The sequence below is a fragment of the Pseudomonas sp. OG7 genome (assembly GCF_014192825.1).
GTDB lineage: Bacteria > Pseudomonadota > Gammaproteobacteria > Pseudomonadales > Pseudomonadaceae > Aquipseudomonas > Aquipseudomonas monteilii.
Genome location: NZ_JACHYK010000005.1, coordinates 167,200 through 222,868 on the forward strand (window position 1 = coordinate 167,200; position 55,669 = coordinate 222,868).

The following is a 55,669-nucleotide window of genomic DNA, read 5'->3' on the forward strand; positions in this document are numbered from 1 at the left end:
CGTTGGCGGTGATGAACAACCTGCATGTACCGGTAGGGCTGCTGCTGAACCTGTTGATCTGGAACCAGCACGAGCCGCTGGGGCGGCTGTTCATCGGCGGCGGAATCATCCTGGCGTCGGTGTGGTTGAGCCGTCTGGGGGCGCGCGCGCAGTCTCCGCTGGTCGGCAAAGCCTGACATGCACACCATTTTCGTCATTGTTGCGCCGATCTTCGCTTTGATCCTGGTTGGCTACTTGTGCCGCAAGACCAACAAACTCGGCGACAAGGCCGCCGCCGAAATCAACAAGATGGTGGTCTGGCTGTGCCTGCCGGCGTTGCTGTTCAAGGTCACCGCCACCGCCACCTGGAGTGAGATCTGGCATCCTGGGTTCATCGTGGCCTTTGGTGCGGGTGCCTTGGCCATGTTCGTGGTCACGCTGGCGTGGCGGCTGTACAGCGGCCATGGCCTGGTGGCATCGAGCATCGACGGGCTCAGTGCGGGCTATGCCAATACCGGCTATATCGGCATCCCCTTGTGTCTGTTGCTGTTCGGTCAGGCTGGCTTGCAGCCGGCCCTGATCTCGTCGTTGATCGTCGTGTGCCTGGTGTTCGCCATTTCGCTGACACTGATCGAGATCGGTTTGCAGGAAGAGCGGCATATTGGCCGCGCCATCGTGGTGGTGGGCAAGGCGCTGGCGAAGAACCCGCTGGTGATTTCGCCGCTGGCGGGTGCTGGCTGGGCCATGACCGGGTTGGGGCTGGCCGAGCCGGTGATGCACTTTCTCGACATGCTGGCGTTGGCTACCACGCCGTGCGCCTTGATATCGCTGGGCGCGTTCCTGGCGGAAAAGCGTACTGGCGCACAGGCCAGTCCGTGGCCGTTGGTGGGGTTGAAGCTGGTAGGGCAGCCGGCGCTGACCTGGGTGCTGGCGTACAAGGTGTTCAGCCTGCCGAGCATGTGGGCGGCTTCGGCGGTGCTGTTGGCGGCACTGCCGACAGGGACCGGGCCGTTCATGCTGGCGGAGTATTACAACCGCGAGGCGGGGCTGATATCGCGGACGATCCTGTTATCGACCGTGGCTTCGCTGGTGACCTTGACCGGGCTGTTGTATCTGCTGGGGTATGCGGGTAGCTGAAGGCCTCTTTGCGTATAAACTCGCGCCTACAAACAATGCGTTTTCCTGTCGGTGCGGGGCCGCTCATCGGCCCTGACGTTATCGAGCATGCCATGGCGCAACCAGCTATGACGCGTTCGTTACTGAGCCCAAATCACGCCGGTGCCTACCCGATAATCATGAAAATGAATCGGGAGACCGGCGTGAAGCTAGAAACGCGAAGTATCGAATTTGTCCCACACGCTGAGCGTTATGGCACGCCTAAACGACTGTTCACCATCTGGTTCAGCTCCAACTTCCAGATAACCGCACTGATGGTCGGCACCCTGGGAGCCGCGTCGGGGCTAAGTTTTGGCTGGACATTGTTGGGCCTGCTGGTCGGCAACCTGATCGGCACCGTGTTCATGGCGGCGCACTCTGCCCAGGGCCCTCACCTTGGCGTGCCACAGATGATCCAGAGCCGGGCCCAATTCGGTGTTCACGGCGCGGCGATCCCGTTGCTGGTGATGGTCACGGCTGCCGTCTTGTTCCTCGCCGCAAGCGGCGTGCTGATGCGTGAAGCGCTGCAGGCGCTGATGCCCATGAGCGATGGCCAAGCCATTGTGGTGGTGGGCGTACTGACCTTTATCATTGGCTTTATCGGCTACGAACTCATCCACCGCCTGGGGGCTTGGATGAGCCTGCTGTCCACCCTGGTTTTTGCTGGCGCCCTGGTGCTGATCCTGCTGCACCCTGGCGGCCTCGAAAGCACAACGGCGGTGAGCACAGGCTTTTCGTTCGCCGCCTTCAACCTGATCGTTGCCCAGTCTGCCTCCTGGACGCTGGGCTATGGCCCCTATGTGGCCGACTACTCGCGGTACCTCCCGGCCAACGTCAACCCTCGCGCCACGTTCTGGGCTACCTATTGCGGTTGTGCGCTGGGCTCCTTCGCCATGATGGCATTGGGTGCGCTGGTGGCCGTGGAACTACCCGCCGCACTGGGGCATGACCCTGCAACGGCCATTGCCGCGTTGTTTGGCCCGTTGGCGCCGTTGGCGCTGGCAGTGATCGCACTGGGGGTGATCCAGTACAACGTCCTGTGCCTGTACAGCGCGTACATGTCGTCAGTCACGATCTTTGGTGCGTTCAAGACGATCGCTCACGTGACCTCAACTGCCAAAGCCATGGTAATGGCCTGCCTGACCGCAGCGGCAACGGTGATCGCCATCGCCATCCAGTACAACTTCGACACATTCTTTGCCGACATCCTGATCGGCCAGTTGTACCTGCTTATCCCTTGGAGCGCGATCAACCTGGTGGACTACTACTGGGTGTGCCGGGGTCACTATGATGTGGGAGCGCTGTATGACGCCAAGGGGCGCTACGGACGTTTCAATCGTCGAAGCCTGGCGGTGTACGCCGTGTCGATCATCGGCACCATCCCGTTCATGAAACTGTCGTTCTACACGGGTTTCGTGGCCGAATGGCTGGGTGTGGACATCAGTTGGGCCATGGGCTTGATCCTGGCCGGCGCGCTGTACTGCATGGTCCACGGGCGCGAAAGCAAGCCGCTTTCGACAACCCTGGAATGTGCGCCCTAGGGCTGCCTTGAAAAGCGAAAGGGCTGCAATGCAGCCCCTGTGATTCAAGCCTCGCTCATCGCTTCCAGGCGGCGCGGCGCCGATTCCGGCGTTGTGCGCCCCGCCAACCCGGCCCGCATGTCATTGCCACTTGGCTGCTGATAAAGGCCCAAGCCGAACTCCGGCAACACGGCCAGCAGATAGTCGAAAATATCCCCCTGGATGCGTTCGTAGTCTGCCCATACCGTGGTGGTGGTGAAGCAGTAGATCTCCAGCGGCACACCCTCGGCGGTGGTCTGCATCTGTCGCACCATGCAGGTCATGTTCGGGTGTACGTTGGGGTGGTTCTTAAGGTAGGCCAGGGCAAAGGCGCGGAAGGTGCCGATGTTGGTCAGTTTGCGGCGGTTGGCCGCCAGCTCCGCCACCGGCCCCAGGGCCTCGTTCCAGTTTTGCAGCTCCTGGCGCTTGCCGGCCAGGTAGTCGCCCAGCAGCTGCACCTGGCTCAGGCGCTGTTCCTCTTCGCGGGTGAGGAAGCGTACCCCAGCGGCATCAATGAACAAGCTGCGCTTGATCCGCCGGCCACCGGACTGCTGCATGCCGCGGTAGTTGCGGAACGACTCGCTCATCAGGCGCCAGGTGGGGATGGACACGATGGTCTTGTCGAAGTTCTGTACCTTGACGGTGTGAAGGGTGATGTCCACCACATCGCCATCGGCACCCACCTGCGGCATTTCGATCCAGTCGCCCACATGCAGCATGTCGTTGCTGGTCAGCTGCACGCTGGCGACGAACGACAGCAGGGTGTCCTTGTACACCAACAGCAGCACCGCCGACATGGCACCCAGGCCAGACAGCAGCAACAGCGGCGAGCGGTCGATCAGGGTGGCGATGATGACGATGGCGGCGAAAATCCACAGCATCATCTTGGCCAACTGCACGTAGCCCTTGATCGAGCGGGTGCGGGCGTGTTCGGTGCGGGCGTAGATGTCGAGCAGGGCATCCAGCAGGCACGACAGCGCCAGGGTCATGAACAGCAGCGTGAAGGCCAGGGCGACATTGCCGAGGAAGTGCTGGGCGGTGTCGGACAGCTCTGGCACCAGCTTCAGGCCAAACTGCAGCACCAGCGACGGTGTGGTTTGTGCCAGGCGATGGAACACCTTGTTGTGGCGCAGGTCGTCCAGCCACTTCAGCGCCGGTTGGCGTGCCAGCAGGCGGGCGCTGTGCAGTACCAGGAAGCGTGCCAGCCGGCCGATGACCAGGGAAATCAGCAGCAGCACCGCCAGGCCAATGGCCGCGTGCAGCATGGGGTGTTGGTCGAGGGTGCCCCACAGGTCGAGGGAGTCACGCCAGATTCGTTGGATATCCATGGGCTTGCGTACAGTCTTGTTGCGAAACGAAGTGCCATTAGAGCGCGGATGGCGGCAAAGTTGCCAAAAGAAATTCGGCTAAGCCGGCAGAAAACGTTACCCTATGCAACTGAATTTCCCGCACTTGCCCGAGGTTACCTCCGTGTTCTCCCAATTCGCCCTGCATGAACGCCTGCTTAAAGCCGTGGCCGAGCTTAAATTTGTCGAGCCAACCCCGGTGCAGGCCGCGGCCATTCCCCTGGCCCTGCAAGGGCGTGACCTGCGTGTGACCGCGCAGACCGGCAGCGGTAAAACGGCAGCCTTCGTGCTGCCGCTGCTGAACCGCCTGGTCGACCTGAAAGGTGGACGGGTAGAGATCCGCTCGCTGATCCTGCTGCCGACCCGCGAGCTGGCCCAGCAGACCCTCAAGCAAGTGCAGCTGTTCTCGCAGTTCACCTACATCAAGGCGGGCCTGGTCACCGGCGGTGAAGACTTCAAGGAACAGGCCGCCATGCTGCGCAAGGTGCCGGACGTGCTGATCGGCACCCCGGGCCGCCTGCTGGAGCAGCTCAATGCCGGTAACCTGGACCTGTCCCACGTGCAGGTACTGATCCTCGACGAGGCCGACCGCATGCTCGACATGGGCTTCGCCGAAGACATGGAGCGCCTGTGCAAGGAGTGCGAGAACCGCGAGCAAACCCTGCTGTTCTCGGCCACCACCGGTGGCGCGGCCCTGCGCGACATCATCGGCAAGGTGCTGAAAGACCCTGAGCACCTGATGCTCAACAGCGTGTCGCAGCTGGCCGAAGGCACCCGCCAGCAAATCATCACCGCCGACCACGACCAGCACAAAGAAGCCATCGTGCAGTGGCTGCTGGCCAACGAAACCTTCGACAAGGCGATCATCTTCACCAACACCCGCGCCCTGGCCGACCGTATCTACGGCCACCTGGTGGCCAAGGACGTGAAGGCATTCGTGCTGCACGGCGAAAAGGACCAGAAGGACCGCAAGCTGGCCATCGAGCGCTTCAAGCAAGGCAGCTCCAAGGTGCTCGTGGCCACCGACGTCGCAGCCCGCGGCCTGGACATCGACGGCCTGGACCTGGTGATCAACTTCGACATGCCACGCAGCGGTGACGAGTACGTGCACCGTGTGGGCCGTACCGGCCGCGCCGGTGGCGAAGGCCTGGCAATCTCGCTGATCACCCACAATGACTGGAACCTGATGTCGAGCATCGAGCGCTACCTCAAGCAGCAGTTCGAGCGCCGGGTGATCAAGGAAGTGAAGGGTACTTACAGCGGGCCGAAGAAGGTCAAGGCGTCGGGCAAGGCTGTTGGGGCCAAGAAGAAGAAGGTAGACAAGAAGGGCGGCGATAAGAAAGCTGCCGCCAAGCGCAAGCCGACCGCCAAACCGAGGCCAAATGCACCGCTGGCCAGCGCTGATGGCCTGGCGCCACTGAAAAAGCGCAAGCCGGCTACTGAGTAACATTCAGTAGCGGTGTTGGCTTCTTCGCGGGCTTGCCCGCGAAGAGGCCAGCACAGGCGCCAACTACTCAGCCTTCTTCTCCGCCGTTTTCAACTCCTTGATCCGCTGGTCAATCAGCTGACACTTGTCGGGCAAGTCCTTGCTCGCCGTCTCCAGGTCCATCCCCTGAAGCTCGTCATTAATCTCCTTGGCCTTCTGCGGGTTCTGCTCGGTCAATTGGGTAACCAGCCCGGCCAGCTCTTCACGTTTCTGCGTTGCTTCTTCCGGTGTGCAGGCCCAGGCGGGCAGGGCGCAGGACAGGGCGATGGCGCAAGTAAGGGGCAGCAGCGGTTTCATCCTTTTTACCTCCAGCGGTGGTTATGCGCGGTGGAGGGCAAAAGGCGCGGGCAAGTTCAGCGATTGCGACCGATGGCGATAACGGTTAGTCATCCAGCGAGGTGGGGCACTCATATCGTGGCTCTCATTCAACTTTCCGGAACGTCACCACTCACTCTCCGGTCCCAACCTGTGTACCCCTTCCGTCCACAGCTGGAGCCCATCACCATGAGCATCCCCTACGACTGGGACCTGATCGAGCGCTTGTTGCACGAGGTGCAGAACGGCGCTGGTCACAGCTTTACCCCACGCCCCTATGCCGAGCAGCACGCAGCATCGCTGGCTGCCAAAGGTGAGCCGGTGGGAGACCTGGACCTGCTTAAAACCCTGGCCTGTGAGTACGAGAAGCTGCTGTTCAAGCGTGGCTTCATCGCAAGCCGGCCTGAAGAAGAGGGCGGCAATGGCGAAAACTTTGTGTTGACCGAGCGCGGTTTGCGCCTGATGAGCCTGATCGATAGCAGCATCCCCGGCTTCGAGCACCCGCGTCAGGTGCTGGACGAGCAGGCGGATGCGCTGGATGAAGCCACCTTCGAACAGGTGTCAGCGAAGGCGCAGATTGCTTGAGGTCGTTTTGAGGCTGGCAAGGGTGGGCACGGAAACCCGATAATCGGTAACTTCTGAATATTGCCGAGCCCTTGCCCATGCCGACGATCACACCAGAGGCCCGCCCATGAGCGCGGTCCGCAAGAACCCTGACGCCTTCGCTTTCCAGGTGATGCTGGGGCTGTGCCTGATCTGGGGTTGCCAGCAGGTGCTGATCAAAACCGCCGCCGTGGATATCGCCCCGGTGATGCAAGCGGCCCTGCGCAATGGTATCGCCGCCGTTCTGGTAGGCCTGATGTTGTGCTGGCGCGGTGGCTGGGAACAGGTCGGCAGTACATGGCGCGCCGGGGTGGTGGCGGGTGGGTTGTTCGGCCTTGAATTCCTGTTCATTGCCGAGGGGCTGAAGCTGACGTCGGCCGCGCACATGTCGGTGTTCCTCTATACCGCACCGGTGTTTACCGCGTTGGGCTTGCATTTCCGGTTACCCAGCGAGCGCCTGAGGCTGTTGCAGTGGCTGGGGATTTTGCTGGCATTTGGTGGCATTGCCATGGCGTTTGCCGGTGGCATGTCGTTCGAGGAGATGGATGGCCGCATGCTGCTGGGTGATGCCTTCGGTGTAATCGCCGGCCTGGCCTGGGGCGCGACCACGGTGGTGGTGCGTTGCTCACGGCTGTCGGAGGCGCCGGCGACCTTGACCCTGTTCTATCAGCTGGCGGTGGGTTTTGCCGGGCTGTTGCTGATTGCCTTGCTCAGTGGGCAGATCGGGGCCGTGTCGCTGACGCCATTGGCCATGGGCAGTGTGCTGTTCCAGGGGATTGTGGTGTCGTTCGTCAGCTACCTGACCTGGTTCTGGTTGCTGCGCAAGTACCTGGCATCAAACCTCGCTGTGTTTTCGTTCATCACCCCGCTGTTCGGGGTGACCTTTGGTGTACTGCTGCTGGATGAGCCGCTGAGCGTCAACTTTGTGATTGGCGCGTTGATGGTGCTGCTGGGAGTCATTCTGGTAAGTGCCGAGCCTTGGGTGAAGAAGCAGTTACGGCGGTATGTAGGTTAAAGGTTTGCCGGGCAGGCGCCGCCGGCCCGCTCGCTGCGTGCCAACCTCACCAGCCCCCCGGCCACCACCAACCCGCCTGCCGCCGCCATCAGCGCCGGCTGCAGCCCGCCGCTGTTTTGGATGCTGAGTGCTGCCAGCAGCGGGCCACTCAGCTGCCCCAGGGCAAAGCATGCGGTCAATAGCCCGGCATTGCGTTGCGTGGCATGGGGTGCCAGCTCTCGCGAGCGTTGCATTACCAGTTGCATGCAGGCCAGGAACGGCCCGCCACACAGCACCACGCCCAGCGCCAGCCCGATGCCCCCGCCCAACAGGCAGGCCAGCACGCCGACCCCTTGCAGCCACAGCGTGGCGGTCAGCCAGGTTGAGGTGCGGCCGCCACGGCGCAGGCTTACCAGCAGCACGCCCAAGGCCGCCGCCAGGCCAAACGCCGGCCAGAACAGGTCGGCCTGCCACTGCCCCTGGAACTGTTGGCTGGCCATTTGCGACAGGAAGGTGGCCGGCAGGATGTAACCGACGCCGTAGAGCGCATACACCAGCCCCAGGCGGCCAATGCCCACGCTGCGGGTCGGGCCTTGGCGCACTGGCGACGGGGCTGGCGCCGCTTGCAGGGCGCGTGGCAGCCATGGCCGCACGGCCAGCAACATCATCAGCGCCGCCACGGCATAGATCAGCCACAGGGCTGCCGAGCCCAGCCCCAGCACATGCGACACTAAGGCCAGCAGCCCGGTCATGGCAATGCCCAGGCCTGGCCCGGCGAACACCAGGGCGCCTTGGCGCTGGCGGTTGTGTGCATTGGCCACTTGCTGGCTGAGGCTGGTGATCATCACCAGCACCCAGGCACTGGCCACGCCGGTACCAAAGCGCAGCAGCAGGTGGCTCCACAACCCCTCAGCGGCCCACGAGGCCAGGGTCAGCAGCACGCACAACCACAGCCCACCCTGCAGGCGCAGTCGCACCTGGCCGGGTGAGCGGGCGAACATGGCATCTACCGCGCCAATGAAATAGCCCAGGTAGTTGGCTGCCGCGACCAGCCCGGCAACCGCCAGGTCGAACTGGCCTTCGGCGATCAGTTGCGGCAATTGTGGCGTGAGGGCGAAACGGCCGATGCCCATGGCCATCATCAGCGCCACGGCGCTGGCCAGCAGTTGGATAAGTGGCGACATGACAAGTCTCCTGCACGGATGTAAGCGATAGTCGGCAGGTTAGGGCGGTTTCTTTTTCAATAAAATTGAATAATGATGATCAAGTTGTTCTGTTTTGGAGAATGCCGTGGAATTCAGCCAGCTCCGTATCTTCCAGGCCGTTGCCGAGGAAGGCTCGGTCACCCGTGCCGCAGAGCGTCTGCATCGGGTGCCGTCAAACTTGTCGACGCGCCTGCGCCAACTGGAAGAGCAACTGGGCGTCGAGCTGTTCCTGCGTGAACGCCAGCGCCTGCAGCTATCGCCAGCGGGCAAGGTGCTGCTGGACTACGCACACCGCATGTCGGCCTTGCGCGACGAGGCGCTGGCTGCCGTACGGGGCGGCCAGCCGGCCGGGGATTTTGTGCTGGGGACCATGTACAGCACGGCGGCAACCCATTTGCCGGCGTTGCTGGCGCGCTACCACCAGGCCTACCCGGCGGTGAACCTGCAGGTGCGCGCTGCCCCTAGCGGCGAGCTGCTGGAAGGCTTGCTAAGCCACCGCCTGGATGCTGCCCTGGTGGATGGGCCGCTGAACCTGGCCGGGCTGGATGGTGTGCCGTTGTGTGACGAGCATCTGGTGCTGATCACCAGCCCGGAGCACCCGGCAGTGCATACCGCCCAGGATGTGGCAGGGAAGGCCGTGTTCACGTTCCGCCAGGGCTGCTCGTACCGCATGCGCCTGGAGGCCTGGTATGCCCATGCGCATACCCCTATGGGCCGGGTCATGGAGATCGAGTCTTACCAGAGCATGCTGGCCTGCGTGATTGCCGGCGCAGGCGTGGCGATGATGGCCCAGTCGATGCTCGACAGCTTGCCAGGGCGCGACCGGGTAAGGGTGCACCGTCTGCAAGCACCGTTCGATCAGGCGGTCACCTGGCTGATGTGGCGTCAGGGTATGCGCGGTGCCAATTTGCAGGCATGGATCGACCTGCAACAAAGCGAAACGATTAACCAGTCGTCGGAATGCGCCGTTACGGCTTGATCCGCGTCAAAATGGCCCTTATCTGTAAGATCAGAAGCATGCGTAATACAGGACATCGGGCTATGATCTGTATGAAACATCGCAGGATTGATTTGCCGTGAGGCTGACCCGTCAAGGGGGCATTATGAATAAACCACTGTCCAACTGGCTCCACGACCTGGCGGTTGCCTTGGGGCTGATTCCACCACCCTTGCAGCCGGTGCCGATCCCGACTGATGAAGAGCAGCGCAAGCGCCAGCCGCGTCGTCGCTGACAAAAACAAAGGCCGCTGCACCTGAGTAGGTGCAGCGGCCTTTTTGTGTCTGCTGATTGTTTATTGCCTGTCAGGCCAGATTCACTGCACCGACGGGTTTACGGGACATCAGGCTAACCACCACAAAGCTCACCAAGCCAACAGCCAGGCTGTAGTAGATCGGCGTATTGGCCTCCAGCCCGTCCTTGAACATGAACAGCAGCGCGGTGGCAAAGCCCAGCGACATGCTGGCAATGGCGCCGGCGGTGGTCGCACGCTTCCAGAAGATCGCCCCGATCAGTGGGATCAGCATGCCGCCGACCAGCAGGTTGTAGGCCAGGGTCAGTGCGTTGATCACGTCGTTCACCATCAGCGCGATACCCAGTACCACCAGGCCGGTGAGCAGGGTGAACAGGCGGCTGACGCCAAGGCTCGACTGCTTGCCGCCACGCAGTTTGGGCAGCAGGTCTTCGGTCACGGTAGTCGAGGCCGCCAGCAGGCCGGCACTGGCGGTGGACATCATGGCTGCCAGCGCTGCCGCCATCAGCAGGCCACGGATGCCATCGGGCAGGGTGGTCTTGATCATTTCGGCGAACGCATTGTTCGGGTTGGCCAGGTCGGGCATCAGCACATGTGCAGCCATGCCGATCGCGGCGCAGGCCAGGCCGTACAGCACGCAGTACACACCAGCGGTGGTACCGGCACGCTGGCAGACTTTCTCGTCACGGGCGGTGAACACCCGCTGCCAGATGTCCTGGCCGATGAGGATGCCGAAGAAGTAGATCAGGAAGTAGGTGATGATGGTGTCCCAGCCAATGGTGGTCAGCTGGAAGCTGGCCGCCGGCAGCTTGGCCACCAGGGTGTCCCAGCCACCGGCCTTGTACAGGCACACTGGCAGCAGGATGAACATCAGGCCGACGGTTTTGATCACGAACTGCACGATGTCGGTCAGGGTCAGCGACCACATGCCGCCAATGGTGGAGTACAGCACCACTACACCGCCGCCGAGCATCAGCGAGGCCCAGAATGGCAGGTCCAGCAGCACTTGCAGTACGGTGGCCATGGCCAGGGTAGAGGTCACGCCGATCATCAGCGCGTAAGCCAGCATGATCACGGCGCTGGCCTGGCGAGCGGTCGGGTTGTAGCGCTGCTCCAGCACCTGAGTCACGGTGAAGATGCGCAGGCGCAGCAACGGTTTGGCGAGGAACAGGTTGATGGCGATGATGCCCAGGCCCAAGGCTGCACATAGCCAGAAACCGGAAATGCCGTGGACGTAGCCCAGGCGTACGGTGCCAACGGTAGAAGCACCACCCAGCACGGTCGTGGCCATGGTGCCCATGTACAAGACAGGGCCGAGGTTGCGCCCGGCTACCAGGTAGTCTTCGTGGGTTTTCGCGCGCCGCATGCCATACCAGCCAAGCCCGAGCATGCCGGCGGTATAAATCATTACAACAATGATGTCCAAGGCCATTGGGGGTCTCCCGATTATCTTTATTATGGCGAGATCGACCACGCGGGCGGTTGCACGGCGCCCGGCGGTCTTGTCGTGTTGTTGGCGGGCCTCAGTGGCCCTCCCTCATGGCTCCTGCCGGGGTGTAGCGGTATTAGCGACGCACTACGCCCGGTAGCACGCAGAGCATTTCGAACAGCAGGTTGGCACCGAGCAGCGAGGTGTTGCCGGTGGTGTCGTAAGGCGGGGAGACTTCGACAAGGTCACAGCCGATCAGGTCCAGGCCGTGGCAGCCGCGAATGATCTCCATCGCCTGGATGGTGGTCAAGCCGCCGATTTCCGGGGTGCCGGTGCCAGGTGCCCAGGCCGGGTCGATGCCGTCGATGTCGAACGACAGGTAAACCGGGCCGCCGCCGACTTTTTCCCGCACTTCGGCCATCAGTGGCTCCAGCGACTTGTGCCAGCACTCTTCGGCCTGCACCACACGGAAACCCTGGCGGCGGCTCCAGTTGAAGTCGTCAGCGGTATAGCCCTGGGCGCGCAGGCCTATCTGCACCACGCGGTCGCAATCGAGCAGGCCTTCTTCCACAGCGCGGCGGAAGGTGGTGCCGTGGGCGATCTTCTCGCCGAACATGTGGTCGTTGACGTCGGCGTGGGCATCGATGTGCACCAGGCCGATCTTGCCGTGCTTCTTGTGCAGTGCGCGCAGGATCGGCAGGGTGATGGTGTGGTCGCCACCCAGGGTCATCGGGATGACATTGTGCTCGACGATCTCGTCATACGCTTCTTCGATGATGCGCACGGCGTCCAGCAGGTTGAAGGTGTTGATCGCTACGTCGCCGATGTCGGCCACCGACAGCGAGTCGAACGGTGCAGCACCGGTGGCCATGTTGTACGGGCGGATCATCACCGACTCGGCGCGAATCTGCCGTGGGCCGAAGCGGGTGCCGGAGCGCAGCGAGGTGCCGATGTCCAGCGGCACGCCAATGAAGGCGGCATCCAGGCCTTCGGCGCTCTGCAGGTGGGGAAGACGGAGCATGGTGGCGATGCCGCCGAAACGCGGCATTTCGTTGCCGCCCAGTGGTTGGTGGAGAGTCTTGTCCACGGTGGGCCTCATCAGTCGGTCGATTGTTCTGTTTGTTCGAACCTGTGCCGCCGCGCGCCATTTCAAGTGTGGTTTTGCCGGCGGGCAGGGACATTTCGGCCAAGTCTGCTGAAGGTAGTGGCGGGGAAGAATCGCTACCGACAAAAACTTAGTTCAGGAATTTCTGAACTAAAGGCGGGCAGAGCGGTTAGACTGCGCGCAAATACCCCTGCGGAACCGTTGCACCATGGCCTCGACCTTGCCCGACCTGAAACTGCTGCGCATCTTTATCAGCGTGGTGCGCCACCAGGGCTTTGCCAACGCCCAGCGCGAGCTGAACCTTTCAACCTCGGCCATCAGTACTTACATGAGCCAGTTGGAGGGGGCCTTGGGTATCGTGTTGTGTCACCGTGGCCGGGGCGGCTTCAGCCTCACCAGCAAAGGCGAACTGTTCCACCAGGAAACCCTGCGCCTGTTGGCCGAGCTGGACGGCTTCGAGCAGTATGCCGCTGCCCTCAAGGGTGAACTGCGCGGCACCCTCAACCTTGGGGTGATCGACTCCACGGTCGGTGACCGGGCCTTGCCGCTGGCCGAAGCCATTGGCGCCTATAGCCAGGAGCACCCGGCAGTGCACCTGCACCTGTCGGTGTCCAGCCCCTACGAGCTGCAACTGGGTGTGCAGGACAACCGCCTGGACCTGGCCATTGGCGCATTCTCCTCGCGCATGAGCGGCCTGCTGTACCAGCCGTTGTACCGTGAGCAGCACTGGTTGTACTGCAGCAGCCGTCACCCGCTGTATACCGAGCGGCGTATCCCTGAGCCGGTGGTGACGCAGCAACGCATGGTCGGGCGTGGCTACTGGAGCCAGGCCGAGTTGGCCCGGCATGGTTTCAAGCACAGCGCGGCGACGGTGGAGAGTATGGAGGCGCAACTGATCCTGATTCTGTCCGGGGCCTATATCGGCTATTTGCCCGAACATTACGCCCAGGCCTGGGTCGACAAGGGCGACTTGCGTGTGCTGTCGCCATCGACGTTTGGTTACCAGGCCCCGTTTTCGCTGATCATCCGTCGCGGGCGTAGCCGTGAACCCTTGATCCAGACCTTCCGCGACCTGCTGAAAAGCCAGCTCAACGTGGGCTGAGAAGCAAGGTGTTCATGCATTCCGTCGGGAGGCGCTAAATTCCGGCAAAAGCAGACCGCTAACCTGATAGCGCTCTGCTACATATCAACTTGCGCTGATGATTTTCCCTCATTTCATCCTGCAAGGATCGCCCAAGATGCGCATGAATTTGCCCGTCACTGAGCACGAAAGAACCTTTTCCAGCGATCAACGCCTGATTTCCACCACGGACCTGAACAGCCGCATCACCTACTGCAACGACGCCTTCGTGGCGATCAGCGGTTTCACGTACGACGAACTGGTCGGCCAACCCCACAACCTGGTGCGCCACCCGGATATGCCGCCGGCGGTATTCGGGCATATGTGGGAGACCATCAAGCAAGGCAAACCGTGGATGGGCGTGGTCAAGAACCGGGCCAAGAACGGGGACTATTACTGGGTCAGCGCCTATGTCACGGCGATCTACGAGCAGGGCCGCATCAGTGGCTACGAGTCGGTGCGCTCGGTACCCACGCGCGAGCAGATCCGCCGTGCCGAGGCGCTGTATGCCCGCCTGCGGGGCGGCAGGGCTGCCGTGCCATGGGCGGCGCGGCTGGGGCATGGGCTGGGCCATGGCTGGCCGTTGATTGGCGCAGGCCTGTTGTCGGCAGCCGGTTACCTGTGGTTGCCGCCCTATGCCGCGCTCGGGGTGCTGATGGCCAGCCTCCTGCTGGCCTGGTACCTGGTCGAGCACCGGCAGAACCAAGCCATCCGCCGCACGCTGGCCGAGCACCCCAAGGCCTTCACCAGCCCGCTGGTGGCACTGACCTACAGCGACAACCCGGGCCTGCAAGGCCAGCTTGACCTCGCCATCATCAGCGAGGAAGCACGCTTGCAAACGGCCCTGACTCGGCTGGTGGATGCCGGGGTAGGGGTGAAGTCGAGGGCGGCGCAGTCGTCCGATTTGTCTGACGCCCAGGCGCAGATGCTCGACCGCCAGCGCAGTGAAACCGACCAATCGGCCACGGCCATCGCGCAGATGGCAGCGACCATCCAGCAAGTCACCCACAACGTGCAAAGTACGGCTCATGCGGCGGGTGATGCCGACCAGTTGGCGCAGCAGGGTAGCGAACTGGCGCTGCAGAGCCTCAAGGCCATGGGCAGCATGAGCGATGCGGTCAATGACATTGGCCTGGCAGTCAATGCCTTGGCCGAGCAGACCCAGTCGATCGGCAGTGTCGTCGATGTCATTACCTCGATTGCCGAACAGACCAACCTGCTGGCGCTCAATGCGGCCATCGAGGCGGCGCGCGCCGGCGAGCAAGGGCGTGGGTTTGCCGTGGTCGCCGATGAGGTGCGTTCGCTGGCCCAGCGCACCCGTGCTTCCACCGATGAGATCCACCACATCATCGCCTCGCTGCGCGCAGGGGCAGAGCGGGCCGTGAGCACCGCCAGCCGGGGCGAGCAGATCTCGAGAGACAGCGTGCACAGTGTCGAGGCCGTGCAGGCTGCGTTGAGCGGGATAGCCCAGGCGGTCAGCCGTATCACCGGCATGAGCCAGCAGATGGCGACGGCGTCGGAGCAGCAGAGCCATGTGGCCGAAGATATCAACCAGCAGATCGTGAGGATTGCCCAGCTGTGCGACCAGAGTGCCGGGCAGGCACGGCAGGGGGCTGAAATCAGCCAGGATCTTGAGCGCATGGCGGAGTACCTGCATAGCCTGGCGGAGCGGTTCAATCGTTAAGCGAAGTGGGGTCCGCCAAGCGGGCCCCGGTTCTGTGGCAAACTGTCTCCGCCAAGGAGAACCCCATGCCCAGACCCCGCTGCGAGCGCTGCCAGCGCCCGCTCGACCATTGCCTCTGCCCACTGATCCCCGCGCTCGACAGCCGCACCCGCGTCATCCTGCTGCAGCACCCCAGTGAAACGGCCCATGCCCTGAACACCGCGCGCCTCGCGGCCCTTGGCTTGAACAATGCCGAGTTGCGGATTGGAGAGGTGTTCGATGACTTGAGTGAACTGTTGGCGACCCCCGGTTACCGGCCGGCTCTGCTATTCCCGGGTGACGACGCCCAGGTGCTCGCGGCGTATAGCGAAGCCGAAGACAAACCCTTGCTGCTGATCGTGCCCGACGGCACCTGGCGCAAGGCGCGCAAGCTTTTGTACATGAATCCGTTGCTGCAGGGGTTGCCGAGAGTCACCCTGGGGGCCGTCACGCCTTCACGTTACCGGCTGCGCAAAGCGCCGGAAGCGGGGGCATTGTCGACTATCGAGGCGGTGGTGGGGGCATTGAATACGCTGGAGCAGCCGGCCTGCTTCGATGCACTGCTGGCGCCGTTCGAGGCGTTGATCGAGGGGCAGATCAAGGCGATGGGGATGGAGACGTTTGAGCGTAACCATGGCACCGAGTGAGGGCTGGGGGCCGCAAAGCGGCCCCCGAATCTCAAACCCGATCAACGCATCTCGGGCAGGCGCGCCTCGGTGCGTACTTCAGTGGTAGCCAGGGCCTCTGGCGGCAGCGAGATGTGTTGCTTGCTCAGCAACTCACCCATGGTCGCCAGCACGCGGTAGCGCGAGAACTCCTCGGTATAACGCACTTCGGTGTAGCGGCGGTCGGCGTTGTACAGTTCGTTTTCACTGTCCAGCACGTCCAGCAGGGTACGCTGGCCCAGGCCGAACTGGTCCTGGTAGGCAGCACGCACGCGCTTGGTGGTCTCGGCATATTCACGCGCGGTCGGCAGCTGCTTGCTGGCGTTGTTCATGGCGTTCCATGCCAGGCTCAGGTTTTCGGTCAGCTCACGCAGGGCGTTGTTGCGGATGTCCAGGGCCTGGTTGATCTTGTGCGCGTCAGACTGCAGGCGGGCCTTGTCACTGCCACCGCGGAACAGGTTGTAGTTCATCTCTACACCGGCCTGCCAGTCGTTGTTGTTGTGGCCTTTCTCGCCGCCGGTGTTGTTGTTGGCACCGGTTGCCAGAATGGCGTCAAAGCGCGGGTAGAAAGTCGACTTGCCCACTTCGTACTGCTGCTCGGCCGCGTTGACGTCAGCCTGGGCAGATTTGATGTAGGGGTTGTTCTGACGCATGCTGTCGCGCGCGCCGTCGAGGGTGTCAGGCACCTCGGCCTTGATGGTCTGCGGGCTTTCCAGTTCGTCCGGCATGCGGCCGATCACGCTGAAGAAGTTGGCCTCGGCATCGGCCAGGTCGACTTCGGCGGTGTCCAGGTTGTTTTCTGCCAGGGCGCGACGTGCGCGGGACTGGTCGAGGTCGGCGGTGCTGCCAACGCCGCGCTCGTTACGCAGGCCGATCTGGTCGTTGACGCGCAGGTGAGCTTGCAGGTTGTTCTTGGCCAGGGTTACCAGCTCGCGGCGCTTGAGCACTTCCAGGTACACCTCCACGGCACGCAAGGCGACATCCTGGGCAACGGCCTGGGTGTAGTAGGCACGGGAGGTGGAGACTGCCTCGGTACGGCCCACTTCATTCGAGGTGTTGAAGCCGTCGAAGATCATCTGCCGCAGGCGCAGCTCGGACTGGGTGTAGTTGAGGGTTTCCTTGTTGTGGTTACCCTCGGCACGGGTAGTGGCGTTGTCCGAACGCTGGCGGCCATAGCCAGCGACCAAATCCACGGAAGGGTAGTAGCCACCACGCGCAAATTTCACGTCCTCATCGGCCGACAGCTTGCTGTTGCGGTTGGAGCTGACTTGTGGGTGGTAGTCCACGGCGCTCTGGACGGCCTCGGTGATCGACATCGCCTGTACGTTGGCACTCGCCAGGGCCAACAGTAATGCACTGGTGATGGGGTTCAAAACGCGCATGGTACATCTCCCTGATCCTGGAATTGATCCTGCTGCTCGCCAAAAAAATGACGATAATGTTATCGCGTATAGTGTTGCAGGTTTTTAACAACACAGCTAAGTACATTCAACGCAATATGTAAGAAGATTTATTCATATCAAATTGCCATATAAGATCTTTATTATCTAAAAAAGACACCAATAAGTGCTGATGGCGAATGCGCGTAAGGCTTACAAAGCCAGTGTCTGCAAGGCTTTCGCGAGGTTCCAGAATTATTCTGGATAAAGGAAGTATCCGTTAGGCGAAAGTGATATTTGGCGACAAAAAAATGTCACTTTGGCTTTTGAAGGGTTTTCTGTCTGAGGATGTACAGGCTGACCAGCACGGCGCTGGTCAGCATGAATGCGCGCGCCCAGAAGAGGGGAACCAGATAGCACGACAGACCAATGCTGGCCCACATCAGGCCGATGGCGTAGACCTTGCCCTTGAGGGGAATGCCTTCTCCACTGAGGTAGTCGCGAATCCACGGCCCGAGCTTGGGGTGGTTGACCAGCCAATGGTGAAAGCGCGGCGAGCTGCGGGCGAAGCAGGCTGCCGCCAATAGCAGGAAGGGGGTGGTGGGCAATACCGGCAGGAAAATCCCCAACACCCCCAGCGCAACGCTGAGCCAGCCGATGGCCAGCAGCAGGTAGCGCACAGGCAGATTAGTGGTGGCGTGGTTTGAGCAGCGCCGGTTTTTCGTCAGGGGCGTGCAGCAGCAGGAACAGCGCGGTCAGCGCTTCGGGGATCTGTACGATCATGTCGTCCTGCAGGTGGGCGTTGCTGGCGATATCGGCGAACTCTGGCTGTTCGTCGAACAGGCCCGAGCCGACCATGATCGGCAGCAGCATCTCGCTCACTTCTTCTTCGGCGTTCTCGAACCAGGCTTCTTCACGCAGGAACACGCCTTCCATGAAGCCGATGCACCAGCCCCGCAGATCGGAATCGTCCGGCTCGTCGGTCAGGTCCAGGTCGCAGGGCAGTTCGAATTCGTCGTCGCTGGCCAGCTGGCGGGCGATGTGCGCCTTGAGGGCAACCAGCGTCGCCTCGATTTCGGTGCGCTGGGCATCGCTGCTGTAGTGCGGCTCTTCGGCGAACAGGGCGTCGATCCACTCGCGCTCCGGTACATCCTCGGCATTGATCGACAGGGCGGTGAGGTAGCCGTGTGCGGCGACATAGTCCAGCGCTTCTTCGTGCAGCTCGTCGGCGTCGAGGAAGGCTTGCAGGCGGGTCAGTTGCTCGGCGAAGGACATTACAGGGCTACCTTGGGGAATAAACGATAACGAATTCTAGCACCTTGCAGCGGCAGCGGGGCAAAGGGAACGTCTATCGCCGTGGTGCCCTGCGCGGTGCGGTGCTGCGGTATACTCCGCGGTTTTTCATCCAGGGGCAGGGTTTACCGGTCGCCTGGCAAAAACCGCTTACGCTTTTGGCGTATGCGGGGCGGGTTTTTCGTCCAGCCTGTTTCCAGGATGGTACGGCGATTTGGAGTTGCACATGCTCGAACAGGCTCAGCGCGTTCTCAAGGACATCTTCGGCTACGACAGTTTCCGAGGGCGCCAGGCAGCAATCATCGAATGCGTGGCCAACGGCGGCGATGCCTTGGTGCTGATGCCCACCGGCGGCGGCAAGTCGTTGTGCTTCCAGGTACCGGGGCTGCTGCGCCCCGGCCTGACGGTGGTGGTTTCGCCACTGATCGCCTTGATGGATGACCAGGTTGCCACCCTTGACGAGCTGGGCGTGCCGGCGGCTGCGTTGAACTCCACGCTGACACCTGAGCAGCAGCGTGACCTGGCCGGGCGCCTGCGCCGTGGCGAAGTGAAGATGCTGTACCTGGCGCCGGAGCGCCTGGTGCAGCCGCGCATGCTCGACTTCCTGCGCGACCTGGACATTTCGCTGTTTGCCATTGACGAAGCCCACTGCGTCTCGCAATGGGGCCACGACTTCCGCCCCGAATACCTGCAACTGGGCCAGTTGGCCGAGCTGTTCCCGCATGTGCCGCGTATTGCGCTCACCGCCACCGCCGACATGCGAACCCGCGAGGAAATCGTCCAGCGCCTGCACCTGCAAGGCGCCGAACGCTTCCTCTCGAGCTTCGACCGGCCCAACATTTTCTACCGCATCGTGCCCAAGGAAGCGCCGCGCAAGCAGTTGATGGCCTTCCTGGGCGAGCGCCGCGGCAACGCAGGCATCGTCTACTGCCTGTCGCGCAAGAAGGTCGACGAAACCGCCGCCTTCCTCTGTGACCAAGGCTTCCCGGCATTGCCGTACCACGCTGGCCTGGCGGCCGAGACGCGCGCGGCCAACCAGCACCGCTTCCTCAACGAGGAAGGGCTGATCATGGTCGCCACCATTGCGTTTGGCATGGGCATCGACAAGCCCAACGTGCGCTTCGTTGCCCATCTCGACCTGCCCAAGTCGCTTGAGGCCTATTACCAGGAAACCGGTCGTGCCGGCCGTGACGGGCTGCCCTCCGATGCCTGGATGGCCTACGGCCTGCAGGACATGGTGATGCTCAAGCAGATGCTGCAGAACTCCGAAGGTGACGAGCGCCACAAACGCATTGAGCAGCACAAGCTCGATGCCATGCTGGCGCTGTGCGAGGAAACCCGCTGCCGCCGCCAGTCTCTGTTGGCCTATTTCGACGAAACCCTCGAACAGCCCTGCGGGCATTGCGACAACTGTGTCGACAAAATCCAGACCTGGGACGCCACAGAGCCGGCCCGCCAGGCCCTGTCGGCGGTGTTCCGCACGGGTCAGCGCTATGGCGTCGGCCACCTGGTCGATGTGTTGCTGGGCAAGGACACCGAGAAGGTACGCAATTTCGGCCACGAGAAGCTGTCGGTTTTCGGCGTTGGCAAGGGCCTGGCCGAGGTCGAGTGGCGCTCGCTGTTCCGCCAGCTGGTGGCACGCGGCCTGGTCGATATCGACCTGGAGGGCTATGGTGGCCTGCGCTTGTCCGACAGCTGCCGGCCGCTGCTGCGTGGCGAGGTCACCCTGCAATTGCGCCGCGACCTCAAGCCGCAGACCACGGCCAAGGCTTCGTCCTCCAGCGGCGGCAGCCCGGCCAGCCAACTGGTGCGTGCCGAAGAGCGCGATCTCTGGGAAGCGCTGCGTACCTTGCGGCGCAAGCTGGCGGAGGAGCACAGCGTGCCACCCTATGTCATCTTCCCCGACTCGACGTTGCTGGAAATGCTGCGCAGCCAGCCCGTCAGCCTCAGCGACATGGCCCAGGTCAGCGGCGTGGGTGCGCGCAAGCTGGAGCGCTATGGCCAGGCATTCCTCGAAGTGCTGAACAACAGTGGCGGCACCGACGAGGCGCCGAAAGTGGTGCTCGACCTGCGCCACGAGTTGGTCAGCCTGGCGCGCGCCGGCATGACGCCGGCGCAGATCGCCGGGCAGCTCAACTGCAGCGAGAAGAACGTGTATAGCCTGCTGGCCGAGGCACTGGGCCGCCAGGAGCTGAGCCTGGACCAGGCCCTCGACCTGCCGGAAGACCTGCTGATGGAAGTGCAGGACGCCTTCCTGGATGGCGAAGGCGAGCTGCCAGCGGTGTCGGCCATTGCGCCGTTGTTCGGCGCTCGGGTGCCGGAGGGCGTGCTGTATTGCGTGCGTGCAGCGTTGGCGGCGGAGTTCGAGCTGTAAACGGCGGCAGGATCGAAGGCAGAAGCGCCATCCGCTGACCTTTGTCATGCTTTTTGACGATTATCGTACACGCCCGCGCGCCCGAGCCTTGCCTCGTGGCGCCGGCCATGGTTAGCTGCCTAATAATTAGATCCATTCAATGAGTTGCTTATGCCCCTTACCGACAACCAACACCGCTTTGGCATGCAGCTGGCCCAGATGTCCCGGGGTTGGCGTGCCGAACTGGATCGCCGCCTGGCCGGGCTCAACCTGTCCCAGGCGCGCTGGCTGGTGTTGCTGCACCTGGCCCGTTTCGAAGAAGCCCCGACCCAGCGTGAGCTGGCCCAGAGCGTGGGCGTTGAAGGCCCGACCCTGGCGCGCCTGCTCGACAGCCTTGAGGCGCAAGGGCTGGTACGTCGGCAGGCGGTGCTGGAGGACCGTCGGGCGAAGAAGATTGTACTGTGCCCGCCAGCCAAGCCACTGATCGACCAGATCGAGACCATTGCCAACCAACTGCGGGTGGAGCTGTTTACCGGGGTGGACGAGGCGGACTTGCAGGTGTGCATGCGGGTGCATGCGAAGATTCTGGCCAACCTCGAGAAATCCTGAGGGCCCTTGGGGCCGCAAAGCGGCTCCATTGTTCAGAAGGTATGCCCAAGGTTCAGGTAAACCGCCTGTTCATGCGCACTGTTGGTGCCATAGCTGAAGTTCAGCGGCCCCAGCGGCGTCTCCAGCCCCAGGAAGATGCTCGCCGCATTGATGTACCCGCTGTCGAACTCATTGTCGTTGTTCCACGCCCGCCCACGTTCCAGCGACCCGCCAATGTACAGCGGGAAGTCCAGCGGCACGTAGGCCCGTGGCGTCAGCCGGCGGTAGTAGACCATGCGCATCAGGCTCACGTTCTGCCCCGACACCGAGTCCTGGCGGAACCCTGACAGCTGCCGCGCGCCACCGATCACGAAGCTTGACGTCACCACTTCGGCGTCATCCAGCGTGCGCCCGTAGCGCCCGCCCAGCACGAAGGTGTTCGGCCCGCTGCTGATGGCCTTGTCCAGGTTGAACAACCACTGCCGATAATCCTGGTCCGAGTCCAGCGACTTGTCGTACTTGCGCAGGGTCAGGCCTATGTCCTCGCCGCTGTGGGGGAAGTACACGTTGTCGAGCGTGTCGAACGAGTACTTCAGCTCGTAGAAGCCTTCGTTGAAGCTGACTTTGGGCAGGTCCTGGTCGCCGATGCGCACCTCGGCCTCGCCCCACGCCTTGCCCACACCCAGGCGCACTTCGCCGTTGGTGCCGATCTGCCGGCCAACATTCAGGCCAAAACCGTAGCGCTCCAGGCGGTACTCGGCGATGGGGTCGTTGTCCAGAGTGGCTTCGATGTTCTGCGAGCCGAAGTCCAGGTACGGCGCGATGAAGTAGCGTGAGCCCACGTCCAGCGGCTGGTAGAACTCACTGTACAGCTCTTGCTGGTCTCCGATCTGGCCACGGGTCAGCCATTCGGCACCCAGGCTGTTGATGCCGTTGACCCGGTAGCTGGCACCCAGGTTGAAGGCACTGTCGCCACGCAGGTCGTCCGACAGGTTCAGGCCCAGGCGCAAGTAGTCGGTACCGCCGCGTCGGCCGCGGGCATTGATCACCAGCGTGTTGTCGTCGCCCTTGTGCACCACGCGGTACTGCACCCGATCGAAGTAGTCCAGGCCGTACAGCGTGCCCATGTCGGTCTGCAGGCGGTCCAGTTCCAGCGGGGCATCGATCGGCTGGCGAATGTACGAGCGGATCACATCGTCGCTGACCTTGGAGTCGTTCTCGATCCGGATCGCGGTAATCACCGGTGTGCGCTGACGCGGCGAGCGGGCCACGGCCAGGCTGCTGTCTTCGGGCTGGCGCAGGCTGGCAAGGCGCGGGTCGAGCAGGCGGGTGGCGCGATAGCCAGCGTCGATCATGTCCCGGGCGCGGCCGAAGTCGGTTACACCAAACGCGGTCAGCGAAGGCTGGATGAGGATATCGTCGCGGTGCAGGCTGGCCAGTTGCTCTTCCGAGTTGCGCCGGGTCATCAGGGTGATCGACTGGTTGAGCACGTCGACCACCGTGGCCAGTTGCTTGCGGTCGCGCAGCGGGGTGCCGATGTCGACCACGATGGCCAGGTCCACGCCCATTTCCCGGGCCACGTCCAGCGGGATGTTGTCGACCATGCCGCCGTCCACCAGCAGGCGACCCTCCAGTTCGACCGGGGCGAACACGGCGGGGATCGACATGCTGGCACGGATTACCTGGGGCAGGTGGCCGCGACGGAACACCACTTTTTCACCACTGGCAATGTCGGTGGCCACGGCGCGGAAGGGGATGGGCAGCTTGTCGAAGTCGCGTGTGTCGGCGGTATGCGCCAGCTTGCTCTCCAGCAGCAGCGCGAGGTTCTGGCCCTGAATGACCCCCAGCGGCAGGCCCAGGCTGCCGTCGTCGCGAAAGCTGAGCTTCTGTTTGACGAGGAAATCGCGGTCATCCTGCTTGCGTCGGAACGGCACGTCCTTGCGCGGTGGGGCATCGGACAGGGCCTGTTGCCAGTCCAGTGTGGTGGCGAGCTTTTCCAGCTCTTCGACGCTGTACCCCGAGGCGTACAACCCGCCGACCACAGCCCCCATGCTGGTGCCGGCGATGGCGTCAATGCGCACGCCTTGTTCTTCCAGGGCCTTGAGCACGCCGATATGGGCCAGGCCACGGGCCGCACCACCAGACAACACCAGCCCGACCTTGGGCCTGGCCGGTTCGGCGGCAATTGCCGTGAGGCTGGTGAGGGTGAGCAGAAAGCAGAACAGCAAACGGCGCATCGTGAGTCTCAAACCGTGGGCTAAAGACCGCTAGTATAAGCGGCCCCTTACCTGGAGATGCGCCACCATGGCCGACAGCAAGCCGGAAATCGTCATCACTTATTGCACCCAGTGCCAATGGCTGCTGCGTGCCGCCTGGCTGGCCCAGGAACTGCTCAGCACCTTCGCCGACGACCTTGGCCGGGTGGCGCTGGAGCCGGGCACTGGCGGTATCTTCCGCATCACCTGCAATGGTGTGCAGATCTGGGAGCGCAAGGCCGACGGCGGCTTCCCCGAGGCCAAGGTGCTGAAGCAGCGGGTACGTGACCAGATCGACCCTCAGCGTGACCTTGGCCATAACGACCGCTGATCACGCACCTTCGGGCAGTGGCTGCTTGGGCGGCTGCTCGGCGGCCAGGCGGCTGGACAGCACGATGGCGAAGATGATCAGCGCGCCGCCCAGTAGCATGCGCAGCGTGGGGGTTTCGGCGAACACGACCCAGGCCACGGCAATGCCGTAGACCGGTTCCATGCCGAACACCACGGCGGCGGTACGCGCCTTGATCACCGCCAGGCTGGCCACGAACAGGCTGTGCGCCACGCCGGTGCAGAAGATGCCGAGCAGGGCGATCCACAGCCAGTCCATGGCTGCCACGTCTGCCAGGCCCGGTGCTGCGAAGGGCAGCAGGCACAGGCCCACCACCAGGTTTTGCCACAGCGCAGCCTGAACCGCAGGCAAGCGCCCGGAGCCGGCGCGGTTGGTGAGTGACAGCAGCGAGAACAGCAACCCGGAAAGCAGTGCCCAGAGCAGGCCGCCCGTGGCTTCGCTGGCCAGATCGAAGGCCGGCGTGACCAGGACCAGGCCTATGCTGACCAGCAGTACCAGCACGGCCTCGTTGCGGCGGATGCGTTCGCGGAACAGCAGGCCTTCGAGGATGACGGTAAAGGCCGGGAAACTGGCGAAGCCGAGGGTGGCGATGGCCACGCCGCCGACTTTGACGGCGATGAAGAAGCTGACCCAATGGCCGGCCAGCAGCACACCACCGAGCAGCAGGCGGCGGATGTCCTGACTGCTCAGGCGTTGCCAGCCCGGGCCGGCGAGGCTGGCGAACAGGGCCAGGGCAAGCACGGCGAAGGCGGCGCGGCCGAACACGATGATTGCCGGGCTGGCGCTGGCGGCCAGTTTGCCGAAGACGCCGGTCAGGCCGAAGAACAGCGCGCCAATGTGCAGGGCGCCGAGGGCGGTGCGGTGGTTCATGGTGGTCCTTGCTCAAGATCTCTAATGGCTGTGCCGGCCTCTTCGCGGGCTTGCCCGCGAAAGGGCCGGTACAGGCAAAGTGTAAAGGTTCAGGCAAACCCGTTCTGTCGCAAGACTGCTGTCAGTTATCGCCAGGCTCGCGCCGCAACGCCAAAGGCGTACACCCGAACGCCCGCAACATCGCCGCCGAGAACGCACTCTGCGAGCTATACCCCACCTGCGTAGCAATCTCCCCCATCGGCAACAAGGTTTGTGTCACCAGCCGCCGCGCCTTGAGCAAACGTCGCTGGCGAATGTAGTCCATCGGCGTCATGCCACACTCCGCCATGAATCGCGCATGCAGCCGGGCACTGGAAAGCCCGGCCAGCCGCGCCAGGTCGGCCACCTGCAGCGGGTAGGCGGCATGCTGCTCGATATGCGCATCGAAGGACGCATAGGGCAGGCGCCGGCTGGCGGTAACGCTGGCTGCTGCGTTGGAGTTGAGGCTGGCCAGCAGCAGCGCCGCGCCTTGCCGGGCAATCAGCGGGTCGTCCATGGGGCTGGCCGCCAACCAGTCCACCAACTGCTGCTGGCGGTCGTCCAGGCCCAGCGCGGCAGGGCAGTCGAGCAGCCGGCGGCTGGCATCGGCATGCTCGCCCAACTGCTCGTGCAACCACTGCTCGCCAGGCACATCGAGCACCAGGCAGTGGCTGCCGCCGTCGCTGGCACAGGTGTGGTGCGCGCCGGCCGGTACCACGACCAGTCCCTGCCGATCGATGCCGGCGCCTTGCCCTTGCACCTCGAACTCCAGGCGGCCGCGCAGGCCGAACACCAGTTGCGGGTGTTCGTGGCTGTGGGCGATCAGGCTGTGGCGGTAATGGCGCAGCGAGAGGATCGGGCCGGCGGTCATGGGAGGTCCTCGCAGGGCAGAAGCCCATTGTGCCTCATTCGCTGCACACCATCACTCGTCACCGTTTTGCCACTGCGCTGTCACGCGCGCCTGCCAGTCTCCAGCAAACTGCGCCGGAGCCTGCCCATGACCCATGCCGAACTGTCCCGCCCCTCGCGCAAGCAACGTGTGCGCACCCTGTGGATCTCCGACGTGCACTTGGGCACTCGTGACTGCCAGGCCGAACACCTGTCGCAGTTCCTCAAGGGCTACCAGGCCGACCGGGTGTACCTGGTCGGCGATATCATCGATGGCTGGAAGCTGCGCGGCGGCATCTACTGGCCACAAGCCCACACCAACGTGATCCGCCGGCTGCTGACCATGAGCAAGCGCGGCACCGAGGTGATCTATGTCACCGGCAATCATGATGAATTCCTGCGCCGTTACTCCAGGCTGATACTGGGCAATATCCAGCTGGTGGACGAGGCCGAGCACCTGACCGCTGATGGTCGTCGGCTGCTGGTGATTCATGGCGACCAGTTCGACGTGATTACCCGTTACCACCGCTGGCTGGCGTTCCTCGGTGATCGCGCCTACGAGTTCACCTTGGTGCTTAACCGCTGGCTCAATCACTGGCGTGCGCGGTACGGCTATGGCTACTGGTCGCTGTCGGCGTACCTCAAGCACAAGGTAAAAGGCGCGGTGAACTTCATCAGCGATTTCGAGGATGCCATTGCCCACGAGTGCACCCGACGTGGTTTTCACGGTGTGGTGTGTGGGCATATTCATCACGCTGAAATCCGCAAGGTAGGAGAGGTGGAGTACCTCAATTGCGGCGATTGGGTGGAGTCATGCACGGCGCTGATCGAGCATTGGGATGGCAGCATCGAGCTGTACCGCCTGGCGGATGCCCAGGCACGGGAAGCGCAGGTAGCCGCGGCGATGCGAGAACCGGCATAGAGGGCTGCTGTGCAGCCCAGTTGCCTACAGGCTGATCTTGCCCAGCAGGATATCCCTGAACATCACGAAATCCCCTATCAGGCTGTAAAGCGGATAGGTAAAGGTTGCCGGCCGGTTCTTCTCGAAAAAGAAATGCCCGACCCAGGCAAAGCCGTAGCCGAACAGTGGCACGGCCAGCAACAGCAACCACTTGCCACTGCCAATGGTATAGGCCAGCAAGGCAATCACCAGGCTGGTGCCGACAAAGTGCAGGCGGCGGCAGGTGGGGTTGCTGTGTTCCCCCAGGTAGTACGGATAGAACTCGGCAAAACTGCGAAACTGCGCTGTGCGGTTCATGGCAGTGCTCCGGGATTAATACTTCTGGACAAGATGCACGGCGTGGAGCCTGATTCGAGTCTAGAGTGATTGGCGGGGCCTACCAGTGACAATAGGCGCCAATTGAATATCCTTGGGGTTCACCGCAGGAGCGGTCGGTAGAAAGAAGCCTGTCATGAGCGAAAGAACCACGTCAGCCAGCTGGGCATCAGGGATTGTGAAGGCACTCGAACTGGAAGGGCTGGACTGCCAGGCCATGTTCAAGCAGCTGGGGCTGGACTTCGCGGCCCTCGACGACCCTGACGCCCGCTTCCCGCAGGACTCCATGACCCGGCTCTGGCAGCTGGCGGTGGAGCTGTCGGGTAATGAGGCCATCGGCTTGAACATGGCGCGCGTGGTACGCCCGGCGTCGTTCCATGTGGTGGGCTATGCGTTGATGTCCAGCCGCACGCTGGCTGAAGGCTTCGAGCGCCTGGTGCGTTACCAGCGCATCATCGCCGAAAGCTCGGACCTGAGCTTCGTGCTTGGCCCTGAAGGTTATTCCCTGATCCTGACCGTACATGGCGACCACCTGCCGCCCACGCGGCACAGCGCCGAGGCCTCGCTGGCTTGCGCGTTGGCACTGTGCAAATGGCTCAGCGGCCGCCCGGTACAGCCGAGGCGGGTGCTGGTGCAGGGGCCTCAGCCGAAGAATATCGAACCGTACAAGGTGGCGTTTCATTCGCCGCTGGTGTTCGGTGCGCCGCACGATGCGCTGGTGTTCGAACGGGCCGACATGGAGGCGCCGCTGCCCACTGCCAATGAGGCCATGGCCGTGTTGCATGACCGTTTTGCCGGGGAGTATCTGGCCCGTTTTTCCGAAAGCAGGGTTACCCACCGCGTGCGCCAGGTGCTGTGCCGCATCCTGCCGCAGGGCGAGCCCAAGCGCGAGACCCTGGCGCAGGCCCTGCACCTGTCGCAACGTACCTTGCAGCGGCGGCTGCAGGAGGAGGGCACCAGCTTCCAGGCCTTGCTTGACGACACCCGCCGCGAACTGGCCGAGCAGTACCTGGCCCAGCCGGGCATGACCCTGCTGGAGGTCGCGTACCTGCTGGGCTTTGCCGACCCCAGCAACTTCTACCGGGCATTCCGCCGCTGGTTCGATGCCACGCCGAGTGAGTACCGTGCCCGTATGGGCGCGGAGGCCGAAGCGGTCAGTGACGCCAGAACGCCGGCATACACAGCACCAGCACCGTAATGATTTCGAGTCGGCCGAGCAGCATGCCGGCCGCCAGAATCCACTTGGCTGCGTCCGGCAGCGTGGCGTAGTTGCCCGACGGGCCGATCACCTCGCCCAGCCCGGGGCCCACACCCGAAACCGTACCGGCGGCACCGGTCAACGCGGTCATCCAGTCCACGCCCAGCAACGACAGCAGCAGGGCCATGACGCAGATGGTGATGGCGAAGAAGAACGAAAACGTCAGGATCGAACGCACGATGTCTTCATCAAGGCGGTGGCCGTTGTATTTCTGCTTGATCACCGCGCGCGGGTGGATCAGTTGGTTAAGGCTGGCCTTGAGCAGGATGTAGGCCACCTGGAAGCGGAAAATCTTGATACCGCCCGCCGTCGAGCCGGAGCAGCCGCCCACGAAACCCAGGTAAAAGAACAGCATCAGCGAGAAGTTGCCCCACAGGCTGTAGTCGCCCAGGGCGAAGCCGGTGGTGGTGACCACCGAGGTCACGTTCAGCGCCACATGGCGCAAGGCGTCGAGCCAGTGCAGGTTGGTGCTGTACCAGTACCAGGTGCCCAGCACTATCCAGGTAACCACCAGCATGCCCAGCAAGCCCTGCACCTGCTGGTCGCGGATCAGCGCCTTGCGGTTGCCGCGCAGGGTGGCCACATACAGGGTGAACGGCAAGCTGCCCATGATCATCACCACAACCGCCACCCAATGCACGGCCGGGATGTCCCATTTCGCCAGCGACTGGTCAGAGGTGGAGAAACCGCCGGTAGAGATCGCCGACATGGCGTGGTTGATCGCATCGAACGGGCTCATGCCTGCCCACCAGAAGGCCAGCGAGCCAAGGATCGAGAAGCCGACGTACACCCCCACGATCGACTTGGCGACCATGTGCGAACGCGGCATGACCTTTTCCGAACGGTCGGACGACTCGGTCTGGAACAGGCGCATGCCACCGATGCGCAGCAGCGGCAGGATCGCCACCGCCATGGCGATGAAACCGATACCGCCAAGCCAGTGCAGCATCGAGCGCCACATGAGAATGCCGGGTGACATGGTGTCGAGCCCGCTGAGCACGGTGGCGCCGGTGGCGGTGATGCCCGACATGCTTTCGAAGAAGGCGTCGGTGTAGCTGATGTGCTGGGTCAGCAGGAACGGCAGGGCGGCGAACACGCACACCACCAACCAGCTGCTGACCGTCAGCAGGTACATGTCGCGTGGGCGCAGGTGCACATGTTCGGGGCGCCCCTGCACCACCAGGGCCAGCCCGGCGATGAAGGTGATCAGGCTCGACCAGAGGAACGACGGCATGTCACCGGTGCGTTCGAAAATTACCAGGGTCGCCATGGGCACGGCCATGCTGACGGCGAGGGTAATCAGGAAGATGCCGATGATGAAACCAATGATCCTTAAGGTCGGCAACGCCATGTGATCTGCTCTGACTCGATTCGGAAGGGCGCCATTCTACCTATGGGTCTGGTGATGTAAACGCTAGAATGGCCGCACATTCAACTGCCAGGAGGGTAGCCGATGGAGGCTCTCGACGCATTGCTCAACCGTGTTTCCGTGCCACGCCTGACCGACCCGGCGCCGAACGCTGCCCAGCGCGAGGCGCTGTTCCAGGCCGCCTTGCGCGCCCCGGACCACGGCCAGCTGCGCCCCTGGCGCTTTCTGACCATCGAAGGCCAGGGCCGTGAGAAGCTGGGCGAGCTGTTTGCCGAAGCCGTGCAGAGCAGGGGCGACGCCAGCCAGGCCGCGCTGGACAAGGCCCGCGCCATGCCGTTGCGGGCGCCGCTGCTGATTGTGGTGGTGGCCAAGCTGCAGGAGCACTTCAAGGTGCCGAAGTCCGAACAGCGCCTGGCGGCGGGCTGTGCGGCGCATGGCATTCTGATTGCCGCACATGCGCAGGGTATCGGCGCGGTGTGGCGAACCGGGGACATGGCGTTCGATGCCCATGTGCACAAGGGGTTGGGGTTGGCCGAGAACGAGGAGTTGATCGGGTACCTGTATGTCGGCACGCCGCTGACCGAGCCGCGTACGGCGCCGATTCTGGAAACGGCTGATTTCGTCAGCGTCTGGGGCGAGTAACGCCGTTTTGGGCTGATTGTCGTATCAGGGCCACCGGCCTCTTCGCGGGCGTGCCCGCGAAGAGGCCGGTGGCCTTTACATCACCTCAACTGCCAGCAGCCTCAGCGACAGGCAACTCCAGCCTGGCCACAAATCCACCCTGTGGATGATTGTCAAAAATCAGGCTGCCGCCATGGCGCTCCGCCGCCTTGCGCGCAATCGCCAGCCCCAGCCCATGCCCCGGCGCTTCCTGCCCCGGCGCGCGGAAGAAGGGTTCGCCCAGCTGCGCCAGGTGTTCCGCTGCAGCCCCCGGTCCATGGTCACGTACGCTTATCACTATGCGGTCCTGCTCACGCACTGCACTCACTTCTACCGGCTGCCCGACCGGATTGAAGCGCAAGGCATTGCGCAGCAGGTTGTCCACGGCCCGCTCGATCAGCGTCGGCCAACCTTGCAAGGTCAACCCAGGCTGCGCCTCGAGGCGCACATCCTGGTCGGGCGCGCTGAGCAGGGCATCCTTGCGCACGCTGCCCAGCAGGGCGTTGAGGTCGACCGGTTCGGCATGGGCCTGCTCGGCATCCACCCGGGCCAGGGCCAGAATTTCGCTGATCAGGTCTTCCAGGCGGTCGCACTCGCGGGTCAGGCGTGGCCACAGGGTTTCCCGCTGCTCGGGCTCGGCGCGCTCGGCCAGCGCCAGGGCAATACGCAGTCGGGCCAATGGGGAACGCAACTCGTGCGACACATCGCGCAGCAACTGGCGCTGGCTGCCGATGGTGCTTTGCAGGCGCGCGCCCATCTTGTTGAAGTCCTTGGCCAGCACACCGAACTCGTCGCGCCGCGCTGCCAGCCGCGCCAGGCTGTTCTGCTGGTAGGTGGTCTGCCCCAGGTCATGCACCGCGCTGCGCAGGCGGCTGAGCGGGCGGGTAATGGACAGGGTCACCAGCAGGCTGAACAACGTCAGCACAACCAGGGCGATGCCCAGTGCACTGAGCGGCCACAGCAGGCTTTCGCGGTGCCAGGCATCCAGTGCCGGGTGGGGAATGCGGTAGATCAGCAGGTAGGTTTCGCCGGTGTCGGGGCTGGTGTATTCCTCGGTCAGCCTGCGCCACGGCAGGCGCCGCTGGTCATTGTGCTGGCGCGCTTCGAAGGCCGCTGCACGGCGCGGGAAGGTACCGGGCACCACGGCTTCGCCACTGTCGTCGAGCACTTGCACGTCGATCTTGTAGCGGTCTTTACGCCGTTCCAGGAAGTGCTGTGCCGAATCCAGGCCTTCCTGCTCGTAATGCCTGGCCCACTTGCTGGCCAAGGTATTCAGGCCCGGGTGACGGCTGAGGATCCAGGCGTCCTGGTTGAGCATGTGGCCCAACAGGATCGACAGGCCTGCGACCAGGGTAATGGCCAGCCAGAAACTGGCCAGGATGCGCCAGAACAATGAACGCAAGTGCACCTCCTAAACGGGAAAAGCCCGGCCCGCAGTGATGCGGGCCGGGCATTGGGCAGACAGCTTACTGAGCCTTGGTGCCTTTTTCAGCTTTCCAGGCCTGGAACTCCTGCCACTCGGCTTTCTTGGCGGCGCGTTCCTTTTGCAGTTCGTCGAACTTCTTCTGCTGCTCAGGCTTGAGCAGGTTGCGCACGGCGCTGTCGGTCTTGTCGCGGCTGGCTTTCAGCTCGTCCTTCATGGCTTTCTGGTCGGCGGCCGGCAGCTTGGACAGGTAGCGCTCGGTGATGTCGCGGCGCTGTTGCATCTGCTCGCCCATCAGCTTGCCGATCTGCTGACGCTGGTCGCGGCTCAGGTCCAGCTGGTGGAAAGGCGCATCACCGCGATGATGCGGGCCGTCGTGACGCGGGCCGCCGTCAGGCATGGCCATGGCCACGGTCGGCAGGGCGGCGGCGAACATCAGGGCGATAAGGGTCTTGCGCATGGTGTCTCTCCTTTCATAGGCCGGTGGTTACCGGATGAGCACAGTCTAGGGAGATCACCGTCAAGCGCAGTCAGCAGAGGGTAAAGGCAAGGTAAAGATGATTAGCCTGGGTAGGAGAGGCCTTGTGCCGCGATAGGGGCGCGCAGCGGCCCCGGCGATGTCACAGGCAGTAGTAATAGCCACGGCTGCGCAACGCCACGATGCGTGGCCGGCCATCGGCGTGGGGGCCAATCTTCTTGCGCAGGTTGCTGACGTGCATGTCCAGGCTGCGGTCGTACAGGGTCAGCTTGCGGCCCAGGCCGATCTGCGCCAGTTCTTGTTTGTCCAGCGGCTCGCCGGGCTGGCGCAGCAGCGCTTCGAGAATGCGGCTTTCGGACAGGGTCAGGGTCATTTCGCGGCCATCGATACTGGCCACGCCACGGGCAGGGCTGTACACCAGGTCGCCCAGCTCCACCTGGCTGGTGGTGGCGGTGGGGTGGCTGCGGCGCAGTACGGCGCGCAGGCGGGCGGTGAGTTCACGTGGGTCGCAGGGTTTGGCCAGGTAGTCGTCGGCACCCAGTTCGAGGCCAAGGATGCGGTCCAGCGGCTCGCCACGGGCGGAGAGCATCAATACCGGCAGTTCGGTATGTTCGCTGCGCAACTGCTTGAGCAGTTCCAGGCCGCTGCCGTCGGGCAGCATGACATCCAGCACCACGGCCGCCGGGGCGTGTTCGGCCAGGGCCTGGCGTGCGCTCTGGCCATCGTGGCAGGCACGTACGGTGAACCCTTCCTGGGTCAGCCAGCTGCTGAGCAGCTCGCACAGCTCCTGGTCATCATCAATCAGTAACAGCTCGCTCATGACTCACTCATTTCAACCATTGACGGCGGCTATTCGGCCCGCCAGTGGCAAAGATACCGCAGACTGATGGCAACTGTGTAACTGCCTCTACCGTGTCGCCTGCTTCGCGGGCGAGACCGCGAAGCAGGCGACACGGTCTTGCATCACGGCAGTACTTGCTTGAATGGCTTGACCACGACTTTGTCGTAAACGCCCGCAGCAATGTACGGATCGGCATCTGCCCAAGCCTGCGCCGCAGCCAGGGACTCGAACTCGGCAACGATCAGGCTACCGCTGAAACCCGCTTCGCCCGGGTCGTTGCTGTCGATGGCCGGGTGCGGGCCGGCCAGCACCACGCGGCCTTCGGCTTTGAGCTGCTGCAGGCGTTCGATATGCGCCGGGCGGGCAGCCAGGCGTTTTTCCAGGGAGTTTGCGACGTCGCTGGCGATGATGGCGTAGAGCATGTCAATCCTTGGGTTTGGAGGTAGAAGGGTCGTCGTGCAGGTGGCGCGACAGGTACACGCCTTGCGCCACCAGGAAGATCACGGTCATGCCCAGGCTGCCGAACACCTTGAAGTCCACCCAGAAGTCCTGGAAGGTGAAGGCGACGAACAGGTTGGCCGCGCCGCAGAACAGGAAGAAGGCAATCCAGGCCACGTTCAGGCGCGCCCAGATGACATCGGGCAAGGTCAGCGCGTGGCCCATGATGCGCTTGATCAGCACCCGGTCACCGATGAAGTGGCTGCCGGCAAAGCCCAGGGCGAACAGCCAGTTCACCACCGGCGCCTTCCACTTCAGGAAGGTTTCGCTGTGGAACGTCAGGGTCAGGCCGCCGAACACCAGGCAGGCCACCAGGGTCAGCCACTGGCCCTTTTCAAGCTTGCGCTGGCGCAGGAACAGCGCGCCGTACACCACCAGCGAGCTGATGATCAGCATGGCCGTGGCGCTGTAGATGCCGCCGAATTCGAAGCTGTGGCCGGCGACTTCCAGGGGGCGCGGGTCCAGCTTGTAGACGATGAAGAACAGCAGCAGCGGGATGAAATCGATGAATTGTTTCACAATGGCAGCCAGAATCGGGATGTGACGGCATAATAACAAACATCGATTCCAGCGAAAGCGCTCCTCCATGAATGTTGATCTGCACTGTCACAGCACGGCCTCCGACGGCGCCCTGTCGCCCTCGGTACTGGTTGCCCGGGCCCATGAGCACGGGGTGCAAACGCTGGCACTGACCGACCATGACACCATCGAAGGCCTGCCCGAAGCACGCCAGGCCTGCATCGAGCGGGGCATGCGCTGGGTGAGCGGCGTCGAGCTGTCGTGCACCTGGGGTGGTGCGACCATCCATGTGCTGGGCTATGACTTCCCGCTCGACGCGCCGCCTTTGCTGGCGGCAATCGAAGCGTTGCACCGTGGCCGCTGGCTGCGCGCCGAAGAAATCGACAAACGGCTGGCCGCCAAGGGCATGCCTGGCACCCTCGAAGGCGCCCGTGCCGTGCAGCACGAGCTGGGCGACAGCGGCAACGCCCCGGCGCGCCCGCATTTTGCCGAGTACCTGGTGCGCGCCGGGCACGTCAAGGACCGTGGCGAAGCGTTTCGCAAGTGGCTGGGCGCCGGCAAGCTGGGCGACGTCAAGCAGCACTGGCCGACCCTCGACGAAACTGTCGCCACCCTGCGCCAGTCCAAAGCGTGGGTGAGCCTGGCGCACCCCATGCATTACGATCTGACCCGCAGCAAGCGCAGACGGTTGATTGCCGACTATATTCAGGCAGGCGGGCAGGCACTTGAGGTGGTCAACGGGATGATGCCGGCCGAGCAGGTGGGCACCCTGTCCATCCTCACCCGTGAGTTCGGCCTGCTGGCAAGCGCTGGCAGTGACTTCCACGGCCCCGGCACCTGGGGCGAGATCGGTGCCTATCGGCCTTTGCCCGAGGACTTGCCACCTCTGTGGCGTCGATTCAGCCATGAACAGCCTTTGGCGCTATGAACAGGACGACTACGTGAGCCAATTTTTCCAGATTCATCCGGAGAACCCGCAGCAGCGCCTGATCAAGCAGGCTGTCGAGATTATCCGCAAGGGCGGTGTGGTGGTGTACCCGACGGATTCGGCCTACGCACTGGGTTGCCAGATGGGTGACAAGGCGGCCATCGAACGGGTACGGCGCCTGCGCGGGCTGGACAAGACGCACAACTTCACCCTCATGTGCTGCGACATGTCGCAGCTGGGGTTGTACGCCAAGGTCGACACCGGCACCTTCCGCCTGCTCAAGGCGCATGTGCCGGGGCCTTACACGTTCATCCTCAACGGTACGCGTGAAGTGCCGCGCCTGCTGTTGCACGATAAACGCCGCACTATCGGCCTGCGGGTGCCGGCCCATGCCATCACCCTGGCCCTGCTGGCCGAACTGGGCGAGCCGTTGATGAGCGTGAGCCTGATCCTCCCGGGCGACACCGAGCCGATGACCGACCCTTACGAAATCCGTGAGCGCCTGGAGCATCACGTCGACCTGGTGATCGATGGCGGCTTCGGCGACCTCAAGGCCTCTACCATCATCGACCTCTCCGGCGATGAGCCCGAGCTGATCCGCGAAGGCTGCGGCGACCCCACGCCGTTCCTGGTCAACGCGTGAGCCAGGTGGAAACGCCCGAGGCACCGGCCGAACAGGCCGAAGCGCCTCGGCAGTTGCAGTTGGCCCTGGTCTACGGCGAAGCCCTGACCGAGCTGCCGCTGGACCTGTACATCCCGCCGGACGCGCTGGAAGTCATCCTCGAGGCCTTTGAAGGCCCGTTGGACCTGCTGCTGTACCTGATCCGCAAGCAGAACATCGACATTCTCGACATCCCGGTGGCGGAAATCACCCGCCAGTACATGGGCTACGTGGAGCTGATGAAAAGCGTGCGCCTTGAACTGGCCGCCGAGTACCTGGTGATGGCCGCCATGCTCGCCGAGATCAAGTCGCGCATGCTGCTGCCGCGTTCGGCTGATGTCGAGGAAGAGGAGGGCGACCCACGCGCCGAACTGATCCGCCGCCTGCAGGAGTACGAGCGTTTCAAAGCCGCCGCCGAAGGCATTGATGAATTGCCACGGGTAGGCCGCGATGTGGTGGTGCCACGCCTGGAGGCGCCGCAGGCCAAGGTGCGCAAGCTGTTGCCGCAAGTCAGCCTGGAAGAGTTGCTGGTGTCCATGGCCGAGGTGATGCGCCGCAACGACCTGTTCGAAAGCCACCAGATCACCCGTGAAACGCTGTCTACCCGCGAGCGCATGAGCCAGGTGCTGGAGCGCCTAAAGGGCGGTGCTTTCGTGCCGTTCGTCGAGTTGTTTGCCGCCGAAGAGGGCAAGCTGGGCGTGGTGGTCACCTTCATGGCGATTCTCGAACTGGTGAAGGAATCGCTGATCGAACTGGTGCAGAATGAACCTTTCGCCGCCATTCACGTGCGGCTCCGCCCGGCGCTTGTTGAAGAACCTGATGAACCTGAATGACCCCCGCGACCTGGCGTCGCTGATCGAAGCTTTCTTGCTGGCGTCGGGCAAACCGCAGTCCCTGGAACGCCTGTACGAGCTGTTCGAAGAGGCCGAGCGCCCAGAACCCAAGGTGTTCAAGCAGGCCCTGGACGTGCTGGGCAAGTCGTGCAATGGCCGAGCGTTCGAGCTCAAGGAAGTGGCCAGCGGCTACCGCCTGCAAATCCGCGAGGACTATGCGCCCTGGGTCGGGCGCCTGTGGGAAGAGCGCCCGCAACGCTATTCACGTGCGCTGCTCGAAACCCTGGCGCTGATTGCCTACCGCCAGCCCATCACCCGTGGCGAGATCGAGGACGTGCGGGGCGTGGCGGTGAACAGCAACATCATCAAGACCATGATGGAGCGCGAGTGGATTCGCGTGGTCGGCTACCGCGAAGTGCCGGGGCGGCCGGCGATGTTTGCCACCACCAAGGCGTTTCTTGACCACTTCAACCTCAAGAGCCTGGATGAGCTGCCGGCCTTGGCCGAGCTGCGCGAGATGGAGCCGGAGCCGGTGCTCGACCCGGACGATGCGCCAGTGCCGGCGCACCTGCAGGCGTTGGCAGATGCCAGCCTTGGGGAGGAAGAAGAGGGTGTTGAGCCGAAGGAGGAAACCAGCTTCCGTAGCTTGCTGGTGGAGCTGGATGCCATGGAAGATGGGTTGAAGACCGACTTTGATGACTTGCGCGAGGAAGAACCAGGGGCTTCGGTGGAAGAAGAGGGCAAGTTACAGCCCTGATCTGCTGTTGCCCATACACCACCATTAGGCAGAAACCCCAGCCAAAGCCCACAAAACCCTCTACCCTCCAGTGCGTTCTTCCCCTGAACCGCGTATGATGCGCGGCCTTTTGGCGCGCTCGTCGCCAAAAAACCTGTTTTCATTCCTACACCGGGAGGTGCCCAGATGAGTGAGCAAGACCTGCAAGATACCGAAATCACCCCGCCATCCGGCGAAAAGCTGCAAAAAGTGCTGGCACGCATTGGCGTGGGTTCTCGCCGTGACGTCGAAGCCTGGATCAGCCAGGGCCGCATCAAGGTGAACGGCGTCGAGGCCACCCTTGGCCAGCGCGTCGACCTGCACGACGCCATTGCCGTAGACGGCAAGCTGATCAAGCGTGAGGAGGCCGCCGAGGCCACTCGCCGGGTGATCATGTACAACAAGCCCGATGGCGAAATCTGCACCCGTGACGACCCGGAAGGCCGCCCGACCGTGTTCGACCGCCTGCCACGGCCAAAAGAAGGCCGCTGGATCAACATCGGCCGCCTCGATATCAACACCACTGGCCTGCTGCTGTTCACCACCGACGGTGAACTGGCCAACCGCCTGATGCACCCGTCCTACGAGATGGACCGTGAGTATGCGGTGCGTGTGCGCGGTGAAGTCGATGACGAGATGATTGAGCGCCTGAAAGCCGGTGTGATGCTGGAAGACGGCCCGGCCAAGTTCACCGACATCCAGAAGGCACCGGGTGGTGAAGGCTTCAACCACTGGTACCACTGTGTGGTGATGGAAGGCCGTAACCGTGAGGTGCGTCGCCTGTGGGAATCCCAGGGCATGGTGGTCAGCCGCCTGAAGCGCGTGCGTTTTGGCCCGGTGTTCCTCAACTCCGACCTGCCGATGGGCCGCTGGCGTGAAATGACCCAGGGCGAAATCGACATCCTGGCCGCCGAAGTGGGCCTGCAGCCGGTTGCGCTGCCCGCCATGAAGCTCAAGGCCAAGGACAAGATGGAGCGCCTGCAGCGCAAGTCGACCCGCCCGCTGGGCCGTGGCGAGCGCGTGCGCAACCTGCGCCCGGCCCACGAAGGTGCCGCTACCGGTGAACGCCCGGCGCGTCAGCCGCGTGAAGAGGCTCCGCGTAAAAACACCCGCGGCAGCACGGTGGCCGAGCGCCCGAGCGAAATGCGCAAGCGTCCGGCCAAGCCTGAAGGTGACAAGCCGGCAGGCCGTGGTCGCGGTAAACCGCGTGGCTGATCGGCCTGCGTGGTGATGAGAAACCAGCCTTCGGGCTGGTTTTTTTATGCCTGCGATGTATTGCGGGCACGGCAAGATATTGAACAAAAAGAATTTTTCTGACGACTGGCAAGTTCTTGAACCGGCTTGTAAAGAAATTTATACGAATATGGCCGGTTTCAGCCCTGATTCCAGATTTAACCCAATCGTGTAAACAAACCTTGCCGTCACCGATGTGCCAAACCCGCCAACTCCACCTTGCCCTCCCTTGCCCGAACCCCCGTCCCCACGGTGTTATAGCCGCCATTGCCGTGTGCAAGAGCCCGTCCACAGAGCCTGGCTGACAAAACAACAAATGGAGGCGCCATGTACGCCGATCACTCTGCCTTTGAAGGCCCATACCACAGGATCGCTGCGTTTTTTCCGGATGGAAGAGCGCAACGCGTTGACGCCTGCGCGCTTGCAGGGGTATACAGTGCGCCGCGTTTTACCTGTGACCCTTTTGCGTACCGCGCACTCTTGATCACGCCGGGTTGACCCGCTTCGGCGGCGCCTGAGGTCAAGAAACCCAAGGTAACCACCTTGCCCATTCCGCTGCGCCACGAGCGCGGTGGGTCCGATTCCGTCACAGATAAAAACAATGCAGGTGACTTCGTTCATGAGTGGACAAAACATGCATTCAGGCGAGCTCAAGCGGGGCCTGAAGAACCGCCATATCCAGTTGATCGCCCTGGGTGGTGCAATTGGTACCGGCCTGTTCCTCGGCTCGGCAGGCGTGATGAAATCCGCCGGCCCGTCGATGATCCTTGGCTACGCCATCTGCGGCTTCATCGCCTTCATGATCATGCGCCAGCTTGGCGAGATGATTGTCGAAGAGCCGGTGGCCGGCTCGTTCAGCCACTTTGCACACACCTACTGGGGCGGCTTCGCCGGCTTCCTGTCGGGTTGGAACTGCTGGGTGCTGTATATCCTGGTGGGCATGTCGGAGCTTTCGGCGGTTGGCAAGTATGTCCACTACTGGTGGCCGGAGATCCCGACCTGGGTCACTGCGGCGGCGTTCTTCGTGCTGATCAACGCCATCAACCTGATGAACGTGAAGTTCTTCGGTGAAGCCGAATTCTGGTTCGCCATCATCAAGGTCGTGGCCATCGTCAGCATGATCGGCCTGGGTGCCTACCTGCTCACCAGCGGCAGCGGCGGGCCGGATGCCACCATCGCCAACCTGTGGTCCCACGGCGGCTTCTTCCCGAACGGTGTCAGCGGGCTGGTGATGGCCCTGGCGTTCATCATGTTCTCGTTCGGTGGCCTGGAAATGCTCGGTTTCACTGCTGCCGAAGCCGACAAGCCGAAGACCGTGATCCCCAAGGCGATCAACCAGGTCATCTGGCGTATCCTGATTTTCTACGTAGGTGCCTTGGTGGTATTGCTGTCGTTGACGCCATGGGACAACCTGGTCGCCAGCATCGATGCCTCGGGTGGCAGCTATGGCAGCAGCCCGTTCGTGCAAGTGTTCTCGCTGCTGGGCAGTGACGTTGCTGCCCACTTGCTGAACTTCGTGGTCCTGACAGCCGCACTGTCGGTGTACAACAGCGGCACCTACTGCAACGCGCGCATGCTGCTGGGCATGGCCGAACAGGGCGATGCCCCGGCGTCGCTGGCCAAGGTCGACAAGCGTGGTGTGCCCGTGCGTTCGATCCTGGTGTCGGCTGCCGTTACCTTCGTGGCCGTACTGCTCAACTACCTGATGCCGCAGAATGCCCTGGAGCTGCTGATGTCGCTGGTGGTGGCTACCCTGGTGATCAACTGGGCGATGATCAGCTATTCGCACCTGAAGTTCCGCCAGCACCTGGACCGTACCGGCCAGAAGCCGCTGTTCAAGGCGCTGTGGTACCCCTACGGTAACTACGTGGTGCTGGCCTTCGTGGTGCTGATCCTCGGCATCATGCTGATGATTCCGGGTATTCAGGTTTCGGTGTATGTCATGCCGGTTTGGTTGTTCGGGATGTTTGTGGTCTACATGGTCAAGCCGCGCCGCCGGATGAATGCCGGTGGGGCTGTGGGTCACGTGGCCAAGTAAGCAACTCAAGGCCGTATGCAAAAACCCGAAGTCAGGTGACTGGCTTCGGGTTTTTTGTTGCCTGTGCAGGCAACACATCAGATCTGCTCCAGCAACCAGCCCCTGAATGCCCGCAACGACGGCAAGGCCTCATTCCTGGGCGGGTAGATCAGGTAATAACTACGCTGGCTGGCAAACGCCACGCCCGGGCTGTGCAGCTCACCCTTGGCCAACTCCTCTTCCACCAGAATACGCGGCACCAGCCCGATACCAATCCCGGCCCGCACTGCCTGGATCAGGTGCGAGGTCAGCTCGAAGCTGGGCCCCAGGCGCATTGCCCGGTGCGGCAGGCCATGGTGCGAGAACCACTCGCCCCAGGCATGCGGGTTGTTGGCCACATTCAACAGCACCTCTTCACTGATCCGTGCCGGGCTCCAGCCTTGGCTGTCGGCCCCGGCCTCCGGTGGCAGGATCACCACCAGTTCCTCGGCATGCAGGCGATGGCAGATCAGCCCCGGCAGGTCGTGGCTGGCCACACCGATGGCGGCGTCGATTTCGCTGGTGTCGAAGTTGATGGCTTCGATACGTGAATGGATGTGCACCAGCATGCCCGGGTGGGCGCTGTAGAACGCATGCAGCCGTGGCAGCAGCCATTTCGAGCCGAACGTTGGCAGGGTAGCCAGGCGCAAGGTGCCGACCCCCGACTGGTACGCCAGCGCCTGCAAGGTGGCACTGCGGATGCGCCCCAGCGCCTCGCTGAGCTCGCGTTGGTAAAGGCGACCCACATCCGTCAGCTGTACCTGGCGGCCTTCGCGGCGGAACAAGGTGAGGCCCAGTTGCTGTTCCAGCGCCTGCACCTGGCGGCTGACCGCGCTTTGCGTCAGCGACAGTTCGGCGGCGGCGCGGGTGTAGCTTTCATGGCGGGCGGCGGCCTCGAAGGCCAACAGCAGCGACATGGACGGTGTCAGGTGGCGGTAATTCATTCATAAAAGTCATTGATAGCGGCAGGATTATCCGTTTGCTCCTAAAGCGAAACTACAGGAACATTGGCGTATACGTCATCCCTGCATGCATCAACCCATGCCGGAGCGACAGGAGTCCCGTGAATTAGCCAATATCAAGAGGCCATCCTTCGATGATCGCCCAGCTGCCGACCGTTGCACCGAGCGCCAACTACCCCGAATTCCTCGAAGCCCTGCGCAACAGCGGCTTCCGTGGCCAGATCAGTGCCGACTACGGCACCCGCACGGTGTTGGCCACCGACAACTCGATTTACCAGCGCTTGCCCCAGGCCGCAGTGTTCCCGCTGGATGCCGACGATGTGGCGCGGGTTGCCACACTGATGGGCGAGGCGCGTTTCCAGAACGTCAAGCTGACCCCGCGCGGCGGTGGCACCGGCACCAATGGCCAGTCGCTGACCGACGGCATCGTCGTCGACCTGTCGCGCCATATGAACAAGATCCTCGAAATCAACGTCGAGGAACGTTGGGTGCGGGTGCAGGCCGGTACGGTCAAGGACCAGCTCAATGCCGCGCTCAAGCCGCACGGGCTGTTCTTCGCCCCTGAGCTGTCCACCTCCAACCGTGCCACTGTCGGCGGCATGATCAACACCGACGCCAGTGGCCAAGGCAGCTGCACCTACGGCAAAACCCGCGACCATGTGCTGGAGCTGCACAGCGTGCTGCTCGGCGGCGAACGCCTGCACAGCCTGCCAATCGACGATGCCGCGCTGGCACAGGCCTGTGCCGCACCTGGCCGGGTCGGCGAGGTGTACCGCATGGCCCGGGAGATCCAGGAAACCCAGGCTGAACTGATCGAAACCACTTTTCCCAAGCTGAACCGCTGCCTGACCGGTTATGACCTGGCGCACCTGCGCGATGAGCAGGGCCGCTTCAACCTCAACAGCGTGCTGTGTGGTGCCGAGGGCTCGCTGGGCTATGTGGTGGAAGCCAAGCTCAACGTGCTGCCGATCCCCAAATATGCGGTACTGGTGAACGTGCGCTACACCAGCTTCATGGATGCCCTGCGTGATGCCAATGCGCTGATGGCGCACAAGCCGCTGTCGATCGAGACCGTCGACTCCAAGGTGCTGATGCTGGCGATGAAGGACATCGTTTGGCACAGCGTTGCCGAGTACTTCCCGGCCGACCCCGACCGCCCGACCCTGGGTATCAACCTGGTGGAGTTCTGCGGCGATGAGCCGGCTGAGGTCAACGCCCGGGTGCAAGCCTTCGTCGAGCACTTGCAGGCGGATACCAGTGTCGAGCGCCTGGGGCATACGCTGGCTGAAGGCGCCGAGGCGGTGACCCGCGTCTACGTGATGCGCAAGCGTTCGGTGGGCTTGCTGGGTAACGTCGAGGGCGAGGTGCGCCCGCAGCCGTTCGTGGAAGACACGGCGGTACCGCCAGAGCAACTGGCCGACTACATCGCCGACTTCCGCGCCCTGCTGGACGGTTACGGCCTGGCCTACGGCATGTTCGGCCACGTCGATGCTGGTGTACTGCACGTGCGCCCGGCGCTGGACATGAAGGACCCGGCCCAGGCCGCGCTGGTGAAGCCGATTTCCGACGCCGTGGCCGCGCTGACCAAAAGCTATGGCGGCCTGCTGTGGGGCGAGCACGGCAAAGGCCTGCGTTCGGAATACGTGCCGGAGTACTTTGGTGAGCTGTATCCGGCGCTGCAGCGCCTGAAAGGCGCCTTCGACCCGCACAACCAGCTCAACCCCGGCAAGATCTGCACACCGCTGGGCAGTGCCGAGGGCCTGACACCGGTCGATGGCGTAACCCTGCGCGGCGACCTCGACCGCACCATCGACGAGCGCGTGTGGCAGGACTTCCCCAGTGCCGTGCACTGCAACGGCAACGGCGCCTGCTACAACTACGACCCCAACGACGCCATGTGCCCGTCGTGGAAGGCCACCCGTGAGCGCCAGCATTCGCCCAAGGGCCGCGCCTCGCTGATGCGCGAGTGGCTGCGCCTGCAAGGCGAAGCGAACATCGACGTGTTGGCCGCAGCCCGCAACAAGGTGTCGTGGCTCAAGGGCCTCCCGGCACGCCTGCGCAACAACCGCGCGCGCAGCCAGGGGCAGGAAGACTTCTCCCACGAAGTGTACGACGCCATGGCCGGCTGCCTGGCGTGCAAGTCGTGCGCCGGGCAGTGCCCGATCAAAGTCAACGTGCCGGACTTCCGTTCGCGCTTCCTCGAGCTGTACCACGGCCGCTATCAGCGCCCGCTGCGTGACTACCTGATCGGCTCGCTGGAATTCACCATCCCGTACCTGGCCCACGCACCGGGCCTGTACAACGCGGTCATGGGCTCTAAGTGGGTCAGCAAGCTGCTGGCCGACAGCATTGGCATGGTCGACAGCCCGTTGATCAGCCGCTTCAACTTCCAGGCCACGCTGACCCGTTGCCGTGTCGGCGTGGCCAGTGTGCCGGCCCTGCGTGAACTGACCCCGGCCCAGCGCGAGCGCAGCATCGTGCTGGTGCAGGACGCCTTCACCCGCTATTTCGAGACCCCGCTGCTGTCAGCCTTCATCGACCTGGCCCACCGCCTGGGCCACCGGGTATTCCTGGCGCCTTACAGTGCCAACGGCAAGCCTTTGCATGTACAGGGCTTCCTGGGGGCGTTCGCCAAGGCGGCGATCCGTAACGCTACCCAGCTCAAGGCCCTGGCCGACTGCGGTGTGCCTCTGGTGGGGCTGGACCCGGCGATGATCCTGGTGTACCGCCAGGAGTACCAGAAAGTGCCGGGGCTGGACGGTTGCCCGAAGGTGCTGTTGCCGCAGGAATGGCTGATGGACGTGCTGCCTGAGCAGGCGCCGACCGCACCGGGCAACTTCCGCCTGATGGCGCACTGCACCGAGAAGACCAACGTGCCGGCCAGTACCAAACAGTGGGAGCAGGTGTTTGCCCGCCTGGGCCTGAAGCTGGTGACCGAGGCGACGGGTTGCTGCGGTATGTCGGGGACCTACGGCCACGAGGCGCGTAACCAGGAGACTTCGCGGACCATCTTCGAGCAAAGCTGGGCAACCAAGCTGGACAAGGAAGGAGAGCCGCTGGCGACCGGTTACTCGTGCCGCAGCCAGGTCAAGCGCATGACCGAGCGCAAGATGCGCCACCCGCTTGAAGTGGTGTTGCAGTACGCCCAGCGTTAACGTTCAGGGCTTCGGGGGCTGCCAGGCAGCCCCCAGTTTTCAATGATCTCGATGCCGCCGCACCTGCCTGTACAGATACAGGCTCAACACCAGCCCACAACCCGCCGCACCCGCCGCAAACAGAAACATCGAAGCAAACCCGAACCCCGCCGCCACCGCGCCCACCAGTGGCCCGGTCACCCCCAGCGACAAGTCAATGAACAGCGAATACGCCCCCACAGCCGCCCCGCGGTTGGCCGCCGACACCTGATTCACCGCCTCCACACCCAGTGCCGGGAACACCAGCGAGAAGCCAAACCCGCTAAGCGCTGCCCCTGCCAAGGCCAACTCGGCGCTGGGCGCCAGCCACAGCATCACCAACCCCAGTGTTTCCACCGACAGGCAGGCAATCGCCACCCGGAACCCGCCAATGCGGTTGATCAGGTTGCCAAACAGCAGCCGCGCACTGATGAAGCTGGCGCCGAACAGGCTCAAGGTCAGCGCGGCATTGGCCCAGCCGCGGCTGGCGTAGTACAAGGTGATGAACGTGGCGATGGTGCCAAAGCCGATCGAGCCCAGGGCCAGTCCCGAACCGTGCGGGAACACCTTGCCCAGCACGCGCAGGAACGGCAGGCGTGCGCCACTGACGATAGGGGCGGCCTGTTTCGGCCAGGCCAGCAGCAGGCCGAGGATGCACAGCAGGATAATGCTGACGCCCATGCTCCACAGCCCCAGGCTCTTGACCATCAGCACGCCCAGCGGTGCACCGACGGCCAGTGCGCCATAGCTGGCGATGCCGTTCCAGGAGATGACCTTGGCGGTGTTTTCAGCGCCCACCCGACCGATGCCCCAGCCAATCGCGCCCGCACCTACCAGGCTTTCGGCGCTGCCCAGTGCTAGCCGGCCGACCAGCAGACAGGCCAGGCTCAGCCAGGGCTGGTGGGTGAGGAAGGCGCAGGCCAGCATGAACACCCCGCTAAGCCCGCAGCCTACAAGGCCGTACATGACCGCCTTCTTGCTGCCGTGGTTGTCGATGATGCGGCTGGCGGAGGGGCGGCTGAGCAGCGTGGCGAGGTACTGCACGCTGATCACAAGGCCCGCGACCACGGCGCTGAACCCCAGGTCGTTGTGCACATAGCCGGGCAACACGGCCAGCGGGATGCCGATGTTGAGGTAGCCAATGAAGGTGAAAAGGACGATGGAGACGACTTGCAGTGTGACCGCAAGGGGGCGCGGTGATTCGGGCATGGGGGCCTGCGAGGGTTCTGGACAGTGTGAAAACGTGATGACGGGGGTAGCCCGCAGGTCAGCCGTTTTCACACTGTTGGAGGTTGCGCGATTTATTCCTGGTCAGCGCTGGATTGATCGTCACCATCCTGCTCGACGGCAGCTGCCGGTTCGGCGTGAACGGTCACGGATGGCTCTTCTGGGTTCAGGCTTGGGAAGGGAAGATTCGGGATTTCGTGCATCTCGTCGTTCCTCGCAAGTGTGAGTGAAAAGTCTGCGCCAGGCGCGGTTGAAGCTTCGCAAAGCTGGGGCAGGATACACAAGTCTGGATGACAGTTTGGTTTTTTTACCGCTCGTTTGTCGGTTTTGCGGGCGAACAGCGCACATTAGTCATAAAAAAACGGGGCCGATTGCGGCCCCTTTTTTCAGCGATCACTTCCGGCCTTCGGCCGTTTCCGCCACCTTGTCGGTGCGGGCGCACATGATGAAGTCGTTGCGGTGCAGGCCCTTGATCGAGTGGCTCCACCAGGTCACGGTAACTTTGCCCCACTCGGTCAGCAGCCCAGGGTGGTGGCCTTCGGCCTCGGCGATTTCGCCTACGGCGTTGGTGAACGCCAGGGCGTGCTTGAAGTTCTTGAACAGGAAGACGCGCTCCAGCTCCATGTGGCCGTCACGTACTTCGATGTTCCAGTCCGGGATTTCGCGAATCAGCTCGGCCAGCTCTTCGTCGGTGACTTTTGGAGCGTCAGCGCGGCAGGCTTCGCAATGGGCTTGGTTCAAGGCATTCATGGGTGTTTTCCGGTTCGAGTTGTTATCGGCAGGGTCGCTCAGGCAGCGACCTTGGGTGGAAACTTCGGTGCGTGCAGGCCCAGCTGCATGGCCTTGTGGACCATGCCCATGATGTCTTCGTGGGCCAGGTCGAACAGGCACTTCATGTTGGGGAGCACGAAATACAGCGGCTGCAGGATGTCGATACGGTACGGGGTACGCATGGCTTCGATCGGGTCGAAGGCCTGGTGTTCAGGCTCGCCAGACAGACTGTAGACGGTCTCTTTCGGTGACGAGAGGATGCCGCCGCCATAGATCTTGCGGCCCTGGGCGGTTTCCATCAGGCCAAACTCGATGGTCATCCAGTACAGGCGCGCCAAGTACACGCGTTGTTCCTTGGTTGCCGCCAGGCCGAGCTTGCCGTAGGTGTGGGTGAATTCGGCGAACCATGGGTTGGTCAGCAGTGGGCAGTGGCCGAAAATCTCGTGGAAGATATCGGGCTCTTGCAGGTAGTCCAGCTCTTCCGGGGTGCGGATGAACGTGGCGACCGGGAAGCGTTTGCTGGCCAGCAATTCGAAGAAGGTCTGGAAGGGAATCAGCGCCGGAACCCGGGCAACCTGCCAGCCGGTGGTGGCACCCAGCACCTTGTTGATCTCGCCCAGTTGCGGGATACGGTCGTGGGGCAGCTTGAGCTGGTCGATGCCGTCCAGGTATTCCTGGCACGCGCGGCCTTCGATCACTTTCAGCTGCCGGGTGATCAGGGTGTTCCATACCGCATGCTCTTGCTGCGGGTAATCGATAAAACCATGCGCATCGGGCTCACGTGCCACGTAGTGCGTCTGTTTCATGAGGCTCTCCTGGTGAGGGCTTTTCTTGTTATGTGCAGGACATGCCTAAGGAATATCCCTTCACTGGCCGTTTTGCACGGGTGCAAGCGGCTGCCGCGCCAGCGGGTGAAGCGGATTTCGTAACGATAATTTTACAAAAGTGCCTGGGTGTCGGAAAATTCGGGGCGTACGGCTGATGGTTACGCTGTTTTTGTCAGCTTATCTTTACGACTTTTCCGCGCAATGTTGAAAAACATTGGCGCTTCGAGAGCCCTCATGCGTATCAAAGTGCATTGCCAGAACCGCATTGGCATCCTGCGCGACATCCTCAACCTGCTGGTGGAGTACGGCATCAACGTGCTGCGGGGCGAGGTCGGCGGTGACCATGGCAACGCCATCTACCTGCACTGCCCGAACCTGATCAACCTGCAGTTCCAGGCCTTGCGACCGAAGTTCGAGGCGATTGCCGGGGTATTTGGCGTCAAGCGCGTGGGTCTGATGCCCAGCGAACGCCGGCACATGGAGCTGAATGCCTTGCTCGGGGCGCTGGACTTCCCGGTGCTGTCGATCGACATGGGCGGCAGCATCGTCGCCGCCAACCGCACCGCAGCGCAGTTGCTGGGGGTGCGCGTGGATGAGGTGCCGGGCATGCCGCTGGCGCGCTATGTGGAAGACTTCGATCTGCCGGAGTTGGTGCGGGCGAACAAATCGCGCATCAATGGCCTGCGTATCAAGGTCAAAGGTGATGTGTTCCTGGCGGATATCGCACCGCTGCAGTCCGAGCACGACGACAGCGAGGCGTTGGCTGGCGCCGTACTCACCCTGCACCGTGCCGACCGTATTGGCGAACGCATCTACAACGTGCGCAAGCAGGAACTGCGAGGCTTCGACAGCATTTTCCAAAGCTCGCGAGTGATGGCCGCCGTGGTGCGCGAGGCCCGCCGCATGGCGCCGCTGGATGCGCCGCTGCTGATCGAGGGTGAGACCGGCACTGGCAAGGAGCTGCTGGCGCGCGCCTGCCACCTGGCCAGCCCCCGTGGGCAGTCGCCGCTGATGGCGCTCAATTGCGCCGGCTTGCCCGAGTCGATGGCCGAAACCGAGCTGTTCGGTTACGGCCCCGGGGCATTCGAAGGTGCGCGGGCAGAGGGCAAGCTGGGGCTGCTGGAACTGACCGCAGGCGGCACGCTGTTCCTTGACGGGGTAGGGGAGATGAGCCCGCGCCTGCAGGTGAAGTTGCTGCGCTTTTTGCAGGACGGCTGTTTCCGCCGGGTAGGCAGCGATGAAGAGGTGTACCTGGATGTGCGGGTGATCTGCGCGACCCAGGTGGATTTGTCCGAGTTGTGCGCGCGCGGCGAGTTTCGTCAGGACCTTTATCACCGCCTGAACGTGTTGTCGCTGCACATTCCGCCTTTGCGCGAATGCATGGATGGCCTGGAAGGGTTGGTGCAGCACTTTCTCGACCAGGCCAGCCGACAAATCGGCTGTGCCATGCCGCGCCTGGCGCCGGCCGCGATGGACAAACTTGGGCAATACCATTGGCCGGGCAATGTAAGGCAGTTGGAAAACGTATTGTTCCAGGCGGTTTCTTTATGTGAAGGCGGCGTGGTTAAAAGCGAGCATATACGTTTGCCGGATTATGGCGCGCGGCAACCGTTGGGTGAGTTTTCGCTGGAGGGCGATCTTTCGCAGATTGTCGGGCGCTTTGAAAAAGCGGTGCTGGAAAGTTTGATGGGGGAGTTTCCGAGTAGCCGGGCTTTAGGAAAAAGGCTGGGCGTTTCGCATACAACCATCGCAAACAAGTTAAGGGATTATTCGCTTGGCAAGTCTGCCGATTAATTCTGCTTTGCAAAAGGTGAAAGGGGCCCGTAGGGCCCCTGATTCAGAAGGTATCAGCCGTTGGAGCAGCCGTTCCCCATCACGCGGTATTCGAGAATGTGCTTCTGGCCCTTGGAGTCCTCGTAGGTCATGCGGGCTGGCACGACTTCGCACACATTGGGCACTTCGCTCATGGAGATGACGCGGGCAATGTCCAGGTGCTGCGAGTAACTGTACTGTTCAACCGGAATCTGCTCGGCATCTTTGGCTTCGCCGGCCATTGCCGCGCCGCAAAGACTGCCAAGTACCAATACCAGTAAAGCTTTCATTTTCTATTTACCTGTCTAAGGTCGTGAGGGGGCACGCGGCGCTTATGGCGCCGCGAGTACTGCTAGTTTTAACTATCGGGATTAGAGGGAGATTAACGTTTGCCTTCGTGGGGGCTGTTACCAGTTGTTAATCGCCTTGCCGTTGCTGGCGAGGTGAATTTTAGGGTTGTGGCCAAGGCCGAAACAGTGGGTCTTTTGATAAAGTGTTTTGACAGAATCTGTAACAATCCTCTGGTAAAGCCCCTCGTTTTTTTCGTGGTCAGGGCTGTAATCCGCATGCCAGAGCACTTTGGCGGAACGGGCGTACCAAATTACTACCAACGTCGAATGGCTTTTGTCGCTCTGGTACAGTTACAAACGGTTCCATACAAAAACAACTATTACACCGAGGTAACACAGATGAGTGCGGCTCCACTGTATCCCGTTCGTCCCGAGGTTGCGGCCACTACCCTGACCGACGAGGCCACCTACAAGGCCATGTACCAGCAATCGGTGATCAATCCGGACGGCTTCTGGCGCGAGCAGGCCCAGCGAATCGACTGGATCAAGCCGTTCACCAAGGTCAAGCAGACCTCCTTCGACGACCATCACGTCGATATCAAATGGTTCGCCGACGGCACTCTGAACGTTTCCTCGAACTGCCTGGACCGCCACCTTGAAGAGCGCGGCGACCAGCTGGCCATCATCTGGGAAGGCGACGACCCTTCCGAACACCGCAACATCACCTACCGCGAACTGCACGAGCAGGTGTGCAAGTTCGCCAACGCCCTGCGTGGCCAGGACGTGCACCGGGGTGATGTGGTCACCATCTACATGCCGATGATCCCCGAAGCCGTGGTCGCCATGCTGGCCTGCGCCCGCATCGGTGCAATCCACTCGGTGGTGTTCGGTGGTTTCTCGCCCGAGGCGCTGGCTGGCCGTATCATCGACTGCAAGTCCAAGGTGGTGATCACCGCCGACGAGGGCCTGCGTGGCGGCCGCCGCACCCCACTCAAGGCCAACGTCGACCTGGCGCTGACCAACCCTGAAACCAATAGCGTGCAGAAGATCATCGTGTGCAAGCGCACCGGTGGCGACATTGCCTGGCACCAGCATCGCGACATCTGGTACGAAGACCTGATGAAAGTGGCCTCCAGCCACTGCGCGCCGAAAGAAATGGGGGCCGAGGAAGCGCTGTTCATCCTCTACACCTCCGGTTCTACCGGTAAGCCGAAAGGTGTGCTGCACACCACCGGCGGTTACCTGGTGTATGCCGCCCTGACCCATGAGCGGGTATTCGACTACCGCCCGGGTGAAGTGTACTGGTGCACTGCCGACGTAGGCTGGGTCACCGGCCACAGCTACATCGTGTACGGCCCGCTGGCCAATGGCGCCACTACCCTGCTGTTCGAGGGTGTGCCGAACTACCCTGACATCACCCGCGTGTCGAAGATCGTCGACAAGCACAAGGTCAACATCCTCTACACCGCGCCCACTGCCATCCGCGCGATGATGGCCGAAGGGCAGGCAGCTGTTGAAGGTGCCGACGGCTCCAGCCTGCGCCTGCTCGGCTCGGTGGGCGAGCCGATCAACCCCGAAGCCTGGAACTGGTACTACAAGACCGTGGGCAAGGAGCGTTGCCCGATCGTCGATACCTGGTGGCAGACCGAGACCGGTGGCATTCTGATCAGCCCGCTGCCGGGTGCTACCGGCCTGAAACCGGGGTCGGCTACCCGTCCGTTCTTCGGCGTGGTGCCAGCGCTGGTGGACAACCTGGGTAACCTGATCGACGGTGCTGCCGAGGGCAACCTGGTGATCCTCGACTCCTGGCCGGGCCAGTCGCGTTCGCTGTTCGGCGACCACGATCGTTTCGTCGACACCTACTTCAAGACCTTCCGTGGCATGTACTTCACCGGTGACGGTGCGCGCCGTGACGAGGATGGCTATTACTGGATCACGGGCCGTGTGGATGACGTGCTCAACGTATCCGGGCACCGCATGGGTACCGCCGAGATCGAAAGTGCCATGGTGGCCCACGCGAAGGTGGCCGAGGCTGCAGTGGTTGGCGTGCCGCACGACATCAAAGGGCAGGGCATCTATGTGTATGTCACCCTCAATGCCGGTATCGAGGCCAGCGAGCAGCTGCGCCTGGAGTTGAAGAACTGGGTGCGCAAGGAAATCGGCCCAATCGCCTCGCCGGATGTGATCCAGTGGGCACCGGGGCTGCCGAAAACCCGTTCGGGCAAGATCATGCGCCGTATCCTGCGCAAGATTGCCACCGGTGAGTACGATGCGTTGGGCGATATCTCGACCCTGGCCGACCCGGGCGTGGTGCAACACCTGATCGATACCCACAAGGCCATGAACCTGGCCTCGGCCTGATAGCGAAGCAGGGCCGTGTGAACAGAAAACCCCGCCCGGGCAACCCGGCGGGGTTTTTGCTTTACTGTTACCCGACATTCATCGGTAACTGTTCTGTCACCCGCCTTGCACACGTTCGGGGCGCGAGGAAACAACACGGACCTGTTTCGGTGCGCTTCTCCAGCCATTTTGTACAACGCGGCACGCTACACTTGCCGTAGTACAAGGCTTTGCCAATAATAGGCCCAGGAATTGCTAGGTCTATTGGTTCTATTTCTTGTGCCTTCGCATATTTTGCGCTGGTCGTCAACATCGCCCGCAGCGGTTTCAGGCGCTTCTGTAAGTAGTTGTCGCTTTGAAGAAATATCGACTACCGGGCTGTCGCTAAAATGCCACTCACTCGCTCGTGGTCTGCGACCTTGGTCGAACCCTGCGCGGCTCGCGTTGTACCCATTCGCATATCGGGCAGCCGTTACCTGCCTTGTATTGCCCCGTACCGATGGAGTTACCTGATGAAGAAGCTCGCACTGCTTGGCGCCCTGGCGCTATCCGTATTTTCCCTGGTGTCGCAGGCCGATGAAAAACCGCTGAAAATCGGCATTGAAGCCGCCTACCCACCCTTCGCCTTCAAGCAGCCCGATGGCAGCATCGCCGGTTTCGACTACGACATCGGCAACGCCCTGTGCGAAGAGATGAAAGCCAAGTGCACCTGGGTCGAGCAGGAGTTCGACGGCCTGATCCCGGCGCTGAAAGTGCGCAAGATCGACGCCATCCTGTCGTCCATGTCGATCACCGAGGACCGCAAGAAGTCGGTCGACTTCACCAAGCGTTACTACCTCACGCCGGCGCGCCTGGTGATGAAGGAAGGCACCACGGTCAGCGACAGCCTGGATGAGCTGAAAGGCAAGAAGATCGGCGTGCAGCGTGGCTCGATTCATGACCGCTTCGCCAAGGAAGTGCTGGGCGCCAAAGGTGCCACCGTGGTGCCTTACGGCACTCAGAACGAAATCTACCTGGATGTGGCCGCCGGCCGCCTGGACGGCACCGTGGCCGACGCCACCCTGCTGGAAGACGGCTTCCTCAAGACCGACGCGGGTAAAGGCTTCGCCTTCGTAGGCCCGTCCTTCACCGACGCCAAGTACTTCGGTGACGGTATCGGTATTGCTGTGCGCAAAGGTGACAAGGCCAACGTCGACCGCATCAACGCGGCCATCGATGCCATCCGTGCCAACGGCAAGTACAAAGAAATCGAGAAGAAGTACTTCAACTTCGACATCTACGGTCCAGACTCGAACTAAGACGTCGGGTTTCACCTGTGCAATGGTGCAAACAGCAGAGGCTCTGAGGTTTGCACCATTTTTCATTCTTTAGGTCGAGGACCTCATCATGTTGAAAGGCTACGGGGCAGTCATCCTCGACGGGGCGTGGCTGACGCTTCAGCTCGCCCTGTCGTCGATGGCCCTGGCCATCGTGCTCGGCCTGATCGGTGTGGCGCTGCGCTTGTCGCCGGTGCGCTGGCTGGCCTGGCTGGGCGACCTGTATTCCACGGTGATCCGTGGTATTCCGGACCTGGTCCTGATCCTGCTGATCTTCTACGGCGGGCAAGACATCATCAACCGCGTGGCACCGCTGCTCGGCTACGAAGACTACATTGACCTGAACCCGTTGATTGCCGGTATCGGTACCCTGGGCTTCATCTTTGGCGCCTACCTGTCGGAAACCTTCCGCGGTGCCTTCCTGGGTATACCCAAGGGCCAGGCCGAGGCGGGCGTGGCGTATGGCATGAGCCCGCGCCAGGTGTTCTTCCGCATCCAGGTGCCGCAAATGATTCGCCTGGCGATCCCGGGCTTCACCAACAACTGGCTGGTACTCACCAAGGCCACCGCACTGATCTCGGTCGTCGGCCTGCAGGACATGATGTTCAAGGCCAAGCAGGCGGCCGATGCCACCCGCGAGCCTTTCACCTTCTTCCTGGCGGTGGCGGCACTGTACCTGGTGCTGACCAGCGTCTCGCTGCTGGCCCTGAAGTATCTGGAGCGCCGCTACTCGGTGGGCGTCAAGGTGGCTGAACTATGATCTTCGACTACAACGTCGTCTGGGAGGCATTGCCGATGTACTTTGGCGGCCTGCTGACCACCCTCAAGCTGTTGGCGATTTCGCTGTTCTTCGGGCTGCTGGCGGCCATCCCGCTGGGCCTGATGCGCGTGTCGAAACAGCCGGCGATCAACCTGGCTGCGTGGCTGTACACCTACGTGATCCGCGGCACACCCATGCTGGTGCAGCTGTTCCTGATCTACTACGGCCTGGCGCAGTTCGAAGCGGTGCGCGAGAGCTTCCTCTGGCCGCTGCTGTCCAGCGCCACCTTCTGCGCGTGTCTGGCGTTCGGCATCAACACCAGCGCCTACACCGCCGAAATCATTGCCGGCAGCCTCAAGGCCACGCCCCATGGCGAGATCGAGGCGGCCAAGGCCATGGGCATGTCGCGCATGAAAATGTACCGGCGCATCCTGCTGCCCTCGGCCCTGCGCCGGGCGCTGCCGCAATACAGCAACGAAGTGATCATGATGCTGCAAACCACCAGCCTGGCGTCGATCGTCACCCTGATCGACATCACCGGTGCCGCGCGCACGGTCAATGCCCAGTATTACCTGCCTTTCGAGGCCTACATCACGGCGGGCGTGTTCTACCTGTGCCTGACCTTCATCCTGGTGCGCCTTTTCAAGATGGCCGAACGCCGCTGGCTCGGCTACCTGGCGCCGCGCAAGCACTGACCGCTCTGTGAGAATCGACAGCATGTACAAACTCGAAGTCCAAGACCTGCACAAGCGCTACGGCAGCCACGAAGTGCTCAAGGGCGTGTCGCTGGCGGCCAAGGCCGGCGACGTCATCAGCATCATCGGCTCCAGTGGTTCGGGCAAGTCGACCTTTCTGCGCTGCATCAACCTGCTGGAGCAGCCGCACGCGGGCAAGATCCTGCTCAACAACGAAGAGCTCAAGCTGGTGGCCGGCAAGGACGGCGCGCTGAAGGCTGCCGACCCGCGTCAGTTGCAGCGCATGCGCTCGCGCCTGTCGATGGTGTTCCAGCACTTCAACCTGTGGTCGCACATGACCGCACTGGAAAACATCATCGAAGCGCCGGTGCATGTGTTGGGTGTGAACAAGAAGGAAGCGCTGGAGAAGGCCGAGCATTACCTGGCCAAGGTCGGTGTTGCCCACCGCAAGGACGCCTTCCCCGGGCATATGTCGGGTGGCGAGCAACAGCGTGTGGCAATTGCCCGCGCGCTGGCCATGGAGCCGGAGGTTATGCTGTTCGACGAACCGACCTCGGCACTGGATCCCGAACTGGTGGGCGATGTACTCAAGGTGATGCAGGCGCTGGCCCAGGAAGGCCGCACCATGGTGGTGGTGACCCACGAAATGGGCTTTGCCCGTGAGGTGTCCAACCAGTTGGTGTTCCTGCACAAAGGCCTGGTGGAAGAAACCGGCTGCCCGCGTGAAGTGCTGGCCAATCCGCAGTCGGAGCGCCTGAAGCAGTTCCTCTCCGGCAGCCTGA

At 62.7% G+C, this 55,669-nt stretch carries 54 protein-coding genes (2 of these 54 running past the window's edge); 30 read left to right on the top strand and 24 right to left on the bottom strand.

The window, feature by feature from the left end; genetic code table 11:
• The 3 genes from FHW75_RS13965 to FHW75_RS13975 form a co-directional block, all read left to right on the top strand.
• Positions 1-176: the 3' end of a carboxylate/amino acid/amine transporter gene (locus tag FHW75_RS13965; protein WP_016711894.1), read on the top strand. 700 nt of this gene lie to the left of the window's left edge; only the last 176 of its 876 coding nucleotides appear in the window; the start codon falls outside the window, past its left edge; the stop codon is at positions 174-176.
• A gap of 1 nt (position 177) precedes the next feature.
• Positions 178-1,116, top strand: a complete 939-nt coding sequence (locus FHW75_RS13970) for an AEC family transporter (RefSeq protein ID WP_016711893.1) — start codon at positions 178-180, stop codon at positions 1,114-1,116.
• 182 nt (positions 1,117-1,298) lie between these two features.
• Positions 1,299-2,675 carry a cytosine permease gene (locus tag FHW75_RS13975; RefSeq protein WP_183673905.1) on the top strand — a complete coding sequence of 459 codons (1,377 nt, stop codon included), beginning with the start codon at positions 1,299-1,301 and terminating at the stop codon, positions 2,673-2,675.
• Positions 2,676-2,719: 44 nt separating this feature from the next.
• On the opposite strand, the gene FHW75_RS13980 is transcribed toward FHW75_RS13975, so the two are convergent.
• On the bottom strand, positions 2,720-4,021 hold the full coding sequence (locus tag FHW75_RS13980) for a mechanosensitive ion channel family protein (protein WP_016711891.1): 1,302 nt from the start codon (positions 4,019-4,021) through the stop codon (positions 2,720-2,722).
• Positions 4,022-4,124: 103 nt separating this feature from the next.
• Between FHW75_RS13980 and FHW75_RS13985 the strand changes: the two genes are divergently transcribed.
• Positions 4,125-5,486, top strand: a complete 1,362-nt coding sequence (locus FHW75_RS13985; RefSeq protein ID WP_016711890.1) for a DEAD/DEAH box helicase — start codon at positions 4,125-4,127, stop codon at positions 5,484-5,486.
• Between the two features lie 63 nt (positions 5,487-5,549).
• Here FHW75_RS13985 and FHW75_RS13990 read toward each other — a convergent pair whose 3' ends face one another.
• Positions 5,550-5,822: a hypothetical protein gene (locus FHW75_RS13990; RefSeq protein ID WP_019099143.1), complete on the bottom strand. Its 273-nt coding sequence runs from the start codon at positions 5,820-5,822 to the stop codon at positions 5,550-5,552.
• Positions 5,823-6,029: 207 nt separating this feature from the next.
• Here FHW75_RS13990 and FHW75_RS13995 point away from each other — a divergent pair, with 207 nt between their 5' ends.
• Together FHW75_RS13995 and FHW75_RS14000 are read left to right on the top strand one after the other, a co-directional pair.
• Positions 6,030-6,425 carry a hypothetical protein gene (locus FHW75_RS13995; protein WP_019099142.1) on the top strand — a complete coding sequence of 132 codons (396 nt, stop codon included), beginning with the start codon at positions 6,030-6,032 and terminating at the stop codon, positions 6,423-6,425.
• A 106-nt stretch (positions 6,426-6,531) separates the two neighbouring features.
• Positions 6,532-7,458 (top strand): DMT family transporter, encoded by a 927-nt coding sequence (locus FHW75_RS14000; protein ID WP_025753882.1) that lies wholly within the window; start codon positions 6,532-6,534, stop codon positions 7,456-7,458.
• Here the strand turns inward: FHW75_RS14000 and FHW75_RS14005 are convergent.
• A complete protein-coding gene (locus FHW75_RS14005; protein WP_027609405.1) occupies positions 7,455-8,621 on the bottom strand; it encodes an MFS transporter in 1,167 nt (388 codons plus the stop codon). The two genes, FHW75_RS14000 and FHW75_RS14005, sit on opposite strands and share 4 nt — an antisense overlap.
• A gap of 106 nt (positions 8,622-8,727) precedes the next feature.
• On the opposite strand from FHW75_RS14005, the gene ptrR reads away from it, so the two are divergent.
• Both ptrR and FHW75_RS26820 read left to right on the top strand, forming a co-directional pair.
• Positions 8,728-9,621 carry a putrescine utilization regulator PtrR gene (ptrR, locus tag FHW75_RS14010; RefSeq protein ID WP_019099639.1) on the top strand — a complete coding sequence of 298 codons (894 nt, stop codon included), beginning with the start codon at positions 8,728-8,730 and terminating at the stop codon, positions 9,619-9,621.
• Between the two features lie 124 nt (positions 9,622-9,745).
• Positions 9,746-9,874: a PA1414 family protein gene (locus tag FHW75_RS26820; protein ID WP_009683677.1), complete on the top strand. Its 129-nt coding sequence runs from the start codon at positions 9,746-9,748 to the stop codon at positions 9,872-9,874.
• 70 nt (positions 9,875-9,944) lie between these two features.
• Here FHW75_RS26820 and FHW75_RS14015 read toward each other — a convergent pair whose 3' ends face one another.
• Both FHW75_RS14015 and speB read right to left on the bottom strand, forming a co-directional pair.
• Positions 9,945-11,324, bottom strand: a complete 1,380-nt coding sequence (locus tag FHW75_RS14015; RefSeq protein WP_016711884.1) for a sodium:solute symporter — start codon at positions 11,322-11,324, stop codon at positions 9,945-9,947.
• Between the two features lie 133 nt (positions 11,325-11,457).
• A complete protein-coding gene (gene speB, locus FHW75_RS14020; protein ID WP_003254586.1) occupies positions 11,458-12,408 on the bottom strand; it encodes an agmatinase in 951 nt (316 codons plus the stop codon).
• Positions 12,409-12,634: 226 nt separating this feature from the next.
• On the opposite strand from speB, the gene FHW75_RS14025 reads away from it, so the two are divergent.
• The 3 genes from FHW75_RS14025 to FHW75_RS14035 all read left to right on the top strand — a co-directional run bounded on the left by FHW75_RS14025 (position 12,635) and on the right by FHW75_RS14035 (position 15,895).
• Positions 12,635-13,528 carry a LysR family transcriptional regulator gene (locus tag FHW75_RS14025; RefSeq protein ID WP_016711883.1) on the top strand — a complete coding sequence of 298 codons (894 nt, stop codon included), beginning with the start codon at positions 12,635-12,637 and terminating at the stop codon, positions 13,526-13,528.
• A 136-nt stretch (positions 13,529-13,664) separates the two neighbouring features.
• Complete coding sequence (locus tag FHW75_RS14030) at positions 13,665-15,230, top strand: PAS domain-containing methyl-accepting chemotaxis protein (protein ID WP_027615324.1); 1,566 nt, start codon at positions 13,665-13,667, stop codon at positions 15,228-15,230.
• A 65-nt stretch (positions 15,231-15,295) separates the two neighbouring features.
• The gene (locus FHW75_RS14035) at positions 15,296-15,895 is read left to right on the top strand and encodes a tRNA-uridine aminocarboxypropyltransferase (protein ID WP_019099638.1); all 600 of its coding nucleotides are present in this window, start codon (positions 15,296-15,298) and stop codon (positions 15,893-15,895) included.
• A 41-nt stretch (positions 15,896-15,936) separates the two neighbouring features.
• On the opposite strand, the gene FHW75_RS14040 is transcribed toward FHW75_RS14035, so the two are convergent.
• The 3 genes from FHW75_RS14040 to FHW75_RS14050 form a co-directional block, all read right to left on the bottom strand.
• Entirely contained in the window at positions 15,937-17,295 is a 1,359-nt protein-coding gene (locus FHW75_RS14040) for a TolC family outer membrane protein (protein WP_019099637.1), read from the bottom strand.
• Between the two features lie 311 nt (positions 17,296-17,606).
• A complete protein-coding gene (locus FHW75_RS14045) occupies positions 17,607-17,972 on the bottom strand; it encodes a YbaN family protein (protein WP_025753879.1) in 366 nt (121 codons plus the stop codon).
• Positions 17,973-17,979: 7 nt separating this feature from the next.
• A complete protein-coding gene (locus tag FHW75_RS14050) occupies positions 17,980-18,567 on the bottom strand; it encodes a YecA family protein (protein ID WP_019099635.1) in 588 nt (195 codons plus the stop codon).
• A gap of 244 nt (positions 18,568-18,811) precedes the next feature.
• Between FHW75_RS14050 and recQ the strand changes: the two genes are divergently transcribed.
• Positions 18,812-20,959, top strand: coding sequence for a DNA helicase RecQ (recQ, locus tag FHW75_RS14055; protein ID WP_161990054.1), 2,148 nt, complete (start codon positions 18,812-18,814; stop codon positions 20,957-20,959).
• A 150-nt stretch (positions 20,960-21,109) separates the two neighbouring features.
• Positions 21,110-21,547 (top strand): MarR family transcriptional regulator, encoded by a 438-nt coding sequence (locus tag FHW75_RS14060; protein WP_016711876.1) that lies wholly within the window; start codon positions 21,110-21,112, stop codon positions 21,545-21,547.
• A 32-nt stretch (positions 21,548-21,579) separates the two neighbouring features.
• Here FHW75_RS14060 and FHW75_RS14065 read toward each other — a convergent pair whose 3' ends face one another.
• Positions 21,580-23,763 (bottom strand): patatin-like phospholipase family protein, encoded by a 2,184-nt coding sequence (locus FHW75_RS14065; protein WP_019099633.1) that lies wholly within the window; start codon positions 23,761-23,763, stop codon positions 21,580-21,582.
• Positions 23,764-23,830: 67 nt separating this feature from the next.
• On the opposite strand from FHW75_RS14065, the gene FHW75_RS14070 reads away from it, so the two are divergent.
• Complete coding sequence (locus tag FHW75_RS14070) at positions 23,831-24,112, top strand: SelT/SelW/SelH family protein (protein ID WP_003259082.1); 282 nt, start codon at positions 23,831-23,833, stop codon at positions 24,110-24,112.
• On the opposite strand, the gene FHW75_RS14075 is transcribed toward FHW75_RS14070, so the two are convergent.
• Positions 24,113-25,000 carry a DMT family transporter gene (locus tag FHW75_RS14075; protein WP_016711874.1) on the bottom strand — a complete coding sequence of 296 codons (888 nt, stop codon included), beginning with the start codon at positions 24,998-25,000 and terminating at the stop codon, positions 24,113-24,115.
• 121 nt (positions 25,001-25,121) lie between these two features.
• Positions 25,122-25,889 (bottom strand): AraC family transcriptional regulator, encoded by a 768-nt coding sequence (locus tag FHW75_RS14080; protein ID WP_183673907.1) that lies wholly within the window; start codon positions 25,887-25,889, stop codon positions 25,122-25,124.
• A 126-nt stretch (positions 25,890-26,015) separates the two neighbouring features.
• Here FHW75_RS14080 and FHW75_RS14085 point away from each other — a divergent pair, with 126 nt between their 5' ends.
• Positions 26,016-26,828 (top strand): UDP-2,3-diacylglucosamine diphosphatase, encoded by an 813-nt coding sequence (locus tag FHW75_RS14085; protein WP_025753876.1) that lies wholly within the window; start codon positions 26,016-26,018, stop codon positions 26,826-26,828.
• Between the two features lie 24 nt (positions 26,829-26,852).
• On the opposite strand, the gene FHW75_RS14090 is transcribed toward FHW75_RS14085, so the two are convergent.
• Positions 26,853-27,164: a DUF962 domain-containing protein gene (locus FHW75_RS14090; RefSeq protein WP_016711872.1), complete on the bottom strand. Its 312-nt coding sequence runs from the start codon at positions 27,162-27,164 to the stop codon at positions 26,853-26,855.
• A gap of 154 nt (positions 27,165-27,318) precedes the next feature.
• Here FHW75_RS14090 and FHW75_RS14095 point away from each other — a divergent pair, with 154 nt between their 5' ends.
• Positions 27,319-28,380 carry an AraC family transcriptional regulator gene (locus FHW75_RS14095; RefSeq protein ID WP_016711871.1) on the top strand — a complete coding sequence of 354 codons (1,062 nt, stop codon included), beginning with the start codon at positions 27,319-27,321 and terminating at the stop codon, positions 28,378-28,380.
• Here FHW75_RS14095 and FHW75_RS14100 read toward each other — a convergent pair.
• Positions 28,337-29,791: a TrkH family potassium uptake protein gene (locus tag FHW75_RS14100; RefSeq protein ID WP_016711870.1), complete on the bottom strand. Its 1,455-nt coding sequence runs from the start codon at positions 29,789-29,791 to the stop codon at positions 28,337-28,339. The two genes, FHW75_RS14095 and FHW75_RS14100, sit on opposite strands and share 44 nt — an antisense overlap.
• Positions 29,792-29,893: 102 nt before the next feature.
• Here FHW75_RS14100 and FHW75_RS14105 point away from each other — a divergent pair, with 102 nt between their 5' ends.
• A complete protein-coding gene (locus tag FHW75_RS14105) occupies positions 29,894-30,451 on the top strand; it encodes an NAD(P)H nitroreductase (RefSeq protein ID WP_019099112.1) in 558 nt (185 codons plus the stop codon).
• A gap of 85 nt (positions 30,452-30,536) precedes the next feature.
• Here the strand turns inward: FHW75_RS14105 and FHW75_RS14110 are convergent, their stop codons facing one another.
• From FHW75_RS14110 to FHW75_RS14130, 5 genes are all read right to left on the bottom strand, one after another.
• Positions 30,537-31,877, bottom strand: a complete 1,341-nt coding sequence (locus FHW75_RS14110; RefSeq protein ID WP_161990053.1) for a HAMP domain-containing sensor histidine kinase — start codon at positions 31,875-31,877, stop codon at positions 30,537-30,539.
• Positions 31,878-31,935: 58 nt separating this feature from the next.
• The gene (locus FHW75_RS14115; RefSeq protein ID WP_019099114.1) at positions 31,936-32,352 is read right to left on the bottom strand and encodes a Spy/CpxP family protein refolding chaperone; all 417 of its coding nucleotides are present in this window, start codon (positions 32,350-32,352) and stop codon (positions 31,936-31,938) included.
• 160 nt (positions 32,353-32,512) lie between these two features.
• Positions 32,513-33,190: a response regulator transcription factor gene (locus FHW75_RS14120; RefSeq protein ID WP_016711866.1), complete on the bottom strand. Its 678-nt coding sequence runs from the start codon at positions 33,188-33,190 to the stop codon at positions 32,513-32,515.
• A 143-nt stretch (positions 33,191-33,333) separates the two neighbouring features.
• A complete protein-coding gene (locus FHW75_RS14125) occupies positions 33,334-33,633 on the bottom strand; it encodes a YciI family protein (protein ID WP_012273585.1) in 300 nt (99 codons plus the stop codon).
• A 1-nt stretch (position 33,634) separates the two neighbouring features.
• On the bottom strand, positions 33,635-34,228 hold the full coding sequence (locus FHW75_RS14130; protein WP_019099115.1) for a septation protein A: 594 nt from the start codon (positions 34,226-34,228) through the stop codon (positions 33,635-33,637).
• Positions 34,229-34,295: 67 nt separating this feature from the next.
• On the opposite strand from FHW75_RS14130, the gene FHW75_RS14135 reads away from it, so the two are divergent.
• The 6 genes from FHW75_RS14135 to FHW75_RS14160 all read left to right on the top strand — a co-directional run bounded on the left by FHW75_RS14135 (position 34,296) and on the right by FHW75_RS14160 (position 40,696).
• Complete coding sequence (locus FHW75_RS14135; protein ID WP_019099116.1) at positions 34,296-35,156, top strand: PHP domain-containing protein; 861 nt, start codon at positions 34,296-34,298, stop codon at positions 35,154-35,156.
• A gap of 13 nt (positions 35,157-35,169) precedes the next feature.
• The gene (locus FHW75_RS14140) at positions 35,170-35,799 is read left to right on the top strand and encodes an L-threonylcarbamoyladenylate synthase (protein ID WP_033693405.1); all 630 of its coding nucleotides are present in this window, start codon (positions 35,170-35,172) and stop codon (positions 35,797-35,799) included.
• A 125-nt stretch (positions 35,800-35,924) separates the two neighbouring features.
• Positions 35,925-36,650 carry a ScpA family protein gene (locus tag FHW75_RS14145; RefSeq protein WP_161751096.1) on the top strand — a complete coding sequence of 242 codons (726 nt, stop codon included), beginning with the start codon at positions 35,925-35,927 and terminating at the stop codon, positions 36,648-36,650.
• Complete coding sequence (scpB, locus tag FHW75_RS14150) at positions 36,637-37,407, top strand: SMC-Scp complex subunit ScpB (protein ID WP_019099119.1); 771 nt, start codon at positions 36,637-36,639, stop codon at positions 37,405-37,407. Before FHW75_RS14145 ends, scpB begins: the two co-directional genes overlap by 14 nt.
• Positions 37,408-37,572: 165 nt before the next feature.
• Positions 37,573-38,640: a 23S rRNA pseudouridine(2605) synthase RluB gene (gene rluB, locus FHW75_RS14155; protein ID WP_012273579.1), complete on the top strand. Its 1,068-nt coding sequence runs from the start codon at positions 37,573-37,575 to the stop codon at positions 38,638-38,640.
• 637 nt (positions 38,641-39,277) lie between these two features.
• Complete coding sequence (locus FHW75_RS14160) at positions 39,278-40,696, top strand: amino acid permease (RefSeq protein ID WP_161751068.1); 1,419 nt, start codon at positions 39,278-39,280, stop codon at positions 40,694-40,696.
• 77 nt (positions 40,697-40,773) lie between these two features.
• Here the strand turns inward: FHW75_RS14160 and FHW75_RS14165 are convergent, their stop codons facing one another.
• Entirely contained in the window at positions 40,774-41,658 is an 885-nt protein-coding gene (locus tag FHW75_RS14165; protein ID WP_016711859.1) for a LysR substrate-binding domain-containing protein, read from the bottom strand.
• A gap of 152 nt (positions 41,659-41,810) precedes the next feature.
• On the opposite strand from FHW75_RS14165, the gene FHW75_RS14170 reads away from it, so the two are divergent.
• Positions 41,811-44,831, top strand: coding sequence for an FAD-binding and (Fe-S)-binding domain-containing protein (locus FHW75_RS14170; protein ID WP_183673909.1), 3,021 nt, complete (start codon positions 41,811-41,813; stop codon positions 44,829-44,831).
• A 39-nt stretch (positions 44,832-44,870) separates the two neighbouring features.
• Here the strand turns inward: FHW75_RS14170 and FHW75_RS14175 are convergent, their stop codons facing one another.
• The 4 genes from FHW75_RS14175 to phhA form a co-directional block, all read right to left on the bottom strand.
• The gene (locus FHW75_RS14175) at positions 44,871-46,058 is read right to left on the bottom strand and encodes an MFS transporter (RefSeq protein WP_025753873.1); all 1,188 of its coding nucleotides are present in this window, start codon (positions 46,056-46,058) and stop codon (positions 44,871-44,873) included.
• A 92-nt stretch (positions 46,059-46,150) separates the two neighbouring features.
• Positions 46,151-46,279, bottom strand: coding sequence for a hypothetical protein (locus FHW75_RS26825; RefSeq protein WP_016488505.1), 129 nt, complete (start codon positions 46,277-46,279; stop codon positions 46,151-46,153).
• A 190-nt stretch (positions 46,280-46,469) separates the two neighbouring features.
• Positions 46,470-46,826 carry a 4a-hydroxytetrahydrobiopterin dehydratase gene (locus FHW75_RS14180; RefSeq protein WP_003254532.1) on the bottom strand — a complete coding sequence of 119 codons (357 nt, stop codon included), beginning with the start codon at positions 46,824-46,826 and terminating at the stop codon, positions 46,470-46,472.
• Between the two features lie 38 nt (positions 46,827-46,864).
• Entirely contained in the window at positions 46,865-47,653 is a 789-nt protein-coding gene (phhA, locus tag FHW75_RS14185) for a phenylalanine 4-monooxygenase (RefSeq protein WP_025753872.1), read from the bottom strand.
• 255 nt (positions 47,654-47,908) lie between these two features.
• On the opposite strand from phhA, the gene FHW75_RS14190 reads away from it, so the two are divergent.
• Complete coding sequence (locus tag FHW75_RS14190) at positions 47,909-49,468, top strand: sigma-54-dependent phenylalanine hydroxylase transcriptional regulator PhhR (RefSeq protein WP_025753871.1); 1,560 nt, start codon at positions 47,909-47,911, stop codon at positions 49,466-49,468.
• Positions 49,469-49,521: 53 nt separating this feature from the next.
• Here FHW75_RS14190 and FHW75_RS14195 read toward each other — a convergent pair whose 3' ends face one another.
• Positions 49,522-49,776, bottom strand: coding sequence for a DUF2790 domain-containing protein (locus FHW75_RS14195; RefSeq protein ID WP_003260110.1), 255 nt, complete (start codon positions 49,774-49,776; stop codon positions 49,522-49,524).
• A gap of 399 nt (positions 49,777-50,175) precedes the next feature.
• Between FHW75_RS14195 and acs the strand changes: the two genes are divergently transcribed.
• The 5 genes from acs to FHW75_RS14220 all read left to right on the top strand — a co-directional run.
• Positions 50,176-52,137 carry an acetate--CoA ligase gene (acs, locus tag FHW75_RS14200; protein WP_016711854.1) on the top strand — a complete coding sequence of 654 codons (1,962 nt, stop codon included), beginning with the start codon at positions 50,176-50,178 and terminating at the stop codon, positions 52,135-52,137.
• A 491-nt stretch (positions 52,138-52,628) separates the two neighbouring features.
• On the top strand, positions 52,629-53,414 hold the full coding sequence (locus FHW75_RS14205; RefSeq protein ID WP_019099125.1) for an ABC transporter substrate-binding protein: 786 nt from the start codon (positions 52,629-52,631) through the stop codon (positions 53,412-53,414).
• Between the two features lie 88 nt (positions 53,415-53,502).
• Positions 53,503-54,192, top strand: a complete 690-nt coding sequence (locus FHW75_RS14210) for an ABC transporter permease (protein ID WP_003254523.1) — start codon at positions 53,503-53,505, stop codon at positions 54,190-54,192.
• A complete protein-coding gene (locus FHW75_RS14215) occupies positions 54,189-54,887 on the top strand; it encodes an ABC transporter permease (RefSeq protein WP_019099126.1) in 699 nt (232 codons plus the stop codon). The genes FHW75_RS14210 and FHW75_RS14215 overlap by 4 nt, the downstream gene beginning before the upstream one ends.
• 22 nt (positions 54,888-54,909) lie before the next feature.
• Positions 54,910-55,669, top strand: the 5' portion of a protein-coding gene (locus FHW75_RS14220; RefSeq protein WP_016711851.1) for an ABC transporter ATP-binding protein. It continues 5 nt past the right edge of the window; the window shows 760 of its 765 coding nt (coding positions 1-760); its start codon is at positions 54,910-54,912; its stop codon lies off the right edge, out of view.

Excerpts from the sequence above, each read along its gene's own strand:
- FHW75_RS13970 (WP_016711893.1), top strand. The coding sequence starts at position 178 with ATGCACACCATTTTCGTCATTGTTGCGCCGATCTTCGCTTTGATCCTG.
- FHW75_RS13980 (WP_016711891.1), bottom strand. The coding sequence starts at position 4,021 with ATGGATATCCAACGAATCTGGCGTGACTCCCTCGACCTGTGGGGCACC.
- FHW75_RS13985 (WP_016711890.1), top strand. The coding sequence starts at position 4,125 with ATGCAACTGAATTTCCCGCACTTGCCCGAGGTTACCTCCGTGTTCTCC.
- FHW75_RS13990 (WP_019099143.1), bottom strand. The coding sequence starts at position 5,822 with ATGAAACCGCTGCTGCCCCTTACTTGCGCCATCGCCCTGTCCTGCGCC.
- FHW75_RS13995 (WP_019099142.1), top strand. The coding sequence starts at position 6,030 with ATGAGCATCCCCTACGACTGGGACCTGATCGAGCGCTTGTTGCACGAG.
- FHW75_RS14000 (WP_025753882.1), top strand. The coding sequence starts at position 6,532 with ATGAGCGCGGTCCGCAAGAACCCTGACGCCTTCGCTTTCCAGGTGATG.
- FHW75_RS14005 (WP_027609405.1), bottom strand. The coding sequence starts at position 8,621 with ATGTCGCCACTTATCCAACTGCTGGCCAGCGCCGTGGCGCTGATGATG.
- FHW75_RS26820 (WP_009683677.1), top strand. The coding sequence starts at position 9,746 with ATGAATAAACCACTGTCCAACTGGCTCCACGACCTGGCGGTTGCCTTG.
- FHW75_RS14015 (WP_016711884.1), bottom strand. The coding sequence starts at position 11,324 with ATGGCCTTGGACATCATTGTTGTAATGATTTATACCGCCGGCATGCTC.
- FHW75_RS14025 (WP_016711883.1), top strand. The coding sequence starts at position 12,635 with ATGGCCTCGACCTTGCCCGACCTGAAACTGCTGCGCATCTTTATCAGC.
- FHW75_RS14030 (WP_027615324.1), top strand. The coding sequence starts at position 13,665 with ATGCGCATGAATTTGCCCGTCACTGAGCACGAAAGAACCTTTTCCAGC.
- FHW75_RS14035 (WP_019099638.1), top strand. The coding sequence starts at position 15,296 with ATGCCCAGACCCCGCTGCGAGCGCTGCCAGCGCCCGCTCGACCATTGC.
- FHW75_RS14040 (WP_019099637.1), bottom strand. The coding sequence starts at position 17,295 with ATGCGCGTTTTGAACCCCATCACCAGTGCATTACTGTTGGCCCTGGCG.
- FHW75_RS14050 (WP_019099635.1), bottom strand. The coding sequence starts at position 18,567 with ATGTCCTTCGCCGAGCAACTGACCCGCCTGCAAGCCTTCCTCGACGCC.
- recQ (WP_161990054.1), top strand. The coding sequence starts at position 18,812 with ATGCTCGAACAGGCTCAGCGCGTTCTCAAGGACATCTTCGGCTACGAC.
- FHW75_RS14060 (WP_016711876.1), top strand. The coding sequence starts at position 21,110 with ATGCCCCTTACCGACAACCAACACCGCTTTGGCATGCAGCTGGCCCAG.
- FHW75_RS14065 (WP_019099633.1), bottom strand. The coding sequence starts at position 23,763 with ATGCGCCGTTTGCTGTTCTGCTTTCTGCTCACCCTCACCAGCCTCACG.
- FHW75_RS14070 (WP_003259082.1), top strand. The coding sequence starts at position 23,831 with ATGGCCGACAGCAAGCCGGAAATCGTCATCACTTATTGCACCCAGTGC.
- FHW75_RS14075 (WP_016711874.1), bottom strand. The coding sequence starts at position 25,000 with ATGAACCACCGCACCGCCCTCGGCGCCCTGCACATTGGCGCGCTGTTC.
- FHW75_RS14080 (WP_183673907.1), bottom strand. The coding sequence starts at position 25,889 with ATGACCGCCGGCCCGATCCTCTCGCTGCGCCATTACCGCCACAGCCTG.
- FHW75_RS14085 (WP_025753876.1), top strand. The coding sequence starts at position 26,016 with ATGACCCATGCCGAACTGTCCCGCCCCTCGCGCAAGCAACGTGTGCGC.
- FHW75_RS14090 (WP_016711872.1), bottom strand. The coding sequence starts at position 27,164 with ATGAACCGCACAGCGCAGTTTCGCAGTTTTGCCGAGTTCTATCCGTAC.
- FHW75_RS14095 (WP_016711871.1), top strand. The coding sequence starts at position 27,319 with ATGAGCGAAAGAACCACGTCAGCCAGCTGGGCATCAGGGATTGTGAAG.
- FHW75_RS14100 (WP_016711870.1), bottom strand. The coding sequence starts at position 29,791 with ATGGCGTTGCCGACCTTAAGGATCATTGGTTTCATCATCGGCATCTTC.
- FHW75_RS14105 (WP_019099112.1), top strand. The coding sequence starts at position 29,894 with ATGGAGGCTCTCGACGCATTGCTCAACCGTGTTTCCGTGCCACGCCTG.
- FHW75_RS14115 (WP_019099114.1), bottom strand. The coding sequence starts at position 32,352 with ATGCGCAAGACCCTTATCGCCCTGATGTTCGCCGCCGCCCTGCCGACC.
- FHW75_RS14120 (WP_016711866.1), bottom strand. The coding sequence starts at position 33,190 with ATGAGCGAGCTGTTACTGATTGATGATGACCAGGAGCTGTGCGAGCTG.
- FHW75_RS14125 (WP_012273585.1), bottom strand. The coding sequence starts at position 33,633 with ATGCTCTACGCCATCATCGCCAGCGACGTCGCAAACTCCCTGGAAAAA.
- FHW75_RS14135 (WP_019099116.1), top strand. The coding sequence starts at position 34,296 with ATGAATGTTGATCTGCACTGTCACAGCACGGCCTCCGACGGCGCCCTG.
- scpB (WP_019099119.1), top strand. The coding sequence starts at position 36,637 with ATGAACCTGAATGACCCCCGCGACCTGGCGTCGCTGATCGAAGCTTTC.
- rluB (WP_012273579.1), top strand. The coding sequence starts at position 37,573 with ATGAGTGAGCAAGACCTGCAAGATACCGAAATCACCCCGCCATCCGGC.
- FHW75_RS14160 (WP_161751068.1), top strand. The coding sequence starts at position 39,278 with ATGAGTGGACAAAACATGCATTCAGGCGAGCTCAAGCGGGGCCTGAAG.
- FHW75_RS14165 (WP_016711859.1), bottom strand. The coding sequence starts at position 41,658 with ATGAATTACCGCCACCTGACACCGTCCATGTCGCTGCTGTTGGCCTTC.
- FHW75_RS14170 (WP_183673909.1), top strand. The coding sequence starts at position 41,811 with ATGATCGCCCAGCTGCCGACCGTTGCACCGAGCGCCAACTACCCCGAA.
- FHW75_RS14175 (WP_025753873.1), bottom strand. The coding sequence starts at position 46,058 with ATGCCCGAATCACCGCGCCCCCTTGCGGTCACACTGCAAGTCGTCTCC.
- FHW75_RS26825 (WP_016488505.1), bottom strand. The coding sequence starts at position 46,279 with ATGCACGAAATCCCGAATCTTCCCTTCCCAAGCCTGAACCCAGAAGAG.
- FHW75_RS14180 (WP_003254532.1), bottom strand. The coding sequence starts at position 46,826 with ATGAATGCCTTGAACCAAGCCCATTGCGAAGCCTGCCGCGCTGACGCT.
- phhA (WP_025753872.1), bottom strand. The coding sequence starts at position 47,653 with ATGAAACAGACGCACTACGTGGCACGTGAGCCCGATGCGCATGGTTTT.
- FHW75_RS14190 (WP_025753871.1), top strand. The coding sequence starts at position 47,909 with ATGCGTATCAAAGTGCATTGCCAGAACCGCATTGGCATCCTGCGCGAC.
- FHW75_RS14195 (WP_003260110.1), bottom strand. The coding sequence starts at position 49,776 with ATGAAAGCTTTACTGGTATTGGTACTTGGCAGTCTTTGCGGCGCGGCA.
- acs (WP_016711854.1), top strand. The coding sequence starts at position 50,176 with ATGAGTGCGGCTCCACTGTATCCCGTTCGTCCCGAGGTTGCGGCCACT.
- FHW75_RS14205 (WP_019099125.1), top strand. The coding sequence starts at position 52,629 with ATGAAGAAGCTCGCACTGCTTGGCGCCCTGGCGCTATCCGTATTTTCC.
- FHW75_RS14210 (WP_003254523.1), top strand. The coding sequence starts at position 53,503 with ATGTTGAAAGGCTACGGGGCAGTCATCCTCGACGGGGCGTGGCTGACG.
- FHW75_RS14215 (WP_019099126.1), top strand. The coding sequence starts at position 54,189 with ATGATCTTCGACTACAACGTCGTCTGGGAGGCATTGCCGATGTACTTT.